The organism is Janthinobacterium sp. SUN033 (assembly GCF_030397595.1).
Classification (GTDB): domain Bacteria; phylum Pseudomonadota; class Gammaproteobacteria; order Burkholderiales; family Burkholderiaceae_D; genus Janthinobacterium; species Janthinobacterium kumbetense.
Genome location: NZ_JAPQNV010000002.1, coordinates 113,362 through 169,744, shown reverse-complemented (window position 1 = coordinate 169,744; position 56,383 = coordinate 113,362). Strand labels below are relative to the sequence as shown.

The 56,383-nt window shown below is 64.3% G+C and carries 52 protein-coding genes and 4 tRNA genes (2 of these 56 running past the window's edge); 41 read left to right on the top strand and 15 right to left on the bottom strand.

Annotated features, from left to right (window positions below; all coding sequences use genetic code 11):
• From OX460_RS09405 to OX460_RS09330, 16 genes are all read left to right on the top strand, one after another.
• Positions 1–764: the 3' portion of a helix-turn-helix domain-containing protein gene (locus OX460_RS09405; protein WP_354669821.1), read on the top strand. It extends 175 nt beyond the left edge of the window; only the last 764 of its 939 coding nucleotides appear in the window; its start codon lies off the left edge, out of view; the stop codon is at positions 762–764.
• A 38-nt stretch (positions 765–802) separates the two neighbouring features.
• The gene (ispG, locus tag OX460_RS09400) at positions 803–2,101 is read left to right on the top strand and encodes a flavodoxin-dependent (E)-4-hydroxy-3-methylbut-2-enyl-diphosphate synthase (RefSeq protein ID WP_251350508.1); all 1,299 of its coding nucleotides are present in this window, start codon (positions 803–805) and stop codon (positions 2,099–2,101) included.
• Positions 2,102–2,169: 68 nt separating this feature from the next.
• Positions 2,170–3,531 carry a histidine--tRNA ligase gene (gene hisS, locus OX460_RS09395; protein WP_251350510.1) on the top strand — a complete coding sequence of 454 codons (1,362 nt, stop codon included), beginning with the start codon at positions 2,170–2,172 and terminating at the stop codon, positions 3,529–3,531.
• A gap of 54 nt (positions 3,532–3,585) precedes the next feature.
• Complete coding sequence (locus tag OX460_RS09390) at positions 3,586–4,254, top strand: tetratricopeptide repeat protein (RefSeq protein WP_099667088.1); 669 nt, start codon at positions 3,586–3,588, stop codon at positions 4,252–4,254.
• Positions 4,255–4,339: 85 nt separating this feature from the next.
• Positions 4,340–5,485: an outer membrane protein assembly factor BamB gene (bamB, locus tag OX460_RS09385; protein WP_251350511.1), complete on the top strand. Its 1,146-nt coding sequence runs from the start codon at positions 4,340–4,342 to the stop codon at positions 5,483–5,485.
• 4 nt (positions 5,486–5,489) lie between these two features.
• Positions 5,490–6,836, top strand: coding sequence for a ribosome biogenesis GTPase Der (der, locus tag OX460_RS09380; RefSeq protein ID WP_070221915.1), 1,347 nt, complete (start codon positions 5,490–5,492; stop codon positions 6,834–6,836).
• Positions 6,837–7,063: 227 nt separating this feature from the next.
• Entirely contained in the window at positions 7,064–7,300 is a 237-nt protein-coding gene (hfq, locus tag OX460_RS09375) for an RNA chaperone Hfq (RefSeq protein WP_008450615.1), read from the top strand.
• Positions 7,301–7,414: 114 nt separating this feature from the next.
• Complete coding sequence (hflX, locus tag OX460_RS09370; RefSeq protein ID WP_251350515.1) at positions 7,415–8,638, top strand: GTPase HflX; 1,224 nt, start codon at positions 7,415–7,417, stop codon at positions 8,636–8,638.
• Positions 8,639–8,640: 2 nt separating this feature from the next.
• On the top strand, positions 8,641–9,933 hold the full coding sequence (hflK, locus tag OX460_RS09365) for an FtsH protease activity modulator HflK (protein WP_070254060.1): 1,293 nt from the start codon (positions 8,641–8,643) through the stop codon (positions 9,931–9,933).
• Positions 9,933–10,820, top strand: a complete 888-nt coding sequence (gene hflC / locus OX460_RS09360) for a protease modulator HflC (protein ID WP_099667091.1) — start codon at positions 9,933–9,935, stop codon at positions 10,818–10,820. Before hflK ends, hflC begins: the two co-directional genes overlap by 1 nt.
• A 270-nt stretch (positions 10,821–11,090) precedes the next feature.
• Positions 11,091–12,251: an ATP phosphoribosyltransferase regulatory subunit gene (locus tag OX460_RS09355; RefSeq protein ID WP_099667092.1), complete on the top strand. Its 1,161-nt coding sequence runs from the start codon at positions 11,091–11,093 to the stop codon at positions 12,249–12,251.
• Positions 12,252–12,254: 3 nt separating this feature from the next.
• Positions 12,255–13,568 (top strand): adenylosuccinate synthase, encoded by a 1,314-nt coding sequence (locus tag OX460_RS09350; protein ID WP_086147765.1) that lies wholly within the window; start codon positions 12,255–12,257, stop codon positions 13,566–13,568.
• A 66-nt stretch (positions 13,569–13,634) separates the two neighbouring features.
• A complete protein-coding gene (locus OX460_RS09345) occupies positions 13,635–14,180 on the top strand; it encodes a phosphoribosyltransferase family protein (protein ID WP_034752020.1) in 546 nt (181 codons plus the stop codon).
• Between the two features lie 67 nt (positions 14,181–14,247).
• Complete coding sequence (locus OX460_RS09340; protein WP_289898505.1) at positions 14,248–14,757, top strand: GNAT family N-acetyltransferase; 510 nt, start codon at positions 14,248–14,250, stop codon at positions 14,755–14,757.
• Positions 14,754–15,680 carry a WD40 repeat domain-containing protein gene (locus OX460_RS09335; RefSeq protein WP_289898504.1) on the top strand — a complete coding sequence of 309 codons (927 nt, stop codon included), beginning with the start codon at positions 14,754–14,756 and terminating at the stop codon, positions 15,678–15,680. The genes OX460_RS09340 and OX460_RS09335 overlap by 4 nt, the downstream gene beginning before the upstream one ends.
• Positions 15,677–15,982, top strand: coding sequence for an NIPSNAP family protein (locus OX460_RS09330; protein WP_034752016.1), 306 nt, complete (start codon positions 15,677–15,679; stop codon positions 15,980–15,982). Before OX460_RS09335 ends, OX460_RS09330 begins: the two co-directional genes overlap by 4 nt.
• Positions 15,983–15,988: 6 nt before the next feature.
• Here OX460_RS09330 and OX460_RS09325 read toward each other — a convergent pair whose 3' ends face one another.
• The 4 genes from OX460_RS09325 to OX460_RS09310 all read right to left on the bottom strand — a co-directional run bounded on the left by OX460_RS09325 (position 15,989) and on the right by OX460_RS09310 (position 20,089).
• Positions 15,989–16,648 carry a glutathione S-transferase family protein gene (locus tag OX460_RS09325; protein ID WP_289898503.1) on the bottom strand — a complete coding sequence of 220 codons (660 nt, stop codon included), beginning with the start codon at positions 16,646–16,648 and terminating at the stop codon, positions 15,989–15,991.
• Positions 16,649–16,767: 119 nt separating this feature from the next.
• Entirely contained in the window at positions 16,768–18,195 is a 1,428-nt protein-coding gene (locus tag OX460_RS09320) for a hypothetical protein (RefSeq protein WP_289898502.1), read from the bottom strand.
• 74 nt (positions 18,196–18,269) lie between these two features.
• Positions 18,270–18,734, bottom strand: coding sequence for a hypothetical protein (locus tag OX460_RS09315; protein WP_289898501.1), 465 nt, complete (start codon positions 18,732–18,734; stop codon positions 18,270–18,272).
• 293 nt (positions 18,735–19,027) lie between these two features.
• Positions 19,028–20,089 carry an AI-2E family transporter gene (locus OX460_RS09310; RefSeq protein ID WP_289898500.1) on the bottom strand — a complete coding sequence of 354 codons (1,062 nt, stop codon included), beginning with the start codon at positions 20,087–20,089 and terminating at the stop codon, positions 19,028–19,030.
• Positions 20,090–20,278: 189 nt separating this feature from the next.
• Between OX460_RS09310 and OX460_RS09305 the strand changes: the two genes are divergently transcribed.
• A complete protein-coding gene (locus OX460_RS09305) occupies positions 20,279–20,905 on the top strand; it encodes a flavin reductase family protein (protein ID WP_289898499.1) in 627 nt (208 codons plus the stop codon).
• A 77-nt stretch (positions 20,906–20,982) separates the two neighbouring features.
• Here the strand turns inward: OX460_RS09305 and uvrB are convergent, their stop codons facing one another.
• Positions 20,983–23,070, bottom strand: a complete 2,088-nt coding sequence (gene uvrB, locus OX460_RS09300) for an excinuclease ABC subunit UvrB (protein ID WP_099667101.1) — start codon at positions 23,068–23,070, stop codon at positions 20,983–20,985.
• Positions 23,071–23,182: 112 nt separating this feature from the next.
• Here uvrB and OX460_RS09295 point away from each other — a divergent pair, with 112 nt between their 5' ends.
• The 6 genes from OX460_RS09295 to OX460_RS09270 all read left to right on the top strand — a co-directional run bounded on the left by OX460_RS09295 (position 23,183) and on the right by OX460_RS09270 (position 26,326).
• Positions 23,183–24,397: an amino acid aminotransferase gene (locus OX460_RS09295; protein WP_251350521.1), complete on the top strand. Its 1,215-nt coding sequence runs from the start codon at positions 23,183–23,185 to the stop codon at positions 24,395–24,397.
• A gap of 131 nt (positions 24,398–24,528) precedes the next feature.
• Positions 24,529–24,604 (top strand) — tRNA-Asn (locus tag OX460_RS09290).
• Positions 24,605–24,739: 135 nt separating this feature from the next.
• Positions 24,740–24,815, top strand: a tRNA-Asn gene (locus OX460_RS09285).
• A gap of 123 nt (positions 24,816–24,938) precedes the next feature.
• Complete coding sequence (locus OX460_RS09280; RefSeq protein WP_289898498.1) at positions 24,939–25,265, top strand: Dabb family protein; 327 nt, start codon at positions 24,939–24,941, stop codon at positions 25,263–25,265.
• A gap of 90 nt (positions 25,266–25,355) precedes the next feature.
• A tRNA-Asn gene (locus tag OX460_RS09275) sits at positions 25,356–25,431 on the top strand.
• 184 nt (positions 25,432–25,615) lie between these two features.
• Complete coding sequence (locus tag OX460_RS09270) at positions 25,616–26,326, top strand: alpha/beta hydrolase (RefSeq protein WP_289898497.1); 711 nt, start codon at positions 25,616–25,618, stop codon at positions 26,324–26,326.
• Between the two features lie 63 nt (positions 26,327–26,389).
• Here the strand turns inward: OX460_RS09270 and OX460_RS09265 are convergent, their stop codons facing one another.
• The 4 genes from OX460_RS09265 to OX460_RS09250 form a co-directional block, all read right to left on the bottom strand.
• Positions 26,390–27,358: an alpha/beta hydrolase gene (locus OX460_RS09265; RefSeq protein WP_099667104.1), complete on the bottom strand. Its 969-nt coding sequence runs from the start codon at positions 27,356–27,358 to the stop codon at positions 26,390–26,392.
• A 141-nt stretch (positions 27,359–27,499) separates the two neighbouring features.
• The gene (locus OX460_RS09260; protein ID WP_289898496.1) at positions 27,500–28,522 is read right to left on the bottom strand and encodes a sulfotransferase; all 1,023 of its coding nucleotides are present in this window, start codon (positions 28,520–28,522) and stop codon (positions 27,500–27,502) included.
• The gene (locus tag OX460_RS09255; protein WP_289898495.1) at positions 28,519–29,256 is read right to left on the bottom strand and encodes an aspartyl/asparaginyl beta-hydroxylase domain-containing protein; all 738 of its coding nucleotides are present in this window, start codon (positions 29,254–29,256) and stop codon (positions 28,519–28,521) included. The genes OX460_RS09260 and OX460_RS09255 overlap by 4 nt, the downstream gene beginning before the upstream one ends.
• Positions 29,241–29,747 (bottom strand): GNAT family N-acetyltransferase, encoded by a 507-nt coding sequence (locus OX460_RS09250; protein ID WP_289898494.1) that lies wholly within the window; start codon positions 29,745–29,747, stop codon positions 29,241–29,243. The genes OX460_RS09255 and OX460_RS09250 overlap by 16 nt, the downstream gene beginning before the upstream one ends.
• A 147-nt stretch (positions 29,748–29,894) precedes the next feature.
• Here OX460_RS09250 and OX460_RS09245 point away from each other — a divergent pair, with 147 nt between their 5' ends.
• The 6 genes from OX460_RS09245 (at position 29,895) to OX460_RS09220 (ending at position 36,720) form a co-directional block, all read left to right on the top strand.
• Positions 29,895–30,911: a hypothetical protein gene (locus tag OX460_RS09245; protein WP_289898493.1), complete on the top strand. Its 1,017-nt coding sequence runs from the start codon at positions 29,895–29,897 to the stop codon at positions 30,909–30,911.
• 122 nt (positions 30,912–31,033) lie between these two features.
• The gene (locus OX460_RS09240; RefSeq protein WP_289898492.1) at positions 31,034–31,693 is read left to right on the top strand and encodes a sugar dehydrogenase complex small subunit; all 660 of its coding nucleotides are present in this window, start codon (positions 31,034–31,036) and stop codon (positions 31,691–31,693) included.
• Positions 31,690–33,348 carry a GMC family oxidoreductase gene (locus tag OX460_RS09235; protein ID WP_289898491.1) on the top strand — a complete coding sequence of 553 codons (1,659 nt, stop codon included), beginning with the start codon at positions 31,690–31,692 and terminating at the stop codon, positions 33,346–33,348. The genes OX460_RS09240 and OX460_RS09235 overlap by 4 nt, the downstream gene beginning before the upstream one ends.
• Positions 33,345–34,808 (top strand): c-type cytochrome, encoded by a 1,464-nt coding sequence (locus OX460_RS09230; protein WP_289898490.1) that lies wholly within the window; start codon positions 33,345–33,347, stop codon positions 34,806–34,808. Before OX460_RS09235 ends, OX460_RS09230 begins: the two co-directional genes overlap by 4 nt.
• Positions 34,809–34,948: 140 nt before the next feature.
• A complete protein-coding gene (locus OX460_RS09225) occupies positions 34,949–35,350 on the top strand; it encodes a GtrA family protein (protein ID WP_034788967.1) in 402 nt (133 codons plus the stop codon).
• Positions 35,351–35,421: 71 nt separating this feature from the next.
• Positions 35,422–36,720 carry an NCS2 family permease gene (locus tag OX460_RS09220; RefSeq protein WP_092606241.1) on the top strand — a complete coding sequence of 433 codons (1,299 nt, stop codon included), beginning with the start codon at positions 35,422–35,424 and terminating at the stop codon, positions 36,718–36,720.
• A gap of 109 nt (positions 36,721–36,829) precedes the next feature.
• Here the strand turns inward: OX460_RS09220 and OX460_RS09215 are convergent, their stop codons facing one another.
• Positions 36,830–37,537, bottom strand: a complete 708-nt coding sequence (locus OX460_RS09215) for a GntR family transcriptional regulator (protein ID WP_099667112.1) — start codon at positions 37,535–37,537, stop codon at positions 36,830–36,832.
• 269 nt (positions 37,538–37,806) lie between these two features.
• Here OX460_RS09215 and OX460_RS09210 point away from each other — a divergent pair.
• Positions 37,807–37,882, top strand: a tRNA-Asn gene (locus tag OX460_RS09210).
• Between the two features lie 145 nt (positions 37,883–38,027).
• Here OX460_RS09210 and OX460_RS09205 read toward each other — a convergent pair.
• Entirely contained in the window at positions 38,028–38,411 is a 384-nt protein-coding gene (locus OX460_RS09205; RefSeq protein ID WP_251351372.1) for a hypothetical protein, read from the bottom strand.
• Between the two features lie 337 nt (positions 38,412–38,748).
• On the opposite strand from OX460_RS09205, the gene OX460_RS09200 reads away from it, so the two are divergent.
• The gene (locus OX460_RS09200) at positions 38,749–39,540 is read left to right on the top strand and encodes an alpha/beta hydrolase (protein ID WP_099667114.1); all 792 of its coding nucleotides are present in this window, start codon (positions 38,749–38,751) and stop codon (positions 39,538–39,540) included.
• 5 nt (positions 39,541–39,545) lie between these two features.
• On the opposite strand, the gene OX460_RS09195 is transcribed toward OX460_RS09200, so the two are convergent.
• Positions 39,546–40,241 (bottom strand): hypothetical protein, encoded by a 696-nt coding sequence (locus tag OX460_RS09195; RefSeq protein ID WP_289898489.1) that lies wholly within the window; start codon positions 40,239–40,241, stop codon positions 39,546–39,548.
• 138 nt (positions 40,242–40,379) lie between these two features.
• Between OX460_RS09195 and OX460_RS09190 the strand changes: the two genes are divergently transcribed.
• From OX460_RS09190 to OX460_RS09175, 4 genes are all read left to right on the top strand, one after another.
• Positions 40,380–41,219 (top strand): M15 family metallopeptidase, encoded by an 840-nt coding sequence (locus OX460_RS09190; RefSeq protein ID WP_289898488.1) that lies wholly within the window; start codon positions 40,380–40,382, stop codon positions 41,217–41,219.
• 217 nt (positions 41,220–41,436) lie between these two features.
• Positions 41,437–45,288 carry a type VI secretion system membrane subunit TssM gene (gene tssM / locus OX460_RS09185; protein ID WP_289898487.1) on the top strand — a complete coding sequence of 1,284 codons (3,852 nt, stop codon included), beginning with the start codon at positions 41,437–41,439 and terminating at the stop codon, positions 45,286–45,288.
• Positions 45,285–46,265 carry a type VI secretion system-associated protein TagF gene (tagF, locus tag OX460_RS09180; protein WP_289898486.1) on the top strand — a complete coding sequence of 327 codons (981 nt, stop codon included), beginning with the start codon at positions 45,285–45,287 and terminating at the stop codon, positions 46,263–46,265. Before tssM ends, tagF begins: the two co-directional genes overlap by 4 nt.
• Positions 46,266–46,274: 9 nt before the next feature.
• Complete coding sequence (locus OX460_RS09175; protein WP_289898485.1) at positions 46,275–47,060, top strand: OmpA family protein; 786 nt, start codon at positions 46,275–46,277, stop codon at positions 47,058–47,060.
• A 141-nt stretch (positions 47,061–47,201) separates the two neighbouring features.
• Here the strand turns inward: OX460_RS09175 and icmH are convergent, their stop codons facing one another.
• The 3 genes from icmH to tssJ are packed head-to-tail and all read right to left on the bottom strand — an operon-like array spanning position 47,202 to position 49,998.
• Complete coding sequence (gene icmH / locus OX460_RS09170; RefSeq protein WP_289898484.1) at positions 47,202–47,984, bottom strand: type IVB secretion system protein IcmH/DotU; 783 nt, start codon at positions 47,982–47,984, stop codon at positions 47,202–47,204.
• A complete protein-coding gene (gene tssK, locus OX460_RS09165; protein WP_099667120.1) occupies positions 47,981–49,351 on the bottom strand; it encodes a type VI secretion system baseplate subunit TssK in 1,371 nt (456 codons plus the stop codon). The genes icmH and tssK overlap by 4 nt, the downstream gene beginning before the upstream one ends.
• A gap of 47 nt (positions 49,352–49,398) precedes the next feature.
• Positions 49,399–49,998 carry a type VI secretion system lipoprotein TssJ gene (gene tssJ, locus OX460_RS09160; RefSeq protein WP_289898483.1) on the bottom strand — a complete coding sequence of 200 codons (600 nt, stop codon included), beginning with the start codon at positions 49,996–49,998 and terminating at the stop codon, positions 49,399–49,401.
• Positions 49,999–50,276: 278 nt separating this feature from the next.
• Between tssJ and OX460_RS09155 the strand changes: the two genes are divergently transcribed.
• The 6 genes from OX460_RS09155 to tssH all read left to right on the top strand — a co-directional run.
• Positions 50,277–50,864, top strand: a complete 588-nt coding sequence (locus tag OX460_RS09155; RefSeq protein WP_251351384.1) for a tetratricopeptide repeat protein — start codon at positions 50,277–50,279, stop codon at positions 50,862–50,864.
• 38 nt (positions 50,865–50,902) lie between these two features.
• Positions 50,903–51,412 carry a type VI secretion system contractile sheath small subunit gene (gene tssB / locus OX460_RS09150; RefSeq protein WP_289898482.1) on the top strand — a complete coding sequence of 170 codons (510 nt, stop codon included), beginning with the start codon at positions 50,903–50,905 and terminating at the stop codon, positions 51,410–51,412.
• A 1-nt stretch (position 51,413) separates the two neighbouring features.
• Positions 51,414–52,913, top strand: coding sequence for a type VI secretion system contractile sheath large subunit (gene tssC / locus OX460_RS09145; protein ID WP_289898481.1), 1,500 nt, complete (start codon positions 51,414–51,416; stop codon positions 52,911–52,913).
• 30 nt (positions 52,914–52,943) lie between these two features.
• Positions 52,944–53,435 carry a type VI secretion system tube protein Hcp gene (locus OX460_RS09140; RefSeq protein WP_034750126.1) on the top strand — a complete coding sequence of 164 codons (492 nt, stop codon included), beginning with the start codon at positions 52,944–52,946 and terminating at the stop codon, positions 53,433–53,435.
• Between the two features lie 65 nt (positions 53,436–53,500).
• Positions 53,501–53,977 (top strand): type VI secretion system baseplate subunit TssE, encoded by a 477-nt coding sequence (gene tssE, locus OX460_RS09135; protein WP_099667124.1) that lies wholly within the window; start codon positions 53,501–53,503, stop codon positions 53,975–53,977.
• On the top strand, positions 53,974–56,383 hold the 5' portion of the coding sequence (gene tssH / locus OX460_RS09130; RefSeq protein WP_099667125.1) for a type VI secretion system ATPase TssH. Its footprint extends 233 nt past the window's final position; the window shows 2,410 of its 2,643 coding nt (coding positions 1–2,410); its start codon is at positions 53,974–53,976; its stop codon lies beyond the right edge, outside the window. The genes tssE and tssH overlap by 4 nt, the downstream gene beginning before the upstream one ends.

Sequence of the window (56,383 nt, the reverse complement as noted above, 5' to 3'; positions counted from 1 at the left end):
TGCGCCTCGACGCGGCGCCGCTGGTGGCCATGATCGAAGTCCATCCGGCGCCGGCGCAAGATCCGGCCGCGCCCGTGCGGCGCGAGATTTCCGCCACGTTTTCCGAATCGCGCTTCCCGTCGATGACGCAGCGTTCGTCGAACCAGACTCCCCTCTGGATCGCCGGCGCCGTGGCTGTCGTCGTGGCGGCCGCCTTTGGCGCCTATAAGCTCGGCTATGTGCCGACCAGCCTGCTGTCCGCGCATGTCGAGAAAGAAACGGCGCATGCGGAAGTGGGTCCCGTGGAAACGACCCTGATCAAGCCGGGCCAGGATTTGACGCCCGTGCAGTCGCCATCCGTGCCCCTGATTTCCGTGCCGCCGCCGCCAGGCAACGATACGCAGACGGGCGCACCGGCCTCCGCCATCGCTTCGGCGCCGGCCGCCGCCGTGCCGCCAGCAGCTGCGCCGGCAACGACGCCAGCCGTGACGCCAGCCGTGACGCCAGCGGCCACGGCCGCCGTCACGCCGCCGACGGCTGCCGTGGGCGCGAATGTGCTGGTGCTGAAGGTGGAGCAAGATTCCTGGGTGGAAATTCGCCGTCCCGGCACCTCGCCGCTGATTTCGCGCATGGTCAAGGCGGGCAGCACGGAAACGTTCGATATCACGGGTCCGGCTACCTTGGTGGTGGGCAAGCCTGGTGTCGTGCAGGCAACTTTGCGCGGCGCCAAGCTGGACTTGCCGACCGTTGCCGGCGGCACGATTTCCCGTGTCAGCATCAAATAATTGCAGTAATCGTTCAAGCAAACTCAGAAGATAATATTATGGCTACCTCGAAAACAGCGATCGGCTCCGGTCCATCCGGCCGGCGCGACAGCCGCAAGGTGCTGATCGCGCACGGCCAGCGCCAGATCTGGGTGGGCGGCGACGCCCCCGTGGTGGTGCAGTCGATGACGAACACGGATACGGCCGACGCCATCGGCACGGCGATCCAGATCAAGGAACTGGCGCGTGCCGGTTCGGAACTGGTGCGCCTGACGGTGGACCGTCCGGAAGCGGCCGCGGCCGTGCCCTACATCCGCGAGCAGCTCGACAAGATGGATATCGACGTGCCGCTGGTGGGCGATTTTCACTATAACGGCCATACCCTGCTCAACGATTACCCCGATTGCGCGCGCGCGCTGTCGAAGTACCGTATCAATCCGGGCAACGTGGGCAAGGGCGCCAAGCGCGACACGCAATTCGCGCAAATGATCGAAGCGGCTTGCCGTTACGATAAGCCGGTGCGCATCGGCGTGAACTGGGGCAGCCTGGACCAGGCCTTGCTGGCGCGCATCATGGATGAAAACGCGGGCCGCGCCGAACCGTGGCCGGCGCAAGCCGTCATGTATGAAGCGCTGGTGACGTCGGCCATTGAAAACGCCGTGCGCGCCGAAGAGCTGGGCCTGGCGCGCGATAAGATCATCTTGTCGTGCAAGGTTTCTGGCGTGCAGGACCTGATTGCCGTGTACCGCGAACTGGCGCAGCGCTGCGACTATCCGCTGCACCTGGGCTTGACGGAAGCGGGCATGGGCAGCAAGGGCATCGTCGCGTCGACGGCGGCCCTGGCCGTGCTGTTGCAAGAGGGCATCGGCGACACCATCCGCATTTCGCTCACCCCGGAACCGGGCGGCGACCGCACGCGCGAAGTCATCGTCGGCCAGGAAATTTTGCAAACCATGGGCTTGCGCAAGTTCGCGCCCATGGTGATCGCCTGTCCCGGTTGCGGCCGCACGACGTCGACCACCTTCCAGGAGCTGGCCGACAACATCCAGACGTATCTGCGTGAGCAGATGCCGGAATGGAAAAAGTCGTATCCGGGCGTGGAAGCGATGAACGTGGCCGTCATGGGCTGCATCGTCAACGGTCCCGGCGAATCGAAGCATGCGAACATCGGCATCAGCCTGCCCGGCACGGGCGAGTCGCCGGCCGCGCCCGTGTTTGTCGACGGCGAAAAAGTCGTCACCCTGCGCGGCGAACGCATCGTCGAGGAATTCCAGGACATCGTCTTGAATTATGTAAAGAGTCACTATGGCGTAGCTGGGGTTTCGAGCGACATGTCGCTCGCCAGCGTAGCGGTATAGGCTTGCAAGCCTATACTCCTCAATAAGCCCAAAATTGAACAGCAATCGTAGCTAATAAAGTAGATACCATGTCAGAAAATAAAAAAGCCGATAAGATCACCGCAGTCAAAGGCATGAACGATATCCTGCCCGCCGACGCCCCGCTGTGGGAATTGTTTGAAAATACGGCGCAATCCGTGCTGCAAAGCTATGGCTTCCAGCAAATCCGCACGCCGATCGTGGAAGAAACGAAATTGTTCGCGCGCGCCATCGGCGCCGTGACCGATATTGTTGAAAAGGAAATGTATTCGTTCACCGATTCGATGAACGGCGACAACCTGACCCTGCGCCCTGAAGGCACGGCCGGCGTGGTGCGCGCCGTGGTCGAGCACAACCTGGTCTACGAAGGCCCGAAACGCCTGTGGTACAAGGGCCAGATGTTCCGCCACGAGCGCCCGCAAAAAGGCCGCTACCGCCAGTTTCACCAGTTCGGCGTGGAAGCCATCGGCTTCACGGGCCCGGATATCGACGCGGAAATCATCATGCTGTCGCGTCGCCTGTGGGATGATCTGGGCCTGGAAGGCATCCGCCTGGAACTGAACTCGATCGGCGACGCGGCCGAGCGCCTGCGCCACCGCGCCGACCTGATCGCCTACCTGGAAAGCCACAGCGAGCTGCTCGACGAAGAGGCCAAGCGCCGCCTGCACAGCAATCCGCTGCGCATCCTCGACACCAAGAACCCTGCGATGCAGGACCTGGTCAATGGCGCGCCGAAGCTGCTGGACTACCTGGGCGAGGAATCGCTGGCCCACTTCCACGGCGTGCAGAAGATCTTGAATCACAACAACATTCCGTTCACCATCAATCCACGCCTGGTGCGCGGCCTCGACTACTACAACCGCACCGTGTTCGAGTGGGTCAGCGACAAGCTGGGCGCGCAAGGCACGGTCTGCGCCGGTGGCCGCTATGATGGCATGGTGGAAATGTTCGGCGGCAAATCGACGCCCGCCGTCGGTTTTGGCATGGGCGTCGAACGCCTGGTGCTGCTGATGAAGGATGCAGCCGAGCCGGAAGCCCCGGCCCAGTGCGACGTCTACCTGGTGCACCAGGGCGAGCAGGCAGGCTTGCAAGCCTTCGTGCTGGCCGAGCGGATTCGCGATGCGGGCCTGGACGTTGTGCTACATTGCGCAGCGAGCAACGGCGGCGGCAGCTTCAAGACGCAAATGAAGAAAGCCGATGCCAGCGGCGCGGCGTTTGCCGTGATCATGGGCGACGATGAAATCGCCAATAACGTCGCGACGGTGAAAGCCATGCGCGAAGCCGATGCCGGTGCGCAACAGAACACGGTACCGTTCGACGATGTCGTCGACTACGTGGTGGACCAGATCATCGGCGACCACGATTGCGGCCATGACCACGGTCCTGGCGGCCACGTGCATCACCACCATTGATTTGACGCAATACCGTTCTACCCTCGATCAACTACTCATTAAAACTGACGACCCATGGCATACGATCACGAAGAACAAGAACAACTGGCAACCCTCAAGGCCTGGTGGCAGCGCAATGGCAATCTGACCTCCTGGGTCCTGATCGTGGCGCTGGCAGGCTACAGCGGCTGGGCCGGCTGGCAGTACTACCAGCGCACGCAGGCTGCGCAAGCGGGCCAGCTGTACGACGAACTGCAAAACGCCATCGCCGCCAAGGACACGGCCAAGGTGATGCGCGCGGCTGGCGACATGCAATCGCGCTTCAGCGGCACGGCGTATGCACAGATGAGCGCCCTGTCCGCTGCCAAGGTGGCGTTCGATGCGAATGACCTGAAAACGGCCAAGACCCAGCTGCAATGGGTGGCCGAGCATGGCACGGAAGAGTACAAATCCATCGCCAAGCTGCGCCTGGCTGGCGTCTTGCTGGACGAAAAAGCCTACGATGAAGCGCTGAAAGTGCTGGCGACGGCTTCCGTGGCGCAATTTGCCGGCGCCGTGGCCGACCGCAAGGGCGACGTCCTGGTGGCGCAAAACAAGCTGGCCGAGGCACGCACGGCTTACCTGGCCGCGCTGGCAGCGACGGACAAGAACAATCCAGGCCGTCAATTGATCCAGGTCAAACTGGAAGCGATCGGCGGTACGGTACCGGAAGACAAGGCCAAGGCTGACAAGGCTGCCGCCTGACAGGAACACTGATGGTGCGGCTGCGCGGCGTTGTGCGCCGCCGGCCTTGCCCTTACAAGTACAAGAAAAAGGTTGGATAACACTTATGCGTGTCACTGAAAAGCTGGTAGCTGCAAGTCTGTTGGCCCTGATGGCCGGTTGCTCGTCCTGGAACCCGTTCGCCTCGAAAGATCCGAAAGTCGAACCGGCCAAGCTGGTCGAGTTAAAATCGAGCATCGCCGTGCGCGACGCCTGGAAGTATTCGATCGGCAAGGCCGGCGTGTACGCGTTTACGCCTGCGCTGGCCGGCAACAGCCTGTACGTGGTCAATGCCGATGGCGCGCTGGCGCGCCTGGATGCGGCCAGCGGCCGTGAAACGTGGCGCATCAAGGCCGGCAGCGACATCACCTCGAGCGCCGGCAGCGATGGCGCGCTTGTGGCCGTGGGCGCCGCCAAGGGCGCCGTACTGGCGTTCGACGCCGATGGCAAGCAACTGTGGAAGGCGCAGGCGTCCAGCGAAGTATTGACGGCGCCCGTCGTGGGGCAGGGCGTGGTCGTGGTGCGCAGCGTGGACAACCGCATCGTCGGCTTCGACGCCAAGACGGGCGAGCGCAAGTGGACGGTGCAGCGCGCCACGCCGGCCTTGACCTTGCGCAATGCGCCGGGCATGGTGCTGGGCGGCGCGAATATCTACGTGGCCCAGCCGGGCGGCAAGCTGCTGGCACTGACGGCGGCCACCGGTGTGGTACGCTGGGAGATCGTCGTCAGCGAACCGCGCGGCGCTACCGAACTGGAGCGCGTCTCCGACATCGCCGGCACGCCGGTGGCGTTCGAAGGCGAAGTGTGCGTCGTCACGTACCAGGGCAAGGCAGGCTGCTTCGATGCCGCCACGGGCGTGCCGCGCTGGACCAAGCCGATCTCGTCCGATGTGGGCGTGGCCATCGACCAGCGTTTCATGTTTGTTGCCGATGACCAGGGCGCCGTGGTGGCGTTCAGCCGCGAAGGCGGCCAGAGCGCCTGGAAGAATGAGGCGCTGGCGCGCCGCCGCCTGTCGACGCCGGCCTCCTACGGCCGCAGCGTCGCCGTCGGCGACTATCAAGGTTATATCCACTTCCTGTCACGGGAAGATGGCGCATTAATAGGTCGTGTCAGCACCGACGGTAGCCCGATTGTTTCGGCTCCCGTTGTTGCCGGTTCGAATTTGATTTTTCAAACCCAATCAGGGACAGTGACCGCTCTCGCGGTCGAGTAATACAATGAAGCCGGTAATTGCACTAGTAGGTCGACCCAATGTTGGGAAATCGACTTTATTCAATCGTCTGACCCGCTCGCGTGATGCGCTGGTGGCGGATTTGCCTGGGTTGACGCGCGATCGTCACTATGGCGAAGGCCGTGTCGGCGAACGTCCCTTCCTGGTCATCGATACGGGGGGGTTCGAACCCGTCGCCAAGGAAGGCATCATGCACCAGATGGCACTGCAGACCAAGCAGGCCGTGGCCGAGGCCGACGTGGTGGTGTTCATCGTGGACGGCCGTCAGGGCCTGACCCCGCATGACAAGACCATCGTCGACTTCCTGCGTAAGAGCGGTCGCCCGGTCTTGCTGGTGGTCAACAAAAGCGAAGGCATGCGCTACACGGCCGTCGTGTCCGAATTCTATGAATTGGGCATGGGCGATCCGTATGCGATATCGTCGGCGCACGGCGACGGCGTCAACGACCTCGTCGAAGTGATGCTGGACCTGGCGTTCGCGCAGCGTCCGGATGAGCCTGAAGAGCTGGAAAAGACCGACCGCGGCATCAAGATCGCCCTCGTCGGCCGTCCGAACGTGGGCAAGTCGACCTTGATCAACACCCTGCTGGGTGAAGAGCGCGTGATCGCCTTCGACATGCCGGGCACGACGCGCGACTCGATCGAAATTCCGTTCGAGCGCGACGGCCAGCAATACACCTTGATCGACACGGCCGGTATCCGCCGCCGCGGCAAGGTGTTTGAAGCGATCGAGAAATTCTCGGTGGTGAAAACCCTGCAGTCGATTTCCGAAGCCAACGTGGTCGTGCTGATGCTTGACGCGCAGCAAGATATTTCCGAGCAGGATGCGCATATCGCCGGCTTTATCCTGGAATCGGGCCGCGCGCTGGTCGTGGCCGTGAATAAATGGGATGGCTTGCAATCGCACCAGCGCGACGAAATCAAGATCGATATCGACCGCAAGCTCGATTTCCTGTCGTTCGCGCAGATGCATTTCATTTCCGCACTGAAGGGCACCAACATCGGTCCGCTGATGAAATCGCTCAACGCCGCGTACGCAGCCGCCATGTGCGACCTGTCGACGCCGAAGCTGACGCGCGCCCTGATCGAGGCCGTGGAGAAGCAGGAACCGCGCCGCAAGGGTTCGATTCGTCCGAAGCTGCGTTATGCCCACCAGGGCGGCATGAACCCGCCTGTGATCGTTATTCACGGCAATGCGCTCGACGCCGTCGGCGATCCTTACAAACGCTATCTGGAAAAACATTTCCGCGATACGTTTGCGCTGGTCGGCACGCCGCTGCGTATCGAATTGCGCACGGGTAAAAACCCGTTCGCACGCACGCCAAGCAAGTAAAATTAAGTGCATATTAAGGCGCCGCGGAGATAATGCGGCGCCGACAGCCAATTCAATGGCTTTTGCACGGAAATAATAAAGTGTTAATGCGCCATGCGCGACAGCGATCGCGAAAACAGGTTACAGTAGCTATGACGCATCTTTCTTTCTTTGAAAGGTGTGAGAGCACTTGAAATCAAGCGAGTCGCCTCCAATTCTTACACAACAACATAAACAACGGAGCTGTTATGAGCAACAAAGGGCAACTGTTACAAGACCCATTCCTCAATGCATTACGCAAAGAGCATGTTCCTGTCTCGATCTACCTGGTCAATGGCATTAAATTGCAGGGCCATATCGAATCGTTCGATCAATATGTCGTATTGCTGCGCAATACGGTGACACAGATGGTGTACAAGCATGCCATCTCGACAGTGGTGCCGGCCCGTGCCGTCAATCTCAATATTGAATCTGAAGCGGAGTAAAGCGTTGAGCTTGACGGCCCAGCGCCTTTCACCCTCCATCGCCCCCGTCCGCGCCAGCGGCGCTGATGCGTTTGCATCGGCGTCGGCGTCCGCCACAACTCATCAGTTGCCATCATGCGCGCGGCACTAGTCGGGGTTGACTTCGGTCACAGCGACTTCGCCGCCAGCATGGAGGAACTCATGCTGTTGTCGCGTTCGGCTGGCGCCGACCCGATTTCCACCATCACGGCCAAGCGTTCCAGTCCGGATTCCGCGTATTTCGTCGGCAGCGGCAAGGCCGATGAAATTGGCGACGTCGTCGTCAACGATGGCCTGGAAATCGTCATCTTCAACCACGCCCTCTCGCCAGCACAGCAGCGCAATCTGGAAAAGCGCCTGAATGTGCGCGTGCTCGACCGTACCAGCCTGATCCTCGACATCTTCGCGCAGCGCGCCAAGAGCCACGAGGGCAAGCTGCAAGTCGAACTGGCCCAGCTGCAGCATCTGGCCACGCGCCTGATCCGCGGCTGGACCCACCTTGAGCGGCAAAAGGGCGGTATCGGCTTGCGCGGTCCCGGCGAGACGCAGCTCGAGACCGACCGCCGGCTGATAGGCGACCGCGTCAAGGCCTTGCGCGCCCGTCTGGAAAAGCTGCACAAGCAGCGCGAAACGCAGCGCCGCGCGCGCGGCCGCAATCACACATTTTCCGTGTCCCTGGTCGGCTATACCAACGCCGGCAAGTCGACGCTGTTCAATGCCGTGACCAAGGCCGGCGTGTATGTCGCCGACCAGTTGTTCGCCACCCTCGACACCACCTCGCGCCGGGTTTACCTGGGCCAGGACGTGGGCAACGTGGTGATCTCCGACACGGTCGGCTTCGTGCGCGAATTGCCGCATCAGCTGGTGGCGGCCTTCCGCGCCACGCTCGAAGAAACCATCCATGCCGATTTGCTGCTGCACGTCGTCGACGCCGCGTCGCCGGTGCGCATGGAGCAGATCGAGCAGGTCAACCTGGTCTTGAAAGAGATCGGCGCCGATCATATTCCGCAAATCCTCGTGTGGAACAAGATCGATGCGGCCGGGCTGGAGCCTTCGGTGGAGCGCGATGAATATGCTACGATCAGTCGCGTGTTCGTCAGTGCGCAGAAGGGCAGCGGGCTCGACCTGCTGCGCGATGCGATTGTCGAGATGGCCAGGAAGGCGCCCGGTTCGGCCCACCTGTACCAGAACGATGAAGCACTGCAGGAAGATCAGTTTGACGGTCAGTACGACCAGCACGATGGCGCCGCCCCGGACCAGGACGAAGAGCCTGGCGAGGACGATAGGATTTCCACCCACTCCCAAGTCGGAACACGATAGTTATGCTTGTCTCCCTACTCAAAAAAACAGGCTTGAAGTTGTCCCTGAACGATCCCCGCTGGGGCAATCGCAAGGACGACGGCAAGAAAGCCCAAGAAGGCAAAAAGCCCGGCGAAGGTCCGCCGGACCTCGATCAGTTGTGGCGCGATTTCAATCAGCGCCTGAACGCCTTTTTCGGACAGAAGAACCGTCCCGACAACGGCGGCAATAACAACGGCGGCGGCGGTGGTCCGCGTCCCGACATGAAGGGCGCCGGCATCACCGCCGGCGTGGTCGGCGTGATCGCCGTCTTCATCTGGCTCGCCAGCGGCGCCTTCATCGTGCAAGAGGGCCAGAACGGTGTCGTGCTCACGTTCGGCAAGTACAGCCACACCACGCCGGCCGGTTTCAACTGGCGCTGGCCGTACCCGTTCCAGACCGACGAAACCGTCAACGTGTCGCAGGTGCGTACGGTGGAAGTGGGTTACCGCCAGTCGCTGCGCAACAAGCAGGCCAGCGAATCGCTGATGCTGACGGACGATGAAAACATCATCGACATCCAGTTCGCGGTGCAATACACCCTGAAAGATCCCGTGGCGTGGCTGTTCAACACGCGCGACCAGGAAGACACCCTGCGCCAGGTCGCCGAAACGGCGATCCGCGAAGTGGTCGGTCGCAGCAAGATGGACTTCGTGCTGTACGAAGGCCGCGAAAAGGTGGCTTACGATACGCAGCAGCTGATGCAGCAGATCCTCGACCGCTACAAGGTCGGCGCCGTCATCACCAACGTGACGATGCAGGCCGTGCAGCCGCCGGAGCAGGTGCAAGCCGCCTTCGACGATGCCGTCAAGGCAGGCCAGGACCGCGAACGCCAGAAGAATGAAGGCCAGGCTTACGCCAACGACGTCATTCCAAAAGCGCGCGGTGCCGCATTCCGCCTGATGGAGGAAGCTGCCGCGTACAGCGCGATGGTGACCGAGAACGCCGCCGGTAATGCCTCGCGCTTCAAGCAGGTGCTGGTCGAGTACCAGAAGGCGCCGGTCGTCACGCGCGACCGCATGTACCTCGAGACGATGCAGCAAGTGTTCAGCAGTGCCAGCAAGGTCATGGTCGACGCGAAGACGGGCAGCAATCTGCTGTACCTGCCGCTCGACAAGCTGATCGCCCAGACGGCTGCCACCGACGCTGCCGCTGCTGCCGCCCGTGCTGCCGCGACACCCGCAGCCAACACCGTTTTGCCACAGGAAGCCATGCCGACAGTAGAAGTCAATACGCGCCGCGACAGCCGCTCTTCGCGTGAACGGGAGAGCCGCTAATGAACCGTATCGTAGCCGCCCTGATCGCGGGCTTTATCGCGATCATGCTCTTGTCCTCGACCGTGTTCGTGGTCGACCAGCGTAAGTATGCGGTCGTCTTCGCCCTCGGCGAAGTCAAGGAAGTCATCAGCACGCCGGGCCTGTATTTCAAGCTGCCGCCGCCGTTCCAGAACGTGCTGTACCTGGACAAGCGCATCCTGACCCTGGATACGCCGGAGCCGGAACGCTTCATTACGGCCGAGAAGAAGAACATCCTCGTCGACGCGTATGTGAAATGGCGCATCGCCGATCCACGGCTGTATTTCCGCAGCTTTGGCGGCGATGAAAAGCCGGCCCGCAACCGCATGTCGCAAATCGTCAAGGCGGCGCTGAACGATGAAATCACCAAGCGCACCGTGCGCGAAGTGATCTCGGGCCAGCGCGGCAAGGTGATGGAAGCGATCCTGGCGAAGGTTTCGGCGGAAGCGAAGGCCATCGGCGTGGAAATCGTCGACGTGCGCCTGAAGCGCGTCGACTACGTCGAGCAGATCAACAACTCCGTGTACGAGCGCATGAAGTCCGAGCGCGTGCGCGTGGCCAATGAGCTGCGTTCGACCGGTTCGGCCGACTCCGAAAAAATCCGCGCCGACGCCGACAAGCAGCGCACGGTGATCCTGGCCGAAGCGTATCGCGAAGCCGAGAAGATCCGCGGCGAGGGCGATGCCAAGGCATCGCAGATCTATGCGGAAGCGTTTGGCAAGAATCCGGAGTTCTACAAGTTCTACCGTAGCCTGGAAGCCTACCGCGCCACGTTCAAGGACAAGGGCGACGTGATGGTGGTCGATCCGAGTTCGGAATTCTTCAAGTACTTCAAGGGTGGCGGCGCAGCCGGTCCGGCCAAGAAGTAAGGCAGCATCCAGACTGCTCCCGGCCGCAAGGTCGGGTGCGGCAGCAGCGGGGCCGGCGTGAATGCCGGCCCCGTTTTTTTGTGCCCGGCATGCTGTTGCGGGAAGGCGTAAAATGCGGTGTTTTTAGGGCTGTGCGGCAGCGTTTCGGACAACTTATCCCTAAAGGCCCGTGTTTTCGCGTAAAATATCAGGTTCGGCCTCTTGCCTGGCGCGCCCGCCGCTGCCTCGCATGATGCATTTTTTCAACTTTCTTCCGTATCTCGCTCCCTCATGCCGAATTGGCTTTTGCCCGAAAATATTGCCGATGTTCTGCCGTCGGAAGCGCGCAAGATCGAAGAGCTGCGCCGCCTCATGCTGGACAATTTCCGTCTGTACGGATATGAACTGGTCATGCCGCCGCTGCTCGAGTATCTGGAATCGCTGATGACTGGCGCTGGCAAGGATACCGACCTGCGCACGTTCAAACTGGTCGACCAGCTGTCGGGCCGCATGCTCGGCCTGCGCGCCGACATGACGACGCAAGTGGCGCGCATCGACGCCCACCTGCTCAACCGTGCCACCGTCACCCGCCTGTGCTACGCCGGCAGCGTGCTGCATACCCGTCCGTCGGGCCTGCACGCGACCCGCGAACCGCTGCAGATCGGCGCCGAGATCTATGGCCACGCGGGCCTGGAAGCGGATGCCGAGATCCAGGAACTGGCGCTCGCCTCGCTGGCACTGGCCGGTTTCGACGCGGTCCGCCTGGATTTGTCGCACGTCGGCCTGTTGCGCGCTATCATTGCGCAAGACGCCGCTGCCGTGCGCGACGAGGCTGCGCTGTACACCCTGCTGCGCGCGAAAGATGCGCCGGGCCTGCGCGCCCTGACGGCCGGCTACGACGCCGTGACGCGCGATGCGCTGCTGGCCTTGCCGAACCTGTATGGCGATATCGACGTGCTGGCGCGTGCGCGCGAAGTGCTGCCGCCGCTGCCGGGCGTGCTCAAGGCGCTGGCCGAACTGGCCGCGCTGGCCGGTTCCGCCCTGGGCCGCGCCGAAGTGGCGATCGACCTGGCCGACCTGCGCGGCTACCAATATGAAAGCGGCGCGATGTTTGCGCTGTATGTACCTGGCTTGCCGAACGCGGTTGCGCGCGGCGGCCGTTATGACCACGTCGGCGAAGCGTTCGGCCGGGCTCGTCCCGCGACCGGCTTCTCGCTCGATTTGCGCGAACTGGCGCGCCTGTTGCCGACCGCGGAACGGAAGCATTCGATCCGCGCGCCGTGGGGCAGCGCGCCAGAATTGAAGGAAAAAATCGCCGAGTTGCGCAAGGCGGGCGAGGTCGTGATCCAGAGTATGCCGGGTCACAGTAATGAACAAGACGAGTTCGAGTGCGATCGCGTGCTGGTACTTGCCGATAATGGTAGTAGCTGGATTCTTAAAAACTTAGGTTGAGTGATGTCAAAGAAAATTATGGCAAAGAACGTTGTTGTCATCGGCACCCAATGGGGCGATGAAGGTAAAGGCAAGATCGTCGACTGGTTGACCGATCACGCCCAGGGTGTGGTGCGCTTCCAGGGCGGCCACAATGCAGGCCACACGCTGGTCATCGGCGGCGTGAAAACCGCGCTGCAGCTGATCCCGTCGGGCATCATGCGTCCAGGCGTCGCCTGCTACATCGGCAACGGCGTGGTCGTTTCCGTGCCGGACGTGCTGCGTGAAATCGACAAGCTCGAAGCCGTCGGCGTCGAAGTCGCCTCGCGCCTGAAAGTGTCGGACGCCGCGCCGGTGATCCTGCCTTACCACTCGGCACTCGACCTGGCCCGTGAAGCGGCGCGCGGCGCGGCCAAGATCGGCACCACCGGCAAGGGCATCGGCCCGGCCTACGAAGACAAGGTGGCGCGCCGCGCCATCCGCGTCGCCGACTTGCTGAACGAAGCCCGTTTCGCTGAAAAACTGGCGGAAAACCTCGATTACCACAACTTTGTGCTGGAGCACTACCTGAAGGCTCCGCGCATCGATTATCAGAAGACCCTCGACGACGCGCTGGCCTACGTGCCGCGTCTGCGTCCGATGGTCACCGACGTGTCGAGCGCGCTGTACAAGGCGCACAAGGCCGGCGCGAACCTGCTGTTCGAAGGCGCGCAAGGTTCCCTGCTCGACGTCGACCACGGCACCTATCCGTTCGTCACCTCGTCGAACTGCGTGGCAGGCAATGCCGCCGCCGGTTCGGGCGTCGGTCCTGGCATGCTGCACTACATCATGGGCATCACCAAGGCGTACACGACGCGCGTCGGTTCCGGCCCGTTCCCGTCGGAACTGCCAACGGATGCAGGCGTCGGTCACCACCTGGCGCAAGTCGGCCATGAATTCGGCACCGTGACGGGCCGCGCCCGCCGCTGCGGCTGGTTCGACGCCGCCTTGCTGCGCCGCTCCGTGCAGATCAACGGCGTGACGGGCATGTGCCTGACCAAGCTGGACGTGCTGGACGGTATCGAAACCTTGAAATTGTGTACCGGCTACACCATCGACGGCGTGGCCACGGACATCTTCCCATCGGGCGCCGAAGAAGCCGCCCGCTGCGTACCCGTGTACGAAGAGATGCCAGGCTGGACGGAAAGCACGGTCGGCGCGAAATCGCTGGCGGCCCTGCCGGCAACGGCCCGCGCTTACATCAAGCGCATCGAAGAACTGGTCGGCGTACCGGTGGACATGGTTTCGACCGGTCCGGATCGTGAAGAAACGATCGTACTGCGCCACCCATTCGAGTAAGCTGCTGGACACAATCCGCCGCAAGGCGGATTTTTTTAATCACGCTAATAATAAGATTCCACTATCATGACTACCCCACAATCGAACGATCAACATCTCTGGGTCAACTGGGAAGAATACCACCGCCTGATCGAGCGCCTGGCGCTCAAGGTCTACGAATCGGGCTGGAAATTTGACCAGGTATTGTGCCTGGCGCGCGGCGGCGTGCGTCCCGGCGACGTGTTCTCGCGCATTTTTGATTTGCCGCTGGCCATCCTGTCGACCAGCTCCTACCGCGAAGACGCGGGCACGGTGCGCGGCGACCTCGATATCGCCAAGTACATGACCATGACCAAGGGCCCGCTGGCCGGCCGCATCCTGCTGGTCGACGATCTGGCCGATTCCGGCGTCACCCTGGACAAGGTCACGCGTCACCTGAAGGAAAACTTCCCTGACGTGACCGAAGTCAAATCGGCCGTGATCTGGCTGAAAGGCTGCTCCGTCGTGCGTCCCGACTACTTCCTGGACGAACTGCCGCACAATCCGTGGATCCACCAGCCGTTCGAAGACTACGACGGCCTGCGCCCGCACCAGCTGGCGGCGTGGATCAAGAAGGGCGAAGCAGGCAAGTAATTTTGCGTGCACTCTTGCTAAAAAAAGACGATCGTGTATCGTCTTTTTTTTCGTCCAAGGAAATGCCATGACCATCTTGCATACGGCGCGCCTGCGCCTGGAACCCGTCACCGAGAAGCATTACGACGCCATGCACGCCATGAACTCGGATACCGAAGTGATGACTTACCTCAATGCGGGCCAGCCGGAGACGGAGGAACATACACGTGCTGCCGTTGCCCGCATCATGGGGCGCTGGGTCGAGTGGGGCTATTCGTGGTGGGCCTTGATCCGCACCGAAGATGAGGTGCTGGTAGGGCTGGCCTGCCTCCAGCATATCGGCGGCGACAAGGCGCAGCCGTACGAAATCGGCTGGCGCCTGGCGCGGGCCGGCTGGGGCAAGGGCTACGCCAGCGAGGCGGCCAATGCCATCGTCGCGCATGCCTTCGACGTCATCGGCGCGCCCGAAGTGGTGGCCGTGGCCCACCCGGACAATGCCGCCTCGATCAAGGTCATGACGCGCCTGGGCATGCAGTACGTGGGCATGGAGCGCCATTACGACCTCGATAGCGTCGTGTACCGGCTGGTGCGTCCATGACGGCAAGGCCGAAGCCCCTGAAGCTGGGCTGCAGCTACGGCGTGCGCTTTTCGCCCGATGGCACGCGCCTGGCCGTGCTGGGACGCGACCTGGTCCTGTGGGACGTGGCGGCGCGCAAGAAGCTGTGGCGCGGCAAATTCATCGCGCACATGTCGGACATGGCCTTTTCGCCCGACGGCAGCCGGCTGGCCATCAAGAGCACGACGGGCCAGATGGTTGTGGTGGATGCCCTCGCTGGCCAGTTGCTGCTGAACTTACAGAACAAGAAGGAGGGCGAAGGCTGCGGTCCCGCGTGGTCGCCTTGCGGGCAGTATCTTGCCGACGGCGGCTGGGATGGCCGCCTGCGGGTGCGCGACGCGCAAACGGGCGAGGTGCTCTTCATGCAGGCGCACCCGGGCGAGATGCTGCGCGGCATGTGGGCTATCGATGACGGGCGGCGTTTGCTGCTCCTGCATGGCGTCAAATCGGTGGAAGAGGGGCAAGTGCAGCCGCCCGACTATTGCAGCGTGTGGGACTGGCCGCTGCAGGCGGGCGCCGGCCGCGTGGTGCTGTCGCTGCCGAAGCTGGCGTCGTGCGCGCCGTCGCCCGATGGCACGCTCCTGGCAGTGCTGCATTACGCTGACGCTCAAGAGTGTCTGTCCGTGCATGCGCTGGACGATGGCCGCCGGCTGGCCACGGTGGCCGTGGAGGCGGGCGGCGGCACGGGCGACGCCTTGCGCTGGCTGCCCGACGGCGGCGCGCTGGGCCGCATCGGCAAGGGCAAGCTGCTGTTCTACGGCTGGCCGGGACTCGGCGTGCTTGCCGAACACGCCATTGCCTATCCCTGCGCGCTGGACTTCTTGCCTGGCACGCCACTGGGCGCCATCGGCTCCTGGGAGTCCGGCATGCTGACGGATCTGAATCTTCACAAGGAAACCGCATGATTACCTGTTACCTGCGTTACATCATCGACCCGTATAAATTGCGGGAATTCGAAGCCTACGGCAAGCTGTGGATACCGCTCGTCGAACGCTTCGGCGGCCAGCACCACGGCTATTTTTTGCCGTCCGAAGGCGCCAGCAACGTGGCGCTGGCCATGTTTTCGTTCCCCAGCCTGGCCCTGTACGAGCAATACCGCAGCGACTCGATGCAGGACGCCGAATGCCAGGCCGCCTTCCGCTATGCGGAAGAGACGCGCTGCATCGTCAGCTACGAGCGCAGTTTTTTCCGTCCCGTGTTTGCCTGAACGGGGTCAGTCGCGCTGCGGCGCGCCCAGGGGGAAGAGGTGGCGGTACGGACGTGCCTCCTCCACCGCGCGGGCGAACGATGGACGTGCCAGCAGGCGCGCGCGGTAGGCGCGCAGCAGGGGCAGCGTTGCGGGAATCGGTTGCGTCCAGTCCGCGTAGAACAGCGCGGGGGCGGCGGCGCAGTCGGCCAGGCTGAAGCGGTCGCCGGCGGCCCACGTCCTGCCGTCCAGGTGCTGTTCCAGCCAGGCGTAGGCCAGCTCCAGCTTTTCGCCGGCAAACGCGCGGCCTTCGCGGGTCTTTGCCGGGTCGCCAGTCAGGGCGGCGCCGACGGCATGCTGCACGGGTGTCATGACGTGCAGGTCGAAATAGCGGTCGAGAAAACGCACGTCCAGCGCCTGCATCGGGTCGTCCGGCAGCAGGCGCAGCGGACCGGGATGGGCCAGTTGCAGGTATTCGATGATGATGCTGGTCTCGGCGACGTTGCGCTCGCCGTCCACCAGCAGCGGAAACTTGCGCAGTGGCCAGCGCTCGAGCCATTGCTGCAGGTTTTCCGGCATCTCCTGCGCCAGGCAGCGGAAGGCGAACGGGATGGCGTTCTCGTACAGCGCGATGAGTACCTTCTGCGTGTACGAGGAAAAGGGATGGCCGTAGAGGATCAGCGACACGGTGGGAACTCCTGTCATTGTGAAAGGTTGGCAACTCGCGCGTGTGCCAACGATAGTGCAATGACAGGATCAATGCAAGCGGTACGCGCCGTTCCCGCTTGCCGCCGTTGCGCGCCCGCCTAGCCGAGGTTCGCCAGGTAGCGCAATCCCGTGATGCTTGGGAAGAAGCAATACACGCCGCCACGCGTGATCACGCTGCGCGAGAAATGCTGCAGTTCGGTATTGCCGCTTCCCTTCGCGCCCACGCCGGGCAAGGTGAAGGAACTGACGGCCGGGTCGTTGATGCCCAGGAACACGTCCTGGCCGCTGATGTTGAACGTGGCATCGCCCGCCTCGGGACCGGCCGGGCCGACGGCCGATTTGACGAAGGCATCGTCATTGTTCCATTGCTTCATCAGGAATTCGAACTGATTGCGCAGGCTGGCATTGATGAAATAGCCGACCAGGCCGCGCTGCTCCGCGATGGGGGCTGCCGGATCATATTCACTGCCGTAGGGCATGGCGCGCCGCACGATGCGGTGGTGGCGGGAGGGAGCGCCCACGACGGCTTCGTCGCGCGGATTGTTGCGCCGGATGTGCGCGCCGATCGGGCATTTCAGGCCCAGCGTGTCATCGAGGTCCGCCTGTTCATCGACATAGTGAAAGCGGTTCAGGCTGGCGTCCGGCAGCACGGGGCCGGCCTCGTCCGGCCTGAGCACGAGCGGATTGCCGTTGCGCCAGCGTCCGCACATCTTGGCGGCCACCATTTCGGTCGTGAGCCCGGAACTGGCCGCGCCCTGGCTCAGGATGCTGTCGAACAGGGGCACGTCCTGCTCCAGGATGCGGAAGGCGGCATAACTGCCATTGGTGGACAGTTGCGGCGGCTGCACCGCGTAGGTGCCGCCGTTTTCATTCGGATAGCCGAGCAGGAATTCCCCCGTCTTGACGCTGTTGAGCGGGTCAGGGTCGTGCTCGCGCTTGCGCTGCGGGGCGCCATCGACGTCCGGCTGGGCGATGCTGTCGCGGTAGCCGAAATGCACGCGGTTGTCTGGCAGGGCCACGCCGTCGTGCGCATACAGTTCGCGCCAGCCGGCGGCAAAGGCGCGGCGTAGTGTGGCCGAGGTCGCCTTTAGCACTTCCGTCGATTCGCTGACCCACAGGCTCAGCAGCGCATGCACCTGGCCATGCTGGGTAGCCGGCCCCAGGTTGCCGAGCCAGTGCTCGGGGGCGCTGTCGCCCACGTCGCCCACGGCATTGACGCTGGCGGGATCGGCCGCGCCCCGTTGAAATGCCTGGTCAAAGGTGGCGAGGTCGGTCGCGGCAACACCCAGCGCCGACAGGCCGGGAGCGGTAAAGCTGAGATTCAGGAAGCAGGGCGGCTTGGGGTGGATGTGCCGCGCCGTGGTAATGGACGGCAAGCCGTCGCTGCCGTCGAGCAGGGCCGCGATGGTGCGCCGTGCCTGCGCCGCATCCGTGATGCTGAAGATGAAATGGCGCGCCAGGTTGACGCGGTAGCCGCGCAGGATCGTGCCTTGCACGTCGTCGTAATCGATGGTGGAATCGGCCATGCTGTCTCCGGGGGCTGGGGTTGTGGCTGGCAGGGTGGTGGGGCCGCTTGCGCAGCCCCGGCGTGGCTTTCGGCTCAGGTTCGGAATGCGGCGATGATTTTCTGAACGGTCTGCGGATAGGCGCTGTACAGGCCGTTATTGGGCACGTGCTGCGCGGCGTCGTTGGCCGTGATGAAGGCTTCAAATGCGGCCACATGGTTGGCAACGGGAATCAGCGCCTTGCCGCCCACGACAAATTGCAGCAGCGCGTCGAATACCTCGCCCAGTTGGCCCACGAAATCTTCGATGTAGTCGTTGAAGTTGCCGTCATACTCGGTGATCACGCCGATGATCAGGCTATCGGAAGTGCCTGCCGATTGAATGTTGGGCAGCAGATTGGGTTGGGAGCGGTCAAGCAGGGTAAAGCGGGCAAAGTGCACGGTACCGATAGTAGTAAGGGCGGCATTGATCTTCGGTTGGTATTCCAGCAATGTTGCGGCGATGGCGGTCGGATTGGTGCCGGGCAGCGCCGGCATCATTAAGCACAGTGGATTTGCCATGGGAGGCTCCTCATTACGTGGTTGTCGGGACGACCGACACTACGCCGCGGCACCTGCTGCGTCAAAAACTATATTTTTGCATCTGTTGCTAAATACACACTGTTGCATCATGGTAAATGATGGGAAATGCGGTCTCATGTGGATAGTTGCCGAGCCTGGTCAGCGCTGGCGGGCACTCTGCCGCCAGGCTGTTCCGGCCTGTTTCAGGAAGCGCAAGTGGCGCCGCCGGCAAGCCGGCTTCTGTCGCCATTATTTTTGCAGGATGGGGTGCTGACGCTCCCGATTGCCACGCTTCAATCCTCGGCCTGGAATTCGCTGGCCGAGACGAACAGGTCCCACGAGGCGATGAACAGGGCCGCCACCACGGGGCCGATGACGAAGCCGTTCAGGCCGAACAGGGCCATGCCGCCCACGGTCGACAGCAGCACCACGTAGTCGGGCATCTTGGTGTCCTTGCCCACCAGGATGGGGCGCAGCACGTTGTCGACCAGGCCGATGACGAAGACGCCGAAGGCGGCCAGGCCCGCGCCTTGCCAGATGGCGCCCGTGGCCAGGAAGTAGACGGCCACGGGCGCCCAGACGAGGGCGGCGCCGACGGCCGGCAGCAGCGACAGGAAGGCCATCAGCACGGCCCACAGCAGGGGCGCGGGCACGTCGAGGAACCAGAACGCCAGGCCGCCGAGGGCGCCCTGGGCAATTGCCACGAGGATGTTGCCCTTCACGGTGGCGCGGATCACCGTGGTGAAATTGGTGAACAGGCGCTGCTTGTATTTGCGGCTCAGCGGCACGGCGCCCTTGATGCGGGCCGACAGGGCGGAGCCATCGCGCATGAGGAAAAACAGCAGGTACAGCATGATGCACAGGCTGGTGAGGAATTCGAAGGTGTACAGGCCCACATTGATGGCTTTCACCGCCACCACCTGGCTCACCTGCGTGGCGCCCTCGGCCACCTTGTCCTGCAGGCTGGCCAGGCTGGTCAGGTGGAAGCGCTCGAGCAAGTTGATCAGCCATTGCGGCAGCACCGCCATGATTTTATCGAAGAACATGGCGACCGTGATTTCGCCCGAACGCACCATTTCCACGACGCTGGCCGCCTGGTTCACCAGCGACACGGAAATGAGCGACAGCGGCAGGATCACGATGACGACGATGAGCAGCAAGGTCAGCACCGATGCCAGGCCGGCGCGGCCCCTGGTTTTCCGCAGCAGCCAGCGGTACACGGGCGCGAACAGGATCGCCAGGATGACGCCCCAGAAGATGGCGCCCGCATACGGCGCCAGTATCCAGCCGAAGCCGATGGTGACGGCGCTCAGGAGGAGCAGGAACACTTTCTGGTGCAGCGTGAGGGTCAGCATGGGGCGCAATGATCAGGGTTGAGTTGTCCCATCATAAGCGAGGCGCGGTGCGGCGCGCCATACAATTGTTGCGCTGCGTGCGCGAGCGCACCTGGCGCCGGCGGGCAGGCAGCGCGGTGGCGGCAATTCCAGTAAGCTGTCGTTCCAGGCGTTCCATCCCGGGCGCCTCTGACTACTTTAGGAACGCGCGTGCTTGACCCTATTCACTTTTATGAACCTGCACAGGGCCATGGCTTGCCGCATGACCCGTTCAACGCCATCGTGGGGCCGCGGCCCATCGGCTGGATCGCCTCGCGCAGCGGCGAGGGCGTGCTGAACCTGGCGCCGTACAGCTTTTTCAACGCCTTCAATTACCATCCGCCGCTGATCGGATTTTCCAGCATCGGCCGCAAGGATACCTTGCGCAATATCGAACAAACGGGCGAATTCGTGTGGAACCTGGCGACGCGTCCGCTGGCCGAGGCGATGAATGCCAGCTGCGCGCCGGCGCCGCCTGAAGTCGACGAATTCGCGCTGGCCGGCCTGACGCCGGCCGCCTCGCGCCTCGTCAACGTGCCGCGCGTGGCCGAAAGCCCCGTCTCCTTCGAATGCCGGCGCACGCAGATCATCGAACTGCAGGGCGTCAAGGGTGACGGTGTCGGCAGCTGGCTGGTGCTGGGGGAAGTGGTGGGCGTGCATATCGCGCGCCACCTGTTGACCGATGGCGTGTACGACACGGCCGCCGCCGCGCCGATATTGCGCGGCGGCGGTCCGGCCGATTATTTCGAAATCGGACCGGACAGCCTGTTCCACATGCGCCGGCCCAGCTATCCCTGAAGGGGCGAGGCGGGGCGCTATTGCTGCATGATGCAATGGCATGCGCGACCGGCCAGCTCCCATGCCTGGCGTGACATTTACTTGCCCAGGATCGACGCCACGTTGTCGGTGCCCGGTGCGCCGAACAGTTGCTGCTTGAGGATGTGCAGCTGGTCGCGCACCTGCGCCGCCTTTTCGAACTCCAGGTTCTTGGCGTGGTCGACCATCAGTTTTTCCAGGCGCTTGATTTCCTTGCTGACCTGCTTTTCGCTCATGGCTTCGAACTTCGCCGCTTCCTGCGCCACTTGCAGGGTTTCGCGCGCTTCCTGCGGGCTGTAGACGCCGTCGATCATTTCGCGGATCGATTTCTTCACGCCGATCGGGATGATGTTGTTGGCCGTATTGAACGCAATCTGCTTGGCGCGGCGGCGCTCCGTCTCGTCGATGGCGCGGCGCATGGAGTCCGTGATGCGGTCGCCATACAAAATCGCCGTGCCGTTCAGGTTGCGCGCGGCGCGGCCGATGGTCTGGATCAGGCTGCGCTCGGAGCGCAGGAAGCCTTCCTTGTCCGCGTCGAGGATGGCCACCAGCGACACTTCCGGCAAGTCCAGGCCCTCGCGCAGCAGGTTGATCCCCACCAGCACGTCGAAGGTCCCCAGGCGCAGGTCGCGCAGGATTTCCACGCGTTCCACCGTCTCGATGTCGCTGTGCAGGTAGCGTACCTTGATGCCATGGTCGCCCAGGTACTCCGTCAACTGCTCCGACATGCGCTTGGTGAGGGTCGTCACCAGCACGCGCTCGTCCTTCTTGATGCGCTCGACGATTTCCGACATCAGGTCGTCCACCTGGCTGCTGGCGGGGCGCACGATGATCTGCGGGTCGACCAGGCCCGTCGGGCGCACCACCTGCTCGACCACTTGGTCGGAATGCGTCTTTTCGTATTCGGCCGGGGTGGCCGAGACGAACACGGTCTGGCGCATCTTCTGTTCGAATTCCTCGAATTTCAAGGGCCGGTTGTCCAGCGCCGACGGCAGGCGGAAGCCGTAGTCGACCAGATTCGTCTTGCGCGAACGGTCGCCGTTGTACATGGCGCTCAGCTGGCCCGTCAGCACGTGCGATTCGTCGAGGAACATCAGGGCGTCGGGGGGCAGGTAGTCGACCAGGGTCGGCGGCGGCTCGCCCGGCAGCGCGCCGGACAGGTGACGCGAGTAGTTCTCGATACCCTTGGTGAAACCGATTTCCGCCATCATTTCCAGGTCGAAGCGCGTGCGCTGTTCCAGCCGCTGCTCCTCGATCAGTTTATTTTCCTTGCGGAAAAATTCGAGGCGCTCGCGCAGCTCGTCCTTGATGGTTTCCACGGCGCGCAGCACGGTGGAGCGAGGCGTCACGTAGTGCGAACCCGGATACACGGTGAAGCGGGGGATCTTTTGCCGCACTCTGCCCGTCAGCGGGTCGAACAGCTGGATCGATTCGATCTCGTCGTCGAACATTTCCAGGCGCACGGCCAGTTCCGCATGCTCGGCGGGGAAGATGTCGATGGTGTCGCCGCGTACGCGGAAGGTGCCGCGGCCGAAATCGACTTCGTTGCGCGTGTACTGCATCTGGATCAGGCGCGCGATGACGTCGCGCTGGGCGACCCTGTCCTTGACGCGCAGGGTCAATATCATCTGGTGGTATTCGTTCGGATTGCCGATGCCGTAGATGGCCGAGACGGTGGCGACGATGATGACGTCGCGCCGTTCCATCAGCGACTTGGTGCACGACAGGCGCATCTGCTCGATATGTTCGTTGATCGACGAATCCTTTTCGATGAACAGGTCGCGCTGCGGCACGTAGGCTTCGGGCTGGTAGTAATCGTAGTAGCTGACGAAGTATTCGACCGCGTTTTGCGGGAAAAAGTCGCGGAACTCGCTGTACAGCTGCGCCGCCAGCGTCTTGTTCGGCGCGAAGACGATGGCGGGCCGGCCCATGCGCGCGATGACGTTGGCCATGGTATAGGTCTTGCCCGAACCGGTCACGCCCAGCAGGGTCTGGAAGGCCAGTCCGTCGGCAATCCCCTCGGATAACTGGGCGATCGCCGTGGGCTGATCGCCGGCCGGAGGGAAGGGCTGGTGCAGCTTGAAGGGGGAGTCCGGGAAAGAGATAATTGCGCTTTCCGCCTCGCTGGCGGTAGATAATTCGGGCATGTGAATCAGACCTTTGTTAGAATAGTGCTCTGCTGGCGGCCCTGGCGTTGTATTTTGGGGCGCTGTCTACAACTCCGCTGTGAACCTGCTTCCAATCGAATCCAATCTTATCATGACGAACCCAACTGTTTCTGCCAGTCTGTTTAGCGCCATCGAGATGGCCCCACGCGACCCGATCCTGGGCATCACCGAAGCATTTAACGCGGACCAGAATCCCGCCAAAATCAATCTGGGCGTCGGCGTCTATTATGACGACAACGGCAAAGTGCCTCTGTTAGCTTGCGTACGCAAGGCAGAAGCCATCCTGATCGAACAGGCCGCCCCACGCACCTATCTGCCGATCGAAGGCCTCGCCGCCTACGACAAGGCTGTGCAAGAACTCGTATTTGGCGCCGATAGCGCCGTAATTCAAGAGCGCCGCGCCGTGACCGTGCAAGCCATCGGCGGCACGGGCGCGTTGAAGATCGGTGCCGACTTCCTGCAGCGCTTCGCGCCGGGTGCCCAGGTCTACATCAGCGACCCAAGCTGGGAAAACCACCGCGCGCTGTTCGAGAACGCCGGTTTCGTCGTGAATAACTACACTTACTACGATGCCGTCACCCATGGCGTGAACTTCGACGGCATGCTGGCCAGCCTGAACGCCATGCCAGCCGGTTCCATCGTCGTGCTGCACGCCTGCTGCCACAACCCGACCGGCGCCGACCTGAGCGTGGCCCAGTGGGATCAGATCATCAGCGTGGTGACCTCGCGCGGCCTGGTGCCGTTCCTGGACATGGCCTATCAAGGCTTCGCCAACGGCATCGCCGAAGACGGCGCCGTGGTGCGCCGCTTCGCCGACGCGGGCGGCCCGCTGCTGGTATCGAACTCGTTCTCGAAATCGTTCTCGCTGTACGGCGAGCGCGTGGGCGCCCTGAGCGTCGTCGCCGCCAGCGCCGACGAAGCGGCCCGCCTGCTGTCGCAGCTGAAGCGCGTCGTGCGCACCAACTACTCGAACCCGCCAGTACACGGCGGCAAGGTGGTCGCCACCGTTCTGGCCACGCCGGAACTGCGCCAGCTGTGGGAAGAGGAACTGGCCGGCATGCGCGTGCGCATCCGCGAAATGCGCAATGCCTTCGTGGAAAAGCTGAAAGCCAAGGCGCCAGGCCACGACTTCGAATTCGTGCGCCAGCAAATCGGCATGTTCTCGTACTCCGGTCTCACCAAGGAGCAGGTGGCGTCGCTGCGCGAGCAATCGATCTACGCCGTCGACACGGGCCGTATCTGCGTGGCAGCATTGAATTCGCGCAATATCGACATCGTTATTGACGCGATCGCCAAAGTGCTTTAAGATCTTGCTTCTTCGGCGCTGCATGCAAGTGCGGCGCTGATGGTGGTAGAAAGTCGGCGATGGCCGTGTTTGTGAAGATGCAGTATCAGTCTTGCAAATATGGAACAAGCGACATATAATATTGCCTCTTTTCCCTGATAGCTCAGTTGGTAGAGCGACGGACTGTTAATCCGCAGGTCCCTGGTTCGAGTCCAGGTCGGGGAGCCAGAATTCGGAAGGCCACGTTGAAAAACGTGGCCTTTTTTGTTTTTGCGCCGCCGGTGCGCAGCTTGGGGCAGGATAAGATTTTCCCTATGGAAATCTGGACAGCGCCAAGTTTGGCCTATATAATATGGCCTCTTTTCCCTGATAGCTCAGTTGGTAGAGCGACGGACTGTTAATCCGCAGGTCCCTGGTTCGAGTCCAGGTCGGGGAGCCAGAATTCGGAAGGCCATGTTGAAAAACATGGCCTTTTTTGTTTTCCGGCGCCGCCAGCGGGGCTTGCCTGTGCGTGATCGCGTTTTGCGCTATCCTGAATGTATCACTTCAGGAGCACCTTCCCATGACTTGTACCTCCGCCTTGCGCCACATCGTCCTGTGCGACTTTCTCGATGGCATCACGTCTGCCAAGCACGCCGAGCTCGTCTACGAGTTTTCCCAGCTGAAACACCGCATTCCCGGCGTGCGGCAATTCGAATGGGGGCCGAACGTCAGCCCGGAAGGCCTCGACGACGGCTTTACCGATTGCTTTACCCTGACCTTCGATGACGCCGCCGCCCGCGACGGGTATCTGACCCATGCGGCCCACCTGGCCTTTGTCGAGCAGCTCAAGCCATGGCTGGGCCGGGTGCTGGTCTTTGACTACTACCCGCAAGAGCATCCCGGCTGACCAACGGGCAAGGCGCAGCCGGGAAAATACACATTTTTCTGGGGGAAATCTGGACATCGTAAAATTTCCCCTATAGAATGCGGCCTCTTTTCCCTGATAGCTCAGTTGGTAGAGCGACGGACTGTTAATCCGCAGGTCCCTGGTTCGAGTCCAGGTCGGGGAGCCAGAACACGCAGTAGCAGAAAGCCCAGCCTTCACCGGTTGGGCTTTTTGCGTTTCAGGGCCGGCGCAGACGCCCGTGTCGCCTGCTCTTGATCCACCGCATGGACCACCAGGCATCTGGCGCTATGCTGGAAGAGACAAGGCGTTGGCGGCTCTGTCATCGCTTGCAATTTCCGGGAGGGGCTGACATGGATGACATCGCGCGCGCCGGACCGGCAACGATCGTGCTCGTGCATGGTGGTTTTGTCGACGGGTCCGGCTGGGAAGGCGTTTACCGGGTACTGCGTGACGAAGGCTGTCACGTTGCCGTTGTGCAAAACCCAACGCTATCGCTGGCGGACGACGTGGCCGCGACGGGCCGGGTCATCGCCGCAGTACCGGGTCCCGTGGTCCTGGTCGGTCATTCGTATGGGGGCGCCGTGGTCACGCAAGCGGGGAACGATCCCAAGGTCAAGGCATTGGTCTACATCGCGGCGTTTGTGCCGGATCAAGGGGAGTCTGTCGATTCCTTGCTGAAGAATGCCCCGCCTGGCGCGCCGGTGCCGCCGATCTTGCCGCCGCACGATGGCTTCCTGCTGCTCGACCAGAAAAAGTTTGCGGCCGCCTTCGCCGCCGATGTGCCCAGGCACAAGGCCAACTTCATGGCGGCATCGCAAGTGCCCTGGGGGATGGCTGCCTTGACGGGCGTGGTCAGCGCGCCAGCGTGGAGGAGCAAGCCCAGCTGGTACCTGGTCGCGACCGGGGACCAGATGATTGCACCGGCGATGCAGCGCCAGATGGCGGAGCGGGCGGGCTCGACGGTGGTCGAAGTTGCCGGCAGTCATGCCATTTACATTTCGCAAGCCCACGCGGTGGCGTCGCTGATCCGCAAGGCCGCTGCCAGCATTGCCGGCGACTAGGCCGGCAGTGCGCCGGCCAGCCTGTCGGCCCCCGAAAAGGGCGTCATGTCATGGGGCGTCGGATCAGGGCTTGGCAGTCGCATCCAAGGTCTTGATGATGGCTTCTTGAAATTGCACCGGTTCATCCTGGTGTATCTGATGGCCGGAATGCTCGAAGAAAAACAAGCCCTTCCTTGGCGCCTTCAAGGTGTCGAAATACGCTTGCGTGATCCTGGTCGAGGTCTGGATATCGTTTTTGCCGACGAAGAAATACACGGGGCAGTCGACGCTCTTCAAGGTCTTGGGCAAATCAATGTTCATGACCTCGTTCCAGACGGGCGACCAGGTCTTTGACCATTGCAGAAAGCCCGTCTTGAAACCTTCGCTCGTCGCAAATGCCTTGCCATCCTTGTAGAAAAGCCATTTCCTTAAATAGAACATGCTTTCGTCACTTGCAAACGGAAAACTGATGCTGTTCAGCTCCTGGCTGGCGACGGCATTGTCCTTGAAGTGCACTTTCAAGGCTTGCAGCAATTCTTTCTCGCTTTCCAGCTGGCTCACGACCGGATTCGACGCGAAATAGGCATGCAGCAGTTCCGGGTGACGCTTGACGATATCAAAGCCCAGGACGTTGCCCCAGGAACTGCCCAGCAAGTATATTTTGTCCTGCTTTAACTCCTTGCGCAGAAATTGGATGACTTGATACGTGTCCTGCTCCATCTGCCCGACGGACGGCTGCGTGGGGGAGGGATTCAGTTTCAAGGTTTTTCCGGCATCCCGCTGGTCCCATTGCACAATCGTAAATCTGCTTTTCAGGAGATTCGTAAAGGCATCCGCCCCCTTGATCATGGAGCTTCCCGGGCCGCCGGATAAAAACAGCAGCACGGGCTTGTTCGCGTCGTCCGTCTTGATTTCCACCACTTGCTTGATGCCGCCAATATCGGGTGTCAGGGTGGTGGTGACTTCCGCGGAAGCGGGTGTCGCTGCCGCCGTGGTTTGCGCCTTGCATGCGTAGAAGGGAATCAGGGCGGTCAAGAGCACTGCCAATGTCATTTTTTTTATCATGGTGTCAGGGTCGGTTTCAGGTTGCTTGCACCGGCGCATTCTGCGCCGTAGTTGAACAGCTAATTTATCGCATGGTTTCCAGGGGGTACGTCGACATGCCTCCTCGTTAAAAAGTTGGGTTTATGAAAATCATTGACCTTGCCCGGCATGCAGCCGCAACGCTTCCAGCGCCAGATAAGCGGCTTGCAATTGCGCGGCGATGGCGGCCAGGCCGCTTGCCGCGGGCGCGGGCGGATCGCCGTGGTAAGCCGTGCCGTACTTCGCATGCACGCCGCCATGCGCGCGCATCGCTTGCAACTGCGCCGCCGTGGCGGCGATGCCGAAGCGGGGCAATACATCGCTGAAGAGGATGTCGGGCAATTGACTGTAGTTAATTAATTGCAACTGTCCTGCCGCCGCATGGGACCGGGCGGCGTTGAGCAGGCTGGCCAGCACGAGGCCCGTATAGCCATCGAGATCGCCCGGCGCCAGCTGGTGCGCGGGCAGCGGCAGCTGTGCCGGGTGCAGCATGCCGGGCACCATCTGCGGGCCGCGCTGGCGCTGGTGCGAGGCCAGCACGGCCAGCGGTTCGCGGTAGACGAACAGGCAGGGCGTGCCGGGAAACGCTTGCCGCAGCAAGTCCAGGCTGTGGATGTGCCAGCAGTCGAACTTGATGAAGAAGTGCGTCTGTGCGCCGGAACGGCGCTGGCCCAGGGCCAGGATGGCCTGGCGCAGCAGGGCCACGCTGGCCGCCGGGTCTGCGCTGTCGTGATGCAGGCGCAGCAGCGAGTCGATGACGGGCGGCTCGGACATCACTATGCATTGCGGCAAGGATGCCAACAGCTGGCTCAGCAGGGTCGAGCCGCAGCGCGAGACGTGGAAGATGAAGGCGTCGGGCGCCAGGCAATCGCCGAGCGCCGCCAGCGCCGCCAGCGGCGTGCGGCAGACGCGGCGCTCCCCGTGCGGCTGGCGCGCCAGGGTATTGACAAAGAAGGCGTCGCTGAAGGGTGTTTTTCCCAGCTCGCGCCAGCACATGGCGGCGTCCGCCCATGTTTCGCCCCGCTCCACGTACAGCGGATACCAGCCGCGCAGGTCCATGCCCTCGTGCCACGGCACCGTCTCGCCCCTGGCCAGCAAGCGTTCCTGCTGGGCCAGGCCTGGCGCGGCGCTCACGGCGCGTTCCCGTCGGCCAGGGCGGCCAGCGCGCTGGCCAGCGCCAGGCTGGCGGGCGAGGGCGATAGCCGCAACTGGGCGATGACGGCCCGCACATTGCCATCGTTGATGCTGGGGTCGCCATACCTGTGGGGCGCTTTCGGCACGAAGCCGGCCGAGGCGAACAGCGCTTCGAGCCAGGCATTGCTGATGCAGTCGAGCACGAGGTGGATGCGCGGCGTCGTGCCCCGGTTGTGCACCGCGTGCAGGCAGCTGGCATCCATGTACCAGGCGTGCCCGGCCGTGAAGTGGACGGTCTCGCCATCGATGGTAAACAGCACCTGCGGCGAGGTGTGGATGGGGATATGGATGCGGACGAGGCCATCGGCCAGCGACATGCCGGCGTCGCGGTGCTCGCGGATGAGGGTGCCCGGCGCCAGCGCCATCAGGCGCGCGGCGTGAAGCTCGCATGCGAAGCTGGCAAGCACCTCGCGCAGGCAGGGGCAGCGCGCCAGTTGCGGCGTGGCGGCATAGGCGGGGCCGTTGACGGGCATGATATCGCCGGCTGCTCCGCCGGGCGAGCGCAGCGGTATGCAGCTCCAGCCCGTGTCGTAGGCGCCCGTGTTGAAATGGCTGATCCACTCGCCGGCGGCGAACTGGTCGCTGTCACCCTGCATGCGCGCCACGTCGAAGCGCAGCGGCAGTTGCAGCCAGGTGCTGGGGGGATGTTGCGCCGGCACTATGGCGCGCTCCATTCCAGTTGCTCCTGCACCTCGTTTTCCCCGCGCAGGCGAAAGCCCAGCCGCAGGTACAGTGCGCGCGCGGCGGCGTTGCCCTTGTTGACGGCAAGGTGGATCTGCCATTGCTCCGCAGCGGCTTGCGCTTGCAGGCCGCGCAGCACGGCGCTGCCGGCGCCCTGGCCTTGCGCGGCGGGCAGGATGGCGATGTCGACCAGGTGCAGCACCTGATTCCGGCGCTCCAGGATCAGGCGGCCGATGGGCGTGTCGCCGTGCTGCAGCACCAGGTACACGGCGTGCGGATACGCCTGGCGATAGCCGTGGCTTTGCATGCGCTGCTGCATGGCGATCAGCTGTTCGACGACGGCGGGCGCGGCCGGCATCTGGCGCAAGTCGTCGCGCGTGGAGCCGTACAGCGCGGCGGCAAAGCCCTCGTCGTCGTCGCACTGGACGCGCAACTGGTAGGGGGCGGGCAGGCTGGCGAGGGCGGAAAGCGGCAAGGCGTGCATCGGTGCTCCGGTAGGTGGTTGCGATGGCGGCAAATGAGCAGGCATGTATTTATTTGCTATGCTGCCAATTTTTCCGCGTACTTGCAATCATTTCAAGGAGGCCGCCATGCATTCTGTCTTTATCCCGCCTTGCCCGTGGAGTCGCGCGTGAATCCGGCGCGCGCGGAACTGGCCGCCATTGCGGCCGCGCTGTGCGATCCGCAGCGCTCCCTGGCCAGCCTGGTCGGTGAAACGGTGCAGCTGCGCCAGCTCGTCGAGCGCCATTCGCGCCTGTCCATGGACCGGCAGGACGGCTTGCGCGATGGCGAAAGTTTTCTGCCCAGCGGCTGGGCCATCTCGCCCGTGCAGGCGGGACTGTGCGCGCGCGAGCCATACCGCAGTGCCGCTTTCATCCAGGGCCTGGCGCTGGCCGTGCGCGAGCGCCTGGACGTGAGCGGCGGGCGGCCCGTACGGGTGCTGTATGCGGGTTGCGGCCCGTTCGCCCTGCTGGCCTTGCCGGTGATGGCCGTGCTGGATGCGCAGTTGGTGCAGTTTTCCATCCTCGACGTGCATGCCGAGACCCTGGCGTATGCGCGCGACCTGATCGCAGTCCTGGGCCTGGACAGCCACGTTGCCGAGTACCTGTGCGCCGACGCGGCCGCCTGCCGCATTCCTGCCGGCGCCATGCCGGACGTGATCGTCAGCGAAACCATGAATACGGCGCTGGGCAAGGAGCCGCAGGTGGCCATCCTGCGCAATCTGCACGCGCAAGCGCCTGCGGCGACGCTGCTGCCGGCGGCCGTCACCGTGCACCTGGGCCTGGACCGGCGCGCGCCGGATGCGCCGTGCACCGACTGGGGCCGCGTGTTTACCCTCGATGCGGACGCCTTGCGCGCCTGGCAGGATGAAGGGGGCGACAGCTTGCCGGCCGCCACCATCCGCCTGCCCGACGTTCTGGAGCAGGCGCCGCGATTGCTGACGCGCATCCGCGTGCATGGCGACATCGTCCTGGGCGACCATGAGTGCAGCCTGAACCTGCCCCTGGCCTTGCCCGGCAAGCCCAGCCTGGCCGGCGGCAGCGTGCTCGACTTCCATTACCGCCTGGGCAGCCAGCCGGGATTGGCGTTTTGCCTGCGCAGAATGCCTGAATCCATGCCGGAATTGCCCAGGGCAGTGTCTCAGTAGTAGTACTACATTGGCAGACTATTTACTTCTGTAGGATAATATGGAACCGGTTCCATCTATGCGCAAATGCAATGTAGCGCAATCATCGAAGTCAATAAAATAACAAGTCTTGCGGGAGTCTCATGAACCATCCAGGCACTGAACCATCTGCAACATCCGTTTCATCCCTTCCCCGCATCAGCCGCCGCCACGCCCTGATCGGCCTGGCTGCCCTGCTGGCGCAGGCCGGTTTCTGGAGCAATCCCCTGTCCGCCGCCATGCAGGCGCCGGCCAGCGCTCCGGCCACCGGCCTGGCGCCCGCCACCATGCTGTTCTACACCTTGTCGCAAACGATCACGGGTCACCGCGACCTGTCCGCCGCGACGGCGGCGCGCATCGAGCAAGCCATGCGCACCAACGTGCCCGGCTTCGCCGACCGCTTGCCGCAGCTGGGCGCGCTGCTCGTCACGGGCCAGGAAGCCAAGGCCCTGCTGGCGGCCGCCAGCGCCGCCGATGCGGGTCTGCGCGAGCTGGCCCTGGCCATCGTTGCCGCCTGGTACACGGGCACCGTCGCCGGAAATGCGGCGCAGGGCACGAAGTCCATCGTCGTCGCGTATGCGGAAGCGTTGATGTACCGCACGGTGGCCGATGGCCAGGTCGTGCCGACTTACTGCAATTACGGCCCCCTGTGGTGGCTGAAGGCGCCGCCCGCCGTGGGCGTGTCCGCGCCCGTGGCGCCAAAACCCGTACCGGCCCCGGCCACCACCGGCACTTCCGAAACCAAAGGCAAGCAAGCAAAATGAAATCACCCCAATTCAAGAGTAATGGCGACGTCGTCGCCGATGTCGTCATCGTCGGGACCGGCGTCGTCGGCGCCATGATGGCCGACCAGCTGGCCGCACAGGGTCACTCCGTGATCATGCTGGAAGCGGGCTTGCGCATCGAGCGGGGCCAAGCAGTGGAAAACTGGCGCAACATGCCGTTCGAGAACCGCGTCGGTTCCGACTTCCAGGGCCTGTATCCGCAGGCGGACAACGCGCCCGCGCCCCTGTATTTCCCGAAGAATAACTACGTGGAACTGTCCGGCCCCAGCGGCAGCAGTTTCCAGCAGGGCTATCTGCGCACGGTGGGCGGCACGACCTGGCACTGGGCCGCGTCGTGCTGGCGCCACTTGCCGTCCGACATGCGCATGAAAAGCGATTACGGGGTAGGGCGCGACTGGGCCATCTCCTACGATGAGCTGGAACCGTACTATTGCCGCGCCGAGCAGGAAATGGGCGTGGCCGGCCCCAACGATCCCGCGCTGCAGTCGCCCAGCGAGCGCAGCGCGCCATATCCGATGGACATGGTGCCCTGGGGCTATGGCGACAAGCGCTTCGCCGAAGTGGTCAACCCGCACGGCTACCGTTCCGTGCCGATTCCGCAAGGCCGCTCGACGCGCCCGTGGCAGGGACGCCCGACTTGCTGCGGCAATAACAATTGCCAGCCGATCTGCCCCATCGGCGCCATGTACAACGGCATCCACCACGTGGAGCGGGCCGAGCTGAAGGGCGCTGGCGTGCTGGCCGAGGCCGTCGTCTACCGCATCGACACGGACCAGAACAACCGCGTGACGGCCGTGCACTGGTATGACGCGAAAAAACAGTCGCACATGGCGACCGGCAAGGCCTTCGTGATTGCCTGCAATGGCATCGAAACACCCCGTTTGCTGCTGCTGGCGGCGAACCAGAACAATCCGAACGGCATCGCCAACAGTTCCGACCAGGTGGGCTGCAACATGATGGACCACTCGGGTTTCCACTGTACCTTCCTCGCCAATGAACCGATCTGGACGGGCCGTGGCCCGGCGCAGAGCAGCTGCCTGGTGGGTCCGCGCGACGGCGCCTTCCGCGCGCAGTATTCGGCCAACAAGATGATCTTGAACAATATCACCCGCGTTGGACCTGCTACCCAGCAATCCTTGAAGCTGGGCCTGGTGGGCAAGGACCTCGACGATGAAATCCGCCGCCGCGCCGCGTTCGGCGTGGACCTGTCGATCAGCCTGGAGCCGCTGCCCGAAGCGCATAACCGCTTGACTTTGAGCAAGACGCGCAAGGACCCGCTGGGCCTGGCCTGCCCGGACATCTACTATGACGTGGGCGACTATGTGCGCGATGGCGCGAAGGCCGCGCATGCGCAGCTGGAGCACATCGGCAAGCTGTTCGGCGCCGTGGAATTCCATATCACCGACAGCCTGAACGCGAATAACCACATCATGGGCGGCGTCATCATGGGTTCCAATCGCGCCGATTCCGTGGTCGACGGCAATTGCCGCGCCCACGATCACGCCAACCTGTGGCTGCCCGGCGGCGGCGCCATGCCGTCGGCCAGCGTCGTCAACACCACCCTCAGTATGGCCGCACTCGGTTTGCGCGCGGCGGACGACATCGCCCGCACCCTGGCAAGGGAGGCAGCATGATGCGCCGCCTGTCCTTTGCTCTCGGCCTGGCCTTGCTGGCCGGCGGCGCCATCGCTGCCGTGCCTGCCTCTGCGCCGCCCGTCACCCTGACGCCGGACCGTCCCGCCGCGCCGGCGGCCGCCAAGCCCGATGCGCGCCTCGAGCGGGGCCGCTACCTGGCCATCGCGGCCGACTGCATGGCTTGCCATACGGCAGCGGGCGGCAAGCCGTATGCGGGCGGCTACGCCATCGATTCGCCCCTGGGCACGATTTACGCGACGAATATCACGCCGTCGAAACAAGGCGGCATCGGCCGCTACACGGAAGCCGACTTTGCGCGCGCGCTGCGCGAAGGCGTGCGCGCCGACGGCAGCCATCTGTATCCGGCCATGCCCTACACCAGCTATGCGCAGCTGACGGATGCGGACGTGGGCGACCTGTATTACTACTTCATGCAGGCCGTTCAACCCGTCGACGCGCCGGCGCGCCAGACGGCCTTGCCATTCCCGTTCAATGTGCGCTTGTCCATGCTGGGCTGGAATACCTTGTTCCTGGACAATAAACGCTTCGTGCCGGACCCAACGAAAAGCGCGCAGATCAACCGCGGCGCCTACCTGGCCGAAGGCTTGGCGCACTGCAGCGCCTGCCATACGCCGCGCAACGCGCTGATGGCGGAAATCGGCAGCCAGACCCTGGCGGGCGCGTCGCTCGGTTCCTGGCATGCGCCGAATATCACGTCCGACAAGGTCAGCGGCATCGGCGCGTGGACGGATGCGGAACTCACGGCTTACCTGAAGACGGGCCACGTGGAAGGCAAGGGGCAGGCGGCGGGCGGCATGGCCGAAGCCATCCAGAACAGCCTGCAGTTTTTGCGCGACGACGACGTGGCCGCCATCGTGGCCTGGCTGCGCACGGTGCCGCCCGTGCGCGCGCCGGGGCAGACGCAAGCTGCCTTCAGCCATGGCAGCGCCGCCAGCGAAGAGCCGCTGCTGCGCGGCATGGCCAGTTCCACCGAGCGCCATTCGCTCAACAGCGGCGCGATCCTGTTTTCCGGCTACTGCGCCAGCTGCCATTCGGCCAGCGGTGCCGGCAGCACGGGCCAGGCCTATCCCGCCCTGTTCAACAACACGGCGACGGGCGGCAGCACGCCGGCCAACCTGGTCTCGGCCATCTTGTTTGGCGTCGAGCGCAAGATCGAAGGGGAAGAGCATGAAGCGTTCATGCCCCGTTTCGACCAGCGTTCGTATGTGCAACCCTTGACGGACGAGCAGATCGCCGCTATCGCCAATTACGTGCTGAAGCAGTATGGCAACCCGGATGTGTCCGTTACGCCCGCGTATGTGGCGCAGGCGCGCAGCGGCGGCGAGAAACCCGTGCTGGCGCGCGCACAACCGTTCATGCTGCCGGGCGGCATCGTGGGAATCTTGCTGTTGATCGCATTGTTTGTGTGGCTGCGCAGGCGCCGCCAGCGCAAGGAATAAGTGTCGAAACGGCGGCGAATATGAACGTTGGGCGCAACTTGCAGTAAAATGCAGGCTGAAAAATGGTTACGAGCAATCGTAGCCATTTTTTATTCTGGCCCGATCCCGGCAATTGTTTTCGTCTTATTTGAAAATTGACAATGTCCCACTCCCTGCATCACCAATTTTTGCGTTTCGCCGCCGTCGGCGCTTCCGGCACGGCCGTGCAATACAGCGTGCTATGGGGTGGCGTGGAATGGGCCGGCATCAGCGCCGCCGCCGCGTCCGGCATCGGCTACATCCTCGGTTCCGTCGTCAACTACCTCCTCAATTACTTTTTCACGTTCAAGAGCGACAAGGGCCATGGCGAGGCGGCCAGCAAGTATTTCACCCTGCTGGGCATCGGCTGGTGCATCAATACGGGCCTGATGTGGCTGCTGGTACACCAGCTGGGCTGGTATTACTGGCTGGCGCAGGTGCTGGCGACGGGAATCGGGCTGGTCTGGAATTTCGCGGGCAGCCGCTGGTGGGCCTTCAAGCCGGCCGGCGCAGCGGGAAAGTAGTCATTTCGTCATAAAAAGAGGCGCACTGGCCACACGCAGGCGCCCGGTTTTACCAAAACAAGGGGTTAATCATGCAGTTCCTGGAACGCTATTTCAAACTGAAGGACAACGGAACCAATGTGCGCACGGAGCTGCTGGCCGGCCTGACCACGTTCCTGACGATGGCCTACATCATCTTCGTCAACCCGTCCATCCTTGGCGACGCGGGCATGCCGAAAGACTCCGTTTTTGTTGCCACCTGCCTGGCGGCCGCCATCGGCACCCTGATCATGGGGCTGTACGCGAACTACCCGATCGCGCTGGCGCCGGGCATGGGCTTGAATGCATATTTCTCGTACACGGTGGTCAAGGGCATGGGCATGAGCTGGGAAGTGGCGCTGGGCGCCGTCTTCATTTCCGGCTGCCTGTTCATCCTGGTCAGCCTGTTCAAGGTGCGCGAGATGATCATCAACAGCATCCCGCCCGCGCTGCGCACGGCCATCACCGTCGGTATCGGCCTGTTCCTGGCGATTATTTCCCTGAAAAGCGCCGGCGTGGTGGTGTCGAACCCGGCCACCATCATCGCGCTGGGCGACTTGCACCAGGCGGCGCCCATCCTGGCCATCCTCGGCTTCTTCATCATCGTCGCGCTGGACCGCCTGAAAGTGCCGGGCGCCATCCTGATCGGCATCCTCACCATCACCGTTGCCAGCTTCTTCTTTGGCGGCAACCAGTTCAACGGCATCGTTTCGACGCCGCCCGCCATCGAGCCGACCTTGTTCAAGCTCGACATCATGGGCGCGTTGTCGATCGGCATCGTCAACGTGGTGCTGGTATTTTTCCTGGTGGAATTATTCGATGCGACGGGCACCCTGATGGGCGTGGCCAACCGTGCTGGCTTGTTAAAAGACGGCAAGATGGAACGCATGAACAAGGCCTTGCTGGCCGACAGCACGGCGATCGCGGCAGGCGCCTGCCTGGGTACGTCCAGCACCACGGCCTTCGTGGAAAGTGCTGCCGGCGTGCAAGCGGGCGGCCGCACGGGCTTGACGGCCGTGGCCGTTGCATTGTTGTTCCTGGGCAGCCTGTTCTTCGCCCCGCTGGCGCACACGGTGCCGCCGTACGCGACGGCGCCGGCGCTGCTGTACGTGGCGTGCCTGATGCTGCGCGAACTGACTTTCATCGACTGGGATGACAGCACGGAAAGCATTCCTGCCGCTATCACGGCCTTGATGATGCCATTTACGTATTCGGTGGCCAGCGGCGTCGCCTTCGGCTTCATCACCTATGCGGTATTGAAACTGTTGACGGGCAAGGGCAAGCAAGTGTCCGTGGTGGCTTACATCATCGCCGCCATCTTCCTGTTCAAGTTTATCTACCTGGGCGAATAGCGGGGAGGGCAGGGCCGGAGCCGCGCGTCCGGTACTGCTATCGAAAAAGCGGCAATCGCAAAAAGGCCGCCCGTGCATCCGCAGGGGCGGCCTTTTTTGATGACGGGGCCTACATCAGCAGCGCGGCCACCAGGTCTTTCCTGTCGTCGCTGGCGCTGCCGTCGAAGCGCAAGGCCGCTTCCACGTGCGACAGGTGCTCGACCATCAGGCGCGCCGCCAGGTCCGCGTCGCCGTTGCGCGCCGCCTCGAGAAAGCGGCCGTGTTCGTCGTACGAGCAGGCGGCGGCGTGGCCGGACTGGTACAGCATGGTGATGAGCGAGCTGCGGCCCACCAGTTCGCGCACGATGTCGCGCAGGACGGCGTTGCCGGCGATATCGGCCAGCAAGACGTGGAAGTCGCCCAGCAGCTGCGAACGCAGCGGCGTCGCTTGCGCCAGCGCCAGGCGTTCCGCCTTCAGGTGGCGCTCCAGCATCCGGTAGTCGGCAGGCTTGGCCCGCGCGACGAATTCGCGCGCCAGGGCCGCTTCGATGACGCGCCGCGCGGCAAAGATGTCGCGCGCCTCCGCCTCGGTCGGCTGGCTGACGAAGGCGCCCTTGTCGGGCACCATGCGGATCAATTTATCTTTTGAAAGAATGAGCAGGGCGGCGCGGATCTTGGTGCGGCTGACGCCATACAGCCGGCACAGCGCTTCTTCGCGCAGCCGGGTGCCGGGCGGCAATTGGCGCGCCACGATGGCGGCCGCCATATGCTCGGCAATTTCCGCCGAGCTGTCGCCGCTGCCGGGTTTGTCCACCAGGGTTGCGCTTGATTCTGTCATGTCGGGTGAGAGCAGTAAGCCAGGGGCAAGGTGAGCTTGCAAGCGCATGTCCGCGCGGCGGCGTGGTTGACGCCCCGTTGCCGGCATGCCGTTGTGCGCCTTCCATATCGGCAAGGCCTGGCTATTCTACTATCTTGCGTGACGCCGCGCAGACGGGCGCAGCCATCTGGCGAGGCTGGCTCGCCGGCGGCCTGTTTTGCTGCTCATGCAGCAACCATGTCGTAACGACTGGACATGGGAAATTTTGACGTATATAATTCGGCCTCCTTTCCCTGATAGCTCAGTTGGTAGAGCGACGGACTGTTAATCCGCAGGTCCCTGGTTCGAGTCCAGGTCGGGGAGCCAGAACAAGCAGCAGCAAAGGGCCACGTGGCAACACGTGGCCCTTTTGTCATGCGCGCACGGTTTTCCGTTCACGCTGTCCATGCCGTGTTAGCGGCGTGCGCGACGCCGGCCCGCTGATGGCAGGGGGCGCGCAGCGTTTCCCGGATCAGGGATCGACAAACACGTCGAAACGCACCTTGAGCGGGCTGCCCCACGAGATTTCCACCCAGGCCCGGAAGCCGCCATTGTATGGCGCAATGTTGTACACGGCCATGCGGGCGGCGCCAATGAAACGGTCCTGGGCAGTGGCGCCGTATTCGCTGATGTTGAGGAAGACGCGCGAATTGGCTTTCACGTTGGCATTGGCGAAGTTGACCGAAGGATGCACGCCATTGGCCGTCCACGTGTAGTAGGTGGTGAAGGCGGCGGGGCTCAGGTTCAAGTCCTGCGCGGCCGCGCCTTTGGCGCTTTGGCCTTCCTGTTCCATCGGCAGCTCGGTTTCTTCCAGTGCCAGGTTGCTGCCGGTGCGATGTTCTACTTTCATTTCCATGATGTACTCCTGATCGATAGTTTGGACGCCGCGCCTGTCGTCGTGCGGCAAGACGCCCTATCTGTTGCCGTGACGGCCAGTGTCACGTCCTGGCTGATAAGGTAGCCGCCTGCTCCATGCTGTGGGAGTAAGCTATTCTAGGCAAACGCGCGGGCAAAAAGGGGGCGGCGCCACCGGAAAAACGGCGCTCGCTTGTGCTGGCGCAAACACCTTGCAGGCAGGCGTCAAGATCTTTTCCCGCAGGCTATTTTTACGGGGCGCCACGCATGTCGCGCAGGACAATGGCACAATAGGCCCAGCCGACCTGCCGATGCGGAAACCGTTGCGAGCCTAGCCCATGCCGATACTGAACCTGAGTGCCGAAACCGATATCTATTACGAATTGATCGAAGGCGACCCCGCCAAGCCCTGCCTGGTATTCCTGCATGAGGGACTCGGTTGCTGTGCGATGTGGAAAGATTTTCCCGCGCAGCTATGCCAGGCGACGGGGTGCCGCGGCTTGCTGTACGACCGCCACGGCTATGGCCAGTCGTCGCCGCTGGCGGCGCGCCGGCAGCTCCATTATTTGCACGATTACGCACTGTGCGAGCTGCCGCAAGTGCTGGCGGCACTGCTGCCGGGACAGGATCATTTTCTCGTCGGCCATTCCGATGGCGGCAGCATCGCCCTGATCTATGCGGCGCAGCAGCCGCCCCGCTTGCGCGGCATCATCACCGAAGCGGCGCACGTGTTTGTCGAGGGCATCACGCTCGAGGGCATCCGCGTGGCGGACGCGGCGTTTGGCGCGGGCAAGCTGCGCGCGCTGGCGAAATACCATGGCGACAAGACGGAGACCATCTTCAAGGCCTGGTCGGACACTTGGCTCAGCTATGGTTTCCAGTTCTGGAATATCGAGTACCTGCTGCCTTCCGTCGAATGCCCGGCGCTGGTGGTGCAGGGCAGCGAGGACCAGTACGGCAGCGCGGCCCAGGTCGACACGATCGTGGCGCAGGCGCTCAACGCCGTGCCCGCCATGGTCGAGCAGTGCGGCCATACGCCGCACCAGGAGCAGCCGCAGGCATTGCTGGCGCTGATGGAAGGCTTTTTGCAAGGCCGCATGGACGCGGCCACGCATCCGAGACACACATGAGTTTCTCAATGACAGGCGGGATCGCTGTCCCAGCGGCCCGAGCAGATGCGCGAGCGGCACAGCATGCCTTCGATCAAGCCCAGCTGCTTGCAGCGCCGTAACAGTTCCGCCGTTTCCTGCTCCTGCTCCTGTTCCTGTTTCTGCCTGCGCAGCACCACGTCGCGCACGGGCGCTGCCGTGCCTTCTTGCCGGTGCGCATGGGCCACCATCGCCGTCAGCAAGGCGACGTCGCTGTCGCCGGGCGCGGCAGCCGGCCTCGCTCCCTGTGGCCGCGCGGCCACCTGGCGCACGGGCGGCGGCGTCTTGCGCTGCGCGCTCGCGGCCGCCGCCTCGGGCAAGGCCGGTGCCGCCGTATTGACGATGGTGGCTGCCTGCGCCGCCTGTGGCAGCACTGTTGGCGCCGGCACTGCGGGCGGCGCCATGGCCGTGGCTGGCGCTGCCGGCCGGGGCCGGGGGCGCGGCAAGACCTCCGTATCGTAGGCGAACACGGCCGTGATCAGCACCGCCAGGCACAGCGCGCCAACGGCCCCATGCCGCCAGCCGGGACGCCAGCGCAGGGCCGGCATGGCTGCGGGCGCGGCGACGCCGTGTTCGAGCTGCGACAGGATGCCCTTGCCTTCGATGCGCGCGCCAGCCGCGCCGGCCTTGCCCAGCAGGTCGGGACCGCGCGCCTGGCCATCCCCGGTTTTCAGTAAAGACAAAATATCACCTCCGCAGTGGATCAAATTCGACTGACCTTGATGTAAACCGCGCTCATGCGGGCCGCGGACGCCTACGATCTAGCGATACCGCCGGGAAATTGCTGTCCGGCCCAGACTACCCCTGTCACGGAGCGCCCCATGTTCGTCGCCCTGGTCCTGATGTATTTCTTGCTCGCCTGTTTTGCCTGCTGGCTGCTGCTGTTTCCCGGCGGCCGCGCCATCGTGCTGCACACGCTCGTCAACTTGGGCTGGCGCATGCAGCGGCGCGCGCAGCACTTGAAGGGCGGAGGCGGCGCGCAGTGGCAGCGCGTGCAACGCTACACGGGCTCGGGCGTGGCGCGCGCCTGGCAACTGCTGTGGCGGCACCGCTGGCTGAGCCTGGCGGGCAGCGTGCTGGTCATCGTGCCGCCGCTGCTGGCCTGGCTGTCCAGCGACCGCATCGCCCTGCGCGGCTATGCCGACCAGCAACACGTCATCAATGACCAGGTCAGCGACTTGCTGAAAGGCGAGCAGTTGGTGCCGCCGCCAGCCTTGCCGCCGTTGCTGTTTTCCACGGCGGAAGTGACGCAGCTGCGCCCGCTGCTGGGCGGCGCCAGCCGCAACTGGCAATTGCTCGACCACGATTACGCGCAGCGTTTGCTGCTGGTCTTCAAGATCATGAAGGACGTGCATGGTTACGACATGGTCTTGCTGGAAGGCTATCGCAGTCCCGCGCGCCAGGACCAACTGGCGGCGGCCGGCCCGAACGTGACGAACGCGAGGGCGTTTCAAAGCTATCACCAGTATGGCCTGGCGGCCGATTGCGCATTCATGCATGAAGGAAAGCTCATCATTTCTGAAAAAAATGCCTGGGCCATGCGCGGCTACCGTCTATATGGCGTGACGGCCGAATCGGTGGGTCTGCGCTGGGGCGGGCGCTGGACCATGATGGACTTCGGCCACACGGAATTGCCGCAACCGCGCGTGCTGGGCAAGTAAGCCGCGCCAGCCATTCTAGCGCCGGGCGGCGGTCGGATTTTCACAGCTGCAAGCTTGCTTGCGCAGCGTCAAGGGCACAGCGGCACCTGCCGGGCGCTGGCGCCTGGTACTTGTCATATGTCAACAAAGGCGCGCCGCATTGCTGTCAGCATGGGCCGACTCCGCCTCGCTGCGCGGCGGCGTTCCTCCTGCTTTGCGACCTCACCCTGGGCTCATCATGCTGCGACGAATCTGGCATTTCCTCACCGACAGCCGCAATCTGACCATCCTTGGCTTCGTGGCGCTGGCCGTGTTCCTGTACCTGGGCGCCGAAGTGCTGGAAGTGGCGCTGATCTGGGCGCTGGCCTTGCTGTTGCTGGCTTTTGTCATCTGGCTGGGCCTGTGGCTGTGGCGCCGGCGCCGCGCGCGTCGCGATGCGCAGGCGCTGGGCCAGGCCATCCTCAACGAGGCCGAGATCGCCGCCGCGCAGGCGGCCTCGGCGTCGACGGCCAGCAGCACGCAGCAGGGCGAACTGGGCGCCGTGCGCACGGGCATGCTGGCCGCCATCGAGACCATCAAGACGTCCAAGCTGGGTATCAAGTCGGGCGCCGCCGCCCTGTATGAATTGCCGTGGTACATGATCATCGGCAATCCGGCCGCCGGCAAGAGCAGCGCCATCCTGCATTCGGGACTGCAATTTCCCTTCGCCGACGGCAAGATCGTGCAAGGCGTGGGCGGCACGCGCAACTGCGACTGGTTTTTCACCACGGACGGCATCGTGCTCGACACGGCGGGACGCTACTCCGTCGTCGACGAGCACCGCGGCGAGTGGTTCGGCTTTCTCGACCTGCTGAAAAAATACCGGCGCAAGGCGCCCGTCAACGGCATCCTCATCGCCGTCAGCATCGCCGAACTGCGCGGCGACCCCGATGTCGGCATGCAACTGGCACGCAGCCTGCGCAAGCGCGTGCAGGACGTCATCGAACGCCTGGAAGTGTTCGCGCCCCTGTACATCGTGTTTACCAAGGCGGACTTGATCGCCGGCTTCGCGGAGTTTTTCGCGGATGCCGAACGCAGCGAGCGCGAACGCGTCTGGGGCGCCACCATGCCCTACCAGCGCAAGCTGCCGACGGCCGACCTGCTGGCGTTTTTCGACCAGGGTTTCGATGAATTGCACGACGGCTTGACGGAGCTGAGCCTGGCCAACATGGCGCACCGGCAACGCAAGACGATGGCGCCCGGCGTCTTCACCTTTCCGCTCGAATTCGCCGCCATCAAGCCGGCCCTGCGCGCCTTCATCGCCACCCTGTTCGAGGAAAACCCGTTCCAGTTCCAGCCCGTGTTCCGCGGCTTTTACTTTACCAGCGCGCTGCAGGAGGGCGAGCCCGTCAGTGCTTCCTCGCAGCAGGTGGCGCGCCGCTTCGACCTGGCTTTCGCGCCGGCCCCGGCCACGGTGCCATCGGGTGCGCGCCAGCATGGCTATTTCCTGCTGGAGCTGTTCCGCAAGGTCATTTTTGCCGACAAGCACCTGGTGGCCAACTATGCCAACCGCGCCAGGCTGCGCTTCAAATATGCCGTGTTCTTTGCCGCCACCGTGTCGCTGGGCGCCTGCCTGGGCGGCTGGAGCTGGTCCTACCTGGGCAACCGGCAACTGGTGGCCAACGTCGAGGCCGATCTGAACAAAGTGGTGAAGCTGCAGGAGCGGCGCCTGGACTTGCAGTCGCGCCTGGAAGCGCTGGAGATCTTGCAGGACCGCATCGAGCAGCTGGAAGCGTACCGCACGCAACGGCCCTGGTCCTTGCGCCTGGGCCTGTATCAGGGGGATTTGCTCGAACGCAAGCTGCGCGAAGAGTACTTTTCCGGCGCGCGCCAGGTCATGCTCACCCCCGTGGCGGGCGCGCTGGAAGCCCTGCTGTTTGAAATGAACGCCAGCGCCGACCAGTTGCAGCCCACGGCGCGCACGCCGCAGACGCCGGCCGCCGCTTCCGTCACGCCTTCCGCCGCGGCGCGCAGCGTGCAGTACCAGGCGGCCAGCGCGACGAACGTGGAAGATGCCTACAATGCGCTGAAAACCTATCTGATGCTGGCCGATAAATCGCATGCGGAAAGCAGTCACCTGAACGACCAGCTGACGCGCTTCTGGCGCGGCTGGCTGGAGGGGAACCGGGGCGCCATGCCGCGCGAACAGATGATACGCAGCGCGGAACGGCTGCTGACGTTTTACCTGGCGCAGATCGGCGACCCGTCCTGGCCGCGCATCGAGCAAAAGCTGGCGCTGGTCGACCAGGCGCGCGAAAACCTGCGCCGCGTGGTGCGCGGCATGCCGGCGCGCGAGCGCGTGTATGCGGACGTCAAGGCGCGTGCCTCGACGCGCTTTCCCGGCATGACGGTGGCGCGCATCGTCGGTGAACAGGATCAGGCGCTGCTGGCGGGCAGCTACGCCGTCTCCGGCGCCTTTACGCGCCAGGCGTGGGAAAAGTTCGTCGAAGGCGCGTTTCGCGACGCCGCCAACCGCGAGCTGCAAAGCGCCGACTGGGTGCTGAAAAGCGCTTCCACCGACGACCTGACCCTGGAAGGCAGTCCGGAACAGATCGAGAAAAACCTGGTGGCCATGTACAAGGCCGACTATGCGCGCGAGTGGCAAAAATTCGTGCAGGGCGTCGCCGTCGCCGACCTGAAAGGCTTTGACGGCGCCGTGCAGGCGATGAACCGCCTGGGCGACCCGCAGTCGTCGCCGGTCGCCAGACTGCTGACGACGATTTACGAGGAAACCTCGTGGGACAACCCGGCGCTGCAGAATGCCCAGTTGCGCAAGGCCGAGCGGGGCCTCGTCGCCTGGTTCAAGGAAACTGTGCTGCGCCGCGCGCCGTCGCAGCTGACGTCCAGTCCCGGTCTCAATGCGCAGCTCGACCCGGCCCGCCTGGACAAGCCCATGGGCCCCGTGGGCCGCGAATTTGCCGGCGTGGGCAAGCTGGTGGCGGCCAGGGACAACAATGCGTCCCTGATGCGCGCCTACCTGGAAGCGCTGTCGAAACTGCGCAGCCGCTTGAACCAGCTGAAGAACCAGGGCGATCCCGGGCCGGGCGCGCGCCAGTTCATGCAGCAAACCCTGGAAGGCAGCGGTTCCGAACTGGCCGACGCCCTCAAACTGGTCGACGAGCAGCTGCTCACGGGGATGAGCGACGCGCAAAAGCAGGCGATCCGTCCCATCCTCGTGCGCCCGCTGATGCAGACATTTTCCGTCATCGTCGCGCCGGCCGAACTCGATATCAACAAGACCTGGGCGGCGCAAGTGTATGAACCGTTCCAGAGGTCGCTGGCGAACAAATATCCGTTCGCGCCCACGGCGCGCATCGAGGCGAGCAACCTGGAGATCGGCCAGTTCTTCGGCCCGGAAGGCCTGGTGGCGAAATTCGTCACCACCTCCATGGGACCGCTGGTGGTGCGGCGCGGCGACGTGCTGGCGCCGCGCACCTGGGCCGACATGGGCATCAGCCTGTCGCCGCAGGTGGTGGCGCGCTTTCCCGGCTGGATCGCGCCGCTGGGCGCCGGCGGCGTGGCGGCCACGTCGACGGCGGCGCAAACCGTCTTCCAGATCCAGCCATCGCCCGCGCCGGGCACGCTGGAATACACGGTGGAGATCGACGGCCAGCAGCTACGCTACCGCAACACCCCGGCGCAGTGGACGAACATGGTGCATCCGGGCCCGCAGGGCGCGGCGGGCGGGCAGGGGGCGCGCATCACGGCCGTCACCTTCGACGGGCGCACGGTGGAATTGTTCAACGAGCCGGGCCAGTTCGGCTTGAAGCGCATGATCGATGCGGCGGCCAAGAAGCGCAAGGATGGCGGCGTGTTCGAACTGCGCTGGGCGCGCGGCGAGGTGGCCGTGGCGGTGGACCTGAAAATCACCAGCAGCGCCGAGACGGCGGGCGCCGGCGCGGGCGGGACTGCGGCGCTGCAGGAGCAGGGCTTTCGCGGCATGCAGCTGCCCGAGACCATCGTCGGCACGCCGGGCGCTTCCGCCGCGCCCGCGCCGGCGATGGCCGCCGTTGCCGCCGTTGCTGCAGTGGCAGCGGGAGTGGAGCCATGATGCGCGGGCAACAGCAGGTGCGTCTCGGCTATTTTGGCAAGATCCCCGCGCGCGGCGATTTCATCAAGGCTTGCGACAATCACGCGCTGGTGCAGCTGCTCGACGACTGGCTGGCGCAGGTGATGAATGCCCTGACGGTGGAGCCGCGCTGGAAGCTCAATTACGACGCCTTGCCGCCGCTGCGCTTTGCCTTCGTCGGCACGCGCAGCCGGCGCGCCATCGCCGGGCGCCTGGAAGCGAGCAGCGACCAGTCGCTGCGGCGCTTTCCCTTCATGGCCATGGGCGCGCTGGAAGTCGATGACGCGGAAGCCTTTGTCGCCTGCAGCCCGCTGGTGCTGGCGCCCTTGTGGCAGCGGGTGGAGCAGCTGTCGCAAGGCATCGTGGCCAGCACCGAACCGTTGCCGGCCCTGCTGGCGCTGGCCGGCAACGTGGTCGACATCGAACCGGCCGCGCCACGCCACGCGGCGCGCCTGGCCGCCTTTTTGCAGGCGCAGACGCTGCATGGCCTGCAGGCCATGCTGGCTTCGCCCGCGTTTCCCGTGACGGTGCGCGAATTGCTGCTGGGCCTGGGTCTGCTGCTGCGGCCCGTGCGCCAGAGCGGCTTGCCGCGCCTGGAGAAAAGCCTGGTGCTGCCGCTGCCGCAGGACGCGCAGCTGCGCGAACTGGTGGCCAGCTTCTGGCTGCATCTGATCGCGCCCTTCCTGCGCCAGGCCGATTTCGAACTGGCGCTGTTCTTTTCCCACCTCGACGAGGCGCCCGTGCTGGTGATCGGCTTTTGCGGCGCCGACCCGCACGGCTTGCGCGCGCTGATCGATCCGCAGGCCGGCTGCGAACGGCTGATCGTCTTCGACCAGCTCGACTGGGTCGAGGAGCAGCTGGGACACGATGCGGCGCTGCGCCGGTTTTCCGCCTGCCTGCAGCAGGAGCAGCTGTCGCTGCGCTCGGCCTGCGCCATGTTTGCCGATACCTTTGCCTGAAGGATTGCGATGAAATCTCCCGTCATTTTCCTGCTGCCGCTGCTGCTCGCCGCCCCCCCTTGCCACGCCCAGGCGCAGGCGCCCCAGACGCCGATGCCGGGGCAGATCCTCGTCACGGGCACCCTGGCCGACGAGGCGGGCAAGGCGGCCGTGCTGGCCCGCCTGCGCGAACTGTATGGCGCCGAGCGCGTGGTCGACCAGATCGCCATCGGCAACGTGGCCGTGCCGGCCAACTGGAACGGCTACGTGCAAAAGCTGATCGCGCCGAACCTGAAGCTCATTTCACGGGGGCAGATCAGCATCGACGGCAACAACGTCAGCGTGCGCGGCGAGGTGGCGAACGAGGCGCAGCGCCAGCAGATCGCCAGCGACATCGCCACCAGCCTCAATCCCACGTATGTCGTCAACAATGGCTTGCGGGTCAAGGCGGCCGAGGCCGAGCAAGGCTTGCTCGATGCGGCGCTGGACAAGCGCATCATCGAATTCGACAGCGGCAAGGCGTCCATCACGCCGGCCGGCCTGGCCATCCTCGACGAGATGGCGGCCGCCATGCTCAGGCTGCGGGGCCGCAAGGTGGAGGTGATCGGCCACACGGACGACACGGGCCTGCGCACCAGCAATGTGGCCCTGAGCCAGGCGCGCGCCGAAGCCGTGCGCGCCTACCTGGCCGGCAAGGGCGTCGTCGCCGATTCGGTGCTGGTGTCGGGCCAGGGGCCGGACCGTCCCGTGGCCAGCAACGCCACGGCCGATGGCCGGGCGAGAAACCGGCGCATCGAGTTCCGTATTGCGCAATAGATTGGCTTGACACCTCACAGAACCGTAGCGAGCGGATGAGAGTTGTGGCCGAGAAGCGCAGGTGTGCGAATGCACGGGGACGCCGAGTCATTGAGCATCGCAGGCCGCAAATCTCGACGCGCAGTAGGTTCTGTGAGGTGTTCAGGGCAGGGTGATTGTCAGGTGCGCGGGGCGCGGCGCCAGCTTGACCAGGTCCGCATACGCGGCCAGGGTCGTTTGCGTGCCGCGCGTCAGATGCGTTTTCAGGCCCAGGTAGGCGCAGATGGCCAGCAGGGCGAAAAAGCTCGACAGCGCCCACAGCGGCACGTCGCTGCCGCGTTTGTTGACCACCTGGTCGGGGCGTTCCGCGCGCGGCGCGAAGCCGCGGCTCTTGCCCTTGATGTGGGCGATTTCATCGCCCAGGCGCGCCGTCAGGTAGCTGAGTTTTTCGCCTCCGTCGATCGCATACTTGCCCTGGAATCCCAGCAACAGGCACATATGGAAGACCTGCAGCGCCTGCACGCGCATGGCGCCCTTGCCGCGCAGGGCGTCGAGGCGGTCGAAAAAATGTTCGCCGGCCAGCTGGTCGCCGAAGATCAGCAGCTGCAGCGGGCGCCGCTCCCACTGCTTGCGCAGGGTGAAGGGCGACGCCAGGATGATTTCATCGACTGCCGCGCAGAACGCATATTTGGCCGCCTCGATATCGTCGCCATCGGCGCGGATCTTTTTCGCCTCGCGTTCGAAGTCGTCGAGGAAGGCCGTGATGCGCTCCATGAAGCCTTGCTCGTCGCCGGGCGCCGAACCGTGCTTCAGCATGAACAGCATGTAAAAGCCTTCATGCATCAGGTCCAGCAGGGCGCTGCCGGCATGGCGGGCGCCGGCAGGGGCGGGGCCGCGTGGTCCCAGCAGGGAAGGCGCCGCGCGCCGTTCGATGAGCTGGCTCATGCCGTCACCGCGATCAGTTCCAGCTGCAGGTCGCGTATGCCGGCCGGCACGTACACGGAAATCGACTGCGCCTTGAGCATCTGTTCGTACAGCGCGCCGCGGTTTTCAATCGCAAAATAATAGGTGTCGGGCCGCACGGGAATGGCCGCCGGCACCTGCGGCGCATGCGACAATTTGAGGCCGGGCATGGCCGTGAGCACGCATTTTTCCACGTCATCCGGCGCGCCCACTTTCACGCGCAGCGGCACCACGTCGACCAGTTCGATGGCGGGCATGGCGGCGCGGATTGCCAGGTACAAGGTGGTGTGCTGGTCGATCTTGCCCGAATCGAGCTTGCCCAGGTAGTACGACGGCTGTTCTTCCAGCAGGGCGATGGAAAAATACTTCGACGAGATGACGGTGTCGAGCAGTTCGCGGATGATGCCGTCGATGGCGTCGAAGCAGGCGCCCGGCTGCGCGTGGTCGTAGGCGGGCAGGCTGGCCAGCGTGTAATGCTTGGAGTAGCTGAGCAGGCCGCCCGCCAGGCCCAGCAGCGCCTCGTACAGGCGCTCCGGATGCAGGGCCGGATGGCGCACGTAATGCATCAGCGCGGCGGCGGCCGTGCTGACCGTGTGCAGCAGCCAGAACGAGGACACGTCGCCGGAGCGGAACTCGATCACGTTGCGGCTCGGTTCCCGGTGGTGGCCGTGCAGCGCGCTCACTTTCGCCTGCAAGGCGTCGAGCAGGTGTTCCAGCACGCCCCGCAGGCGCGGCGCGCCGGCGATCGCCAGGCTGGGCGCCATGAACGAGGGCACGGGCTCGAAGCCGCCCGACACCGTGCGCCGCAGGGCGATCAGCGGCAGGCAGTCGTAGGAGCCGCGCGCCTCGCTGTCGGGAATCAGGCGCACGCTCTTCTTCAGGTAAGCCACGTCGGCCACGGCGGACTCCGTGAACAGGTCGGGCGTGGCGCGCAGCGCGTGCGCAAAGCGCGTGGCCGCCGGCGTGCCCGCCGTTGACGCCTGCGCCGTGTAATTCATGCCTTCGCCGTTGAGGATGGGCAGCGCCGCGTAATACGTCACTTCCTGCACCGCCGGCGGCAGCGCTTCCAGGTCCACCGGCGGCGGCAGGGTATCGCTGCCCGTTGCGCCGTCGCCCAGCGCCTCGAACACTTCGCCGTCGCGGAAGATCGCCGACAGGGCTTGCAGGCGCAGGGTGCCCGTCTTCAGCGCCGCCAGGTCCCACTCCATGTGCGCCACGCCCCACAGGTAGGGATGCAGCGCGCTAGCCGTGTGATGCAGGCGCGCTTCGTGATATTGATCCTGGCGCTGGAAATGCTGCGGCCGCAGGAACAGGCCCTCTCCCCACAAGATTTTCGCTGCCATGCCCATTGCGTTTCTCCTTGAATGTGTGGCGTGCCGCTGCCGCCGTTACTGCGTTAGCGGCAGCGCAGGGTGGACAGCGGCGCCGTGCCGCCGTCCATGCCGGCCACGCTGAGCGCGCAGGCGTGCAGGCCGACGGTGATGCCGCCGCGTTCCGCGTCGGCGGCGGCAAAGGTGGCGCGCCAGCGCTGCGCCGCAGGCGCGCGGAACAGGGCCACGACGCCGATGAAATACGCTTCCTTGCTGACTTTTTCCTGCACCTCGTAGCGCTGGCCCGGCACCAGCAGCACTTCCTTCACTTCCATCAGGTCGGCGCCCAGCGCCGTCTTTTCGCGCTGCGTGTCGAGGAAGCTGTCGTACGGCGCCTGCTCGAAGGCGGCGCTCTGGCGCAGCTTGTAGATGCGCGCCACCAGCGCCAGCGGCCGGCCGTCGGCATCCGTGTTGAGGCGCTGCGCCGCATGCAGGCGGATGCTGACGTTGCGCGGCGGCTTTTGCGCGTCGGGCAGTTCGGGCGGCGGCTTGGCCGCGCCGGCCATTTGCAGCGCCGCGTTGGCCAGGGTGCCGATGGCGCCGCCCGCACAGCCGGCCAGCGGCAACGCCAGCAGCAGTAGCGCTACGGTGCGGGCCAGGCGGCGGAGCGGGGCGTCAAATGGCATGGCTGCTCTTTGCAAAGTGAAGAATGGAAATAAATGTGCTGCAGTCATTTAAACGCATGCAGGGGCGACCCGCTTGCGCTGGCGCAAAATCGGTCAGCGATCAAGACAATTACTGCGCCAGATCAGGTTTCATGTCGCTGTACGCGGCTGTGATGTGGAACTTCTTCTTTGCTGATTAATCTCAATCTGGCAAAAAAATTGGCGATCAATAATGGCCTCCACCAAGGCGCCGCCCATCTTTCCCAGCGGTAGCGTCCTCCACGTGAAGGAATGCCCCGATGAAGCCAGCCACCGTGTTGCCCCGTATTGCCTGCCTCGCCAGCGCCCTGCTGCTGGCCGCCTGCGCCTCGCCGGACCAGCCGGCGCCCAAGAAACCTGCCGCGCCGACCCTGGCGCAAGTGATGAGCGACGCCGATGCGGCGGCGCGCGCCGGCCAGTACGAACGGGCCATGACCTTGCTCAAGGGCGGCGGCAGCAGCTACCCGGCCGACAAGGCGCCGTGGCTGCAAATGGCGCAAATGAAGTTCGACCGCGGCCAGTACGGCGACGCCATCGGCCACGCGCTCGAAGCGCTGGAGCGCGACCCGGACGACAAGGTCGCCAACAGCATCGTCGCCGTCAGCGGCTTGCGCCTGTCCGGCAAGGCGCTGGCCGACCTGTCGCGGCAAAACAATCTGAACGGCTCGTTGCGCTCGGAAGCGCAGGACCTGGCCAAGCTGCTGCGCGCGAGCATCGGCGAAGACGTGCTGGTGCCGCCGGCCAAGCGTCCGCCGGCGGCCGGCAAGCGCGCCGCCGGTTCCGGCACGCCGGCGGCGAAGGGCGCGGCGCAAGGCAGTGCGGCCGACCCGTTCAGCGGCCTGAAATAAGCCGGCATCCCCACCATCCCCTGAGTAAAGGAAGCGACATGCCCAAGTCCGACAGCGTGCAAAAACGCCTGAAGCAGATACGCGCGCCGCGCGTGCAAATGACCTACGACGTCGAAATCGGCGACGCGATTGAAAACAAGGAGCTGCCCTTCGTGGTCGGCGTGCTGGGCGACTTTGGCGGCAATCCGGACAGCGAAAAAAAACGCCTGAAGGACCGCAAGTTCGTCGCCATCGACCGCGACAACTTCGACGAAGTGCTGGCCGGCGTGGAACCGGTGGCCCGTTTCGCCGTGCCGAACCGCCTCGGCGAGGCGGGCGGCACGTTTGCCGTCGACCTGCACTTCCGCTCGATGGACGACTTCCGCCCAGAATCGGTGGTGCGCCAGGTCGACCCCTTGCGCAAGCTGCTCGAGGCGCGCACCAAGCTGGCCGACTTGCGCAACAAGCTGGCCGGCAACGACAAGCTGGAAGACTTGCTGACGGAAGTGCTGAACAACACGGACAGCCTGGCCACCCTGAAACCGCAGTTCCCAGCGCAGGAGGATTGAGATGAGCGCCCAGGCAGAAGCCACAGAATCCCTCGCTGTATCCGCACCCGATGCGCCGGCCGCCACCGACTTGCTGGACCAGATCGTCGAGCAAAGCCGCGTCGCCAAGTCCGGCGCCGAACATGCGCGCGCGCGCGACCTGATCTCGGAACTGGTGGCGCAGGTGCTCGACGGCACGGTGCTGATGTCCAGCAGCCTGTCGGCCACGCTGGATGCGCGCGTGGCGGAAATCGACCGCCTGATCTCCGCCCAGCTCAGCGAAATCATGCACGCGGCGCCGTTCCAGCAGCTCGAACAAAGCTGGACGGGGCTGCGCTACCTGGTCGGCAATTCCGATACGGGAACGCGCCTGCAGATCCGCATGTTCAACGCCACCAAGCGCGAACTGGTGAAGGATTTCCAGGCCGCGCTGGAGTTCGACCAGAGCAGCATGTTCAAGAAGGTGTATGAAGAGGAATTCGGCACCTTCGGCGGCGCGCCGTTCGCCGCGCTGCTGGGCGACTTCGCCATCTCGCGCCAGCCGGAAGACATGTATTTCGTCGAACAGATGTCGCACATCGCCGCCGCCGCGCATGCACCGTTCATCGCTTCGGCCGCGCCGGAACTGTTTGGCCTGGAAAGCTACGGCGACCTGGGCAAGCCGCGCGACCTGGCCAAGGTGTTCGACACCATCGAGTACGCGAAATGGAAAGCCTTCCGCGAATCCGAGGATGCGCGCTATGTCGGCCTGACCTTGCCCCGCTTCCTGGGCCGGTTGCCGTTCAATCCCGTCGACGGCACCACGGTGGAAGGTTTCAATTTTGTCGAGGAAGTCGACGGCAGCGACCACCACAAATACCTGTGGTGTAACGCCGCGTATGCGTTCGGCTGCAAGCTGACGCGCGCCTTTGCCGACTACGGCTGGTGCGCCGCCATCCGCGGCGTGGAGGGCGGCGGCCTGGTGGACGACCTGCCGACCCACACCTTCAAGACGGACGAGGGCGACGTGGCCCTGAAATGCCCGGCCGAAGTGGCGATCACCGACCGCCGCGAAAAGGAATTGAGCGACCTGGGTTTCATCTCGCTGGTGCACTGCAAGAACACGGCGTACGCGGCGTTCTTCGGCGCGCAGTCGGCGCAGAAAAGCCGCAAGTACAACAGCGACGCGGCCAATGCGAACGCGGTGCTGTCGTCGCAGCTGCAGTACATCTTTGCCGTCTCGCGCATCGCCCATTACATGAAGGCCATGATGCGCGACAAGATCGGCAGCTTTGCCGCCGCCTCCAACGTGGAGGATTTTTTGAACCGCTGGCTGATGCAGTACGTGCTGCTCGACGATAACGCCAGCCAGGAACAGAAGGCGCAGTTCCCCCTGCGCGAAGCGTCCGTGCAGGTGCATGAAGTGCCGGGCCGGCCCGGCGTGTACCGCGCCGTGTCGTTCCTGCGGCCGCACTTCCAGCTTGATGAATTATCCGTTTCGCTCCGACTGGTCGCGGAGTTGCCGAAGTCGACCAATTCCTGATCCACCCTCTTTCAACCACAGGAGCACACCATGGCAATCGATGTATATCTGCAGATAGACGGCATCAAGGGCGAGTCGACCGATGACAAGCACAAGGACTGGATCGAGTGCAAATCGGTCAGCTGGAGCGTCGAGCAGCCGAAGTCCGCCACCGCGTCGACGGGCGGCGGCCACACGGCCGAACGCTGCGAGCACAAGGACATCGTCATCTCCAAGCTGGCCGACCTGGCCTCGCCGGTGCTGCTGCAGACCTGCTCGGCCGGCAAGACCATCCCCAAGGCGCGCTTCGAATTCATGCGCGCCGACGGCCAGGGCGAGCGCGTCAAGTACTTTGAAATCGAAATCGAGAATGTGCTGATCGGCGCCGTCACGCCGAACGTGGAAGAGGGCGACATCCTCGGTGAACACGTCGGCTTCAAGTTCTCGAAAGTGAAGTGGAAATACACGCAGCAAAAAGTGACGGGTGGCGCCGGCGGCAATACCTCGGGCGGCTGGGACCTGGCCGCGAACCGCGTGGCCTGATCCATCCTCGCGCGGCGCGCGGCGGCCACCTGCGCCCGCGCCGCGCCGACTTTTCAGGAGAGCGCATGGACAGTTATGTACCTGGCCTGTTCGACCGCCTGATGGGCGACGGCGGCGCGGCGGCGGGCGGCGTGGCGCCGCGCCTGTCGCTGGAACAATTGAAGGATGCGGTGGCGCGCGACCTGGAAGAGCTGCTCAATACGCGCGTGGCCCTGCCGCCCGGCGCGCTCGACGCCTATCCGGAATGCGCGGCCTCCATCGTCAACTATGGCCTGATCGATTTCGCCGGCATGTGTTTGTCCAGCAGCGACGACCGCGCCCGCATCTGCGCCGCGCTGAAGGCCGCCATCGAACGCCACGAGCCGCGCCTGCGCAATGTGCGCGCCCGTCTGGAACGGGAAGCGGGCGCCATCAACCGGGTCGGCTTCGTCATCAGCGGCACCCTGGCCGTGAGGTCCGGTGGCGAGACGGTCAATTTCGACGCCGTGCTGCAGCCGTCGTCGCTGCGCTATTCGATCAACCGCAAGGGAGCCGCCGCATGAGCAATAACTTGAAAACCCTGATCGCCAAGCTGAATGACACGGCGCGCACGGCCGCCACCCGCGCCGCCGCCATCTGCGTGGGACTGGGCCAGTATGAAGTCGATATCGAACACCTGTTCCTGGCGCTGCTGGAGCAGGAGCGCAGCGATTTCGTCACCATCGCGCGGCGCAGCGAAATCAGCCTGACGGCGCTGGAAGCGGACCTGCGCCGCGAGATCGGCGGCTTCCGCACGGGCAGCGCACGCACGCCCGTGTTTTCGCCCCACTTGCCGCTGCTGTTCGAACACGCCTGGCTGATCGCCTCGCTGGACACGGCGCAGCCGGGTCCCATCCGCAGCCGCCATCTGCTGTTGGCGCTGCTGACGGAGCCGGAACTGTCTCAGCTCGCCTACCGCGGCTCGAAGCTGTTCGCCCGCTTCAGCGTGGAGCAATTGAAGCACCATCCGGACAAGCTGACGGCCGGCTCAGGCGAGGAGGAAAGCGCGGCGGTGCCGCGGCTTTCCGACACCGGCGACGATCCTGTTGTTAGTCTGGCCAGCAAAACCCCGGCGCTGGACCAGTTCACCACCGACCTGACGCAGCTGGCGCGCGACGGCAAGCTCGATCCCGTGATCGGCCGCGAGGCGGAGATACGTCAGGCCGTCGACATCCTGCTGCGCCGGCGCCAGAACAATCCTATTTTGACGGGCGAGGCGGGCGTGGGCAAGACGGCCGTGGTGGAGGGCCTGGCCCTGCGTATCGCCGCCGGCGACGTGCCCGAGGTGCTGCAGGGCGCGCGCATCCACGCGCTCGACATGGGCTTGCTGCAGGCCGGCGCCAGCGTGAAGGGAGAATTCGAAAGCCGTTTAAAAAATGTCATCGACGAGGTGACGAAAAGCCCGCACCCCGTCATCCTCTTCATCGACGAGGCGCATACGATGATCGGCGCAGGCGGCCAGGCGGGGCAGAACGATGCGGCCAATCTGCTCAAGCCGGCGCTGGCGCGCGGCGCCCTGCGCACCATCGCCGCCACCACCTGGAGCGAGTACAAGAAGTATTTTGAAAAGGATGCGGCGCTGGCGCGGCGCTTCCAGGTGGTGAAGGTGGAAGAGCCCAGCGAAGACATCGCCTGCGCCATGCTGCGCGCCATGGCGCCGCTGATGGAGCGCCATTTCGGCATCCGCGTGCGCGACGCGGCCATCGTCGAGGCGGTCCGCCTGTCGCACCGCTACATCAGCGGGCGCCAGCTGCCCGACAAGGCCATCGGCGTGCTCGATACGGCGTGCGCCAAGGTGGCGCTGGGCCAGCGCGCCACGCCGGCGCAGCTGGAAAACGCGCACCGGCGCCAGGAGCGCGTCGGCGCGGAAATCGCCGCCCTGGCCCGCGAGGCGGCCGATGGCGAAGTGCCCGGCAAAGCCGGCGCCGCGCGCCTGGCGCAGCTGCGGCGCGAGCATGACGACGGGCAGGCGGCGGTTGCGGCGCTGGCGCAGCGTTGGGAGCGCGAAAAGGCGCTGGTGGCGCAGATCGGCGAGCTGCGCGCGCAGCTGCGCGGCGAGCGGCCGGGCGAGATCGGCGCGGCGCGCCTGCTGGCGCTGAAGGACGAGCTGGCGGCCCTGCAGGGCGACGCGCCGCTGTCGCCGCTGGAAGTCGATGCGCAGGTGGTGGCCGGCATCGTCGCCGGCTGGACCGGCATCCCGCTGGGGAAAATGCTCAAGGACGACATCCGCACGGTGCTGACCCTGGACGGCGCGCTGCGCGAACGGGTGCTGGGACAGGACCACGTCATCGAGGCCGTGGCGCAGCGCGTACGCACGGCGCGCGCCAGCCTGGACGACCCGGACAAGCCGCAAGCCGTGTTCCTGTTCACGGGGCCGTCCGGCACGGGCAAGACGGAAACGGCGCTGGCGCTGGCCGACTTGCTGTATGGCGGCGAGCGCAAGCTCATCAGCATTAACATGAGCGAGTACCAGGAAGCGCACAGCGTGGCCGGCCTGAAAGGCTCGCCGCCCGGCTATGTCGGCTATGGCGAAGGCGGCGTGCTGACGGAAGCCGTGCGGCGCCAGCCCTACAGCGTGGTGCTGCTCGACGAGGCGGAAAAGGCCCATCCCGACGTGCTGGAATTGTTCTTCCAGGTGTTCGACAAGGGCGTGCTCGATGATGCGGAAGGGCGCGAAGTCGATTTTCGCAACACCATCATCATCGCCACCTCGAACCTGGGTTCGGGCGCGATGATGGCCGCTTGCCTGAACCGGGCGTCACAGGACTTGCCCACGCCGGCCGCGCTGGAAGAACTGGTGCGACCGCAGCTGGTGGCGCACTTCAAGCCGGCCTTGCTGGGGCGCCTGAAGGTGCTGCCCTTCTATCCCCTGAATGACGCGGTGCTGGCCGAGATCATCGCCCTGAAGCTGGCGCGCATCGGCGCGCGTA

Excerpts from the sequence above, each read along its gene's own strand:
- tssM (WP_289898487.1), top strand. The coding sequence starts at position 41,437 with ATGCTGCGACGAATCTGGCATTTCCTCACCGACAGCCGCAATCTGACC.
- OX460_RS09175 (WP_289898485.1), top strand. The coding sequence starts at position 46,275 with ATGAAATCTCCCGTCATTTTCCTGCTGCCGCTGCTGCTCGCCGCCCCC.
- OX460_RS09295 (WP_251350521.1), top strand. The coding sequence starts at position 23,183 with ATGACGAACCCAACTGTTTCTGCCAGTCTGTTTAGCGCCATCGAGATG.
- hflX (WP_251350515.1), top strand. The coding sequence starts at position 7,415 with ATGCGCGCGGCACTAGTCGGGGTTGACTTCGGTCACAGCGACTTCGCC.
- tssE (WP_099667124.1), top strand. The coding sequence starts at position 53,501 with ATGGACAGTTATGTACCTGGCCTGTTCGACCGCCTGATGGGCGACGGC.
- OX460_RS09240 (WP_289898492.1), top strand. The coding sequence starts at position 31,034 with ATGAACCATCCAGGCACTGAACCATCTGCAACATCCGTTTCATCCCTT.
- hisS (WP_251350510.1), top strand. The coding sequence starts at position 2,170 with ATGTCAGAAAATAAAAAAGCCGATAAGATCACCGCAGTCAAAGGCATG.
- OX460_RS09200 (WP_099667114.1), top strand. The coding sequence starts at position 38,749 with ATGCCGATACTGAACCTGAGTGCCGAAACCGATATCTATTACGAATTG.
- OX460_RS09340 (WP_289898505.1), top strand. The coding sequence starts at position 14,248 with ATGACCATCTTGCATACGGCGCGCCTGCGCCTGGAACCCGTCACCGAG.
- tssC (WP_289898481.1), top strand. The coding sequence starts at position 51,414 with ATGAGCGCCCAGGCAGAAGCCACAGAATCCCTCGCTGTATCCGCACCC.
- OX460_RS09320 (WP_289898502.1), bottom strand. The coding sequence starts at position 18,195 with ATGGCCGATTCCACCATCGATTACGACGACGTGCAAGGCACGATCCTG.
- OX460_RS09355 (WP_099667092.1), top strand. The coding sequence starts at position 11,091 with ATGCCGAATTGGCTTTTGCCCGAAAATATTGCCGATGTTCTGCCGTCG.
- OX460_RS09205 (WP_251351372.1), bottom strand. The coding sequence starts at position 38,411 with ATGGAAATGAAAGTAGAACATCGCACCGGCAGCAACCTGGCACTGGAA.
- OX460_RS09345 (WP_034752020.1), top strand. The coding sequence starts at position 13,635 with ATGACTACCCCACAATCGAACGATCAACATCTCTGGGTCAACTGGGAA.
- tssJ (WP_289898483.1), bottom strand. The coding sequence starts at position 49,998 with ATGCCATTTGACGCCCCGCTCCGCCGCCTGGCCCGCACCGTAGCGCTA.
- OX460_RS09390 (WP_099667088.1), top strand. The coding sequence starts at position 3,586 with ATGGCATACGATCACGAAGAACAAGAACAACTGGCAACCCTCAAGGCC.
- tssK (WP_099667120.1), bottom strand. The coding sequence starts at position 49,351 with ATGGGCATGGCAGCGAAAATCTTGTGGGGAGAGGGCCTGTTCCTGCGG.
- hflK (WP_070254060.1), top strand. The coding sequence starts at position 8,641 with ATGCTTGTCTCCCTACTCAAAAAAACAGGCTTGAAGTTGTCCCTGAAC.
- der (WP_070221915.1), top strand. The coding sequence starts at position 5,490 with ATGAAGCCGGTAATTGCACTAGTAGGTCGACCCAATGTTGGGAAATCG.
- OX460_RS09250 (WP_289898494.1), bottom strand. The coding sequence starts at position 29,747 with ATGCACGCCTTGCCGCTTTCCGCCCTCGCCAGCCTGCCCGCCCCCTAC.
- ispG (WP_251350508.1), top strand. The coding sequence starts at position 803 with ATGGCTACCTCGAAAACAGCGATCGGCTCCGGTCCATCCGGCCGGCGC.
- OX460_RS09280 (WP_289898498.1), top strand. The coding sequence starts at position 24,939 with ATGACTTGTACCTCCGCCTTGCGCCACATCGTCCTGTGCGACTTTCTC.
- hfq (WP_008450615.1), top strand. The coding sequence starts at position 7,064 with ATGAGCAACAAAGGGCAACTGTTACAAGACCCATTCCTCAATGCATTA.
- OX460_RS09255 (WP_289898495.1), bottom strand. The coding sequence starts at position 29,256 with ATGGAGCGCGCCATAGTGCCGGCGCAACATCCCCCCAGCACCTGGCTG.
- OX460_RS09335 (WP_289898504.1), top strand. The coding sequence starts at position 14,754 with ATGACGGCAAGGCCGAAGCCCCTGAAGCTGGGCTGCAGCTACGGCGTG.
- OX460_RS09230 (WP_289898490.1), top strand. The coding sequence starts at position 33,345 with ATGATGCGCCGCCTGTCCTTTGCTCTCGGCCTGGCCTTGCTGGCCGGC.
- bamB (WP_251350511.1), top strand. The coding sequence starts at position 4,340 with ATGCGTGTCACTGAAAAGCTGGTAGCTGCAAGTCTGTTGGCCCTGATG.
- OX460_RS09225 (WP_034788967.1), top strand. The coding sequence starts at position 34,949 with ATGTCCCACTCCCTGCATCACCAATTTTTGCGTTTCGCCGCCGTCGGC.
- tagF (WP_289898486.1), top strand. The coding sequence starts at position 45,285 with ATGATGCGCGGGCAACAGCAGGTGCGTCTCGGCTATTTTGGCAAGATC.
- icmH (WP_289898484.1), bottom strand. The coding sequence starts at position 47,984 with ATGAGCCAGCTCATCGAACGGCGCGCGGCGCCTTCCCTGCTGGGACCA.
- uvrB (WP_099667101.1), bottom strand. The coding sequence starts at position 23,070 with ATGCCCGAATTATCTACCGCCAGCGAGGCGGAAAGCGCAATTATCTCT.
- OX460_RS09220 (WP_092606241.1), top strand. The coding sequence starts at position 35,422 with ATGCAGTTCCTGGAACGCTATTTCAAACTGAAGGACAACGGAACCAAT.
- OX460_RS09215 (WP_099667112.1), bottom strand. The coding sequence starts at position 37,537 with ATGACAGAATCAAGCGCAACCCTGGTGGACAAACCCGGCAGCGGCGAC.
- OX460_RS09190 (WP_289898488.1), top strand. The coding sequence starts at position 40,380 with ATGTTCGTCGCCCTGGTCCTGATGTATTTCTTGCTCGCCTGTTTTGCC.
- hflC (WP_099667091.1), top strand. The coding sequence starts at position 9,933 with ATGAACCGTATCGTAGCCGCCCTGATCGCGGGCTTTATCGCGATCATG.
- OX460_RS09330 (WP_034752016.1), top strand. The coding sequence starts at position 15,677 with ATGATTACCTGTTACCTGCGTTACATCATCGACCCGTATAAATTGCGG.
- OX460_RS09315 (WP_289898501.1), bottom strand. The coding sequence starts at position 18,734 with ATGGCAAATCCACTGTGCTTAATGATGCCGGCGCTGCCCGGCACCAAT.
- OX460_RS09235 (WP_289898491.1), top strand. The coding sequence starts at position 31,690 with ATGAAATCACCCCAATTCAAGAGTAATGGCGACGTCGTCGCCGATGTC.
- OX460_RS09140 (WP_034750126.1), top strand. The coding sequence starts at position 52,944 with ATGGCAATCGATGTATATCTGCAGATAGACGGCATCAAGGGCGAGTCG.
- OX460_RS09350 (WP_086147765.1), top strand. The coding sequence starts at position 12,255 with ATGTCAAAGAAAATTATGGCAAAGAACGTTGTTGTCATCGGCACCCAA.
- tssB (WP_289898482.1), top strand. The coding sequence starts at position 50,903 with ATGCCCAAGTCCGACAGCGTGCAAAAACGCCTGAAGCAGATACGCGCG.
- OX460_RS09265 (WP_099667104.1), bottom strand. The coding sequence starts at position 27,358 with ATGACATTGGCAGTGCTCTTGACCGCCCTGATTCCCTTCTACGCATGC.
- OX460_RS09270 (WP_289898497.1), top strand. The coding sequence starts at position 25,616 with ATGGATGACATCGCGCGCGCCGGACCGGCAACGATCGTGCTCGTGCAT.
- OX460_RS09155 (WP_251351384.1), top strand. The coding sequence starts at position 50,277 with ATGAAGCCAGCCACCGTGTTGCCCCGTATTGCCTGCCTCGCCAGCGCC.
- OX460_RS09310 (WP_289898500.1), bottom strand. The coding sequence starts at position 20,089 with ATGCTGACCCTCACGCTGCACCAGAAAGTGTTCCTGCTCCTCCTGAGC.